A 57,671-nucleotide genomic window follows, 5' to 3' on the forward strand; every position below is an offset into this window, starting at 1 on the left:
GAGGAAGCGGTAGGCGTCCGCCGCGTCCCGGCCCGCGAAGGTGAGGAGCAGGGTGGGGGTGCGTTCGGCGGCCCGTGCGTGCACCGTCACCCCGGCCAGCCCGTGCAGCGCCTTCTCCAGGTCCTCCCGCAGCGCCGTCTCGTGGGCGTCGATCGCCGCGTACGCCGAGCGCAGCCGCTCGCGCCGCCCGCCCGCCGCGCCGTCGCCCAGGCTCGCGATGAAGTCCACCGCCGCCCGCGTCCCCGCCAGCACCTCGTACGGGAGGGTGCCGAGCTCGAAGCGCTCCGGCACGGCGTCGGTGGAGGGGGCCAGCTTGTCCGGGCGCAGGGTGTCCAGCAGCTCCGGCCGGGCGCAGAGCACGCCGTGGTGCGGCCCGAAGAACTTGTAGGACGAGCAGACGAAGAAGTCCGCCCCGAGCAGCCCGACGTCCACCGACCGGTGCGCGGTCAGGTGCACCCCGTCCACGTACAGCAGCGCACCGGCCCGATGGGCCGATCGGGCGATGGCCGGGATGTCGGGGCGGGTGCCGATGAGGTTGGACGCGCCGGTCACCGCGACCAGCCGGGTCCGCTCGCTGAGCTGCGCCTCGACGGCCTCCACCGGCAGCTCTCCGGTCTCCGGGTCGAAGGAGGCCCATCGCACCACCGCGCCCGCCCGCTCGGCCGCCTGCACCCACGGGCGGATGTTGGCGTCGTGGTCCAGCCGGCTCACCACCACCTCGTCGCCGGGGCTCCAGGCGTCGGCCAGGGTGCGCGAGAAGTCGTAGGTGAGCTGGGTGGCGCTGCGGCCGAAGACGATCCCGGCCGGGTCCGCGCCCAGCAGATCCGCCATCGCCCGCCGGAACGCGCCGACGATCTGCTCGGCGTTGACCTCGCCGGGGAGCAGCGGCCCCCGGATCGACAGCGGGCGGCTCGCCGCCTCGCCCATGGCGGCGATGACGGAAGCGGGGGTCTGCGTGCCGCCCGGCCCGTCGAAGTGCGCGGTCCCGGACCGCAGGGCGGGGAACTGCGCGCGCACCGCGCCGACGTCGTACGACATGGGGGCTCCTCACTTCGCTGACCTGGCCGGACGATCATCGCAGGGCCCTGGCGCGGGGCGGAAGGGGCCGCGGGTCACGTGCCGGCCGCGACCGCCCCGCGCCGGCTCGGGCGCGGGAGGCGGCGGGGCGCTCCGCCGCGCTGTTCCTGCGCGGGCGCACCGCCGGACGGAAAACGTGCGCCCTGCGCCGGAAAGGGCATCCGGGGCGTGCTCGAATACGCCGTCCTGCGGGAGCGGGATAATCCGATGAATAGGGGTTCGGCGGACGGGAATCGCCCTGTTTCGCGCAATCCCTCTCGCATTTCCGACCCCCGCGAATGCGTTTTTCAATTGATGTGCCGGGCGGCGGTTAAAGCCGCGGTGACAGGAAATACATGAGCTGGGCTGACGGAGCTGGGGGGCGTCGGTCCGCGCAGCGGCCCGACGACGTTCGGGGCCGGGCGCCCCGAAGTCGCCGGCGCCGGGGCCCATGCTGCCGCACCGGCCTGTCCATCGCACCCTCAGGCGGTTGTGAACCGCGCTGACGGTGCGAGGCGGTGGTCTCTCCCCAGAGCGCGTTCCCTTGTGGAGGATCACTCATGGACGAGTCCGATCGGTTCGCCGACGGTGCGGCCGGACATCCGGGCGGAGAGAGAAAAGGACGCGGTGATTTCCCCGCCGCGGTCCTGCGGGCGATCGCCTACCCCATTCTCCTGGTGGCGGTCGTCGCCGTGGGGGCGGCGGCATTGCGGCTGGAGTGGGACCCGGCCCGCGTCAGTCCCCTTTTCCTGATGGGGACCCTCGCCTATCTGGCCGTTCTCGAACGGCTGATCCCCTTCGAGAGGGACTGGCACCCGGCGAAGGAGGAATGGCGCTGGTACGGCGTCTACTTCCTGCTCACCATGGCCGGAAGCGCCCTGGCGCAGCTCCTGGTCGCGCAGGCGGTGGGGTGGCTCTCGCCCGAGGCGCCGACCCGCCCCCTCGGGATCGAGATCCCCGGAGCCCTCCTCGCCGGATCGCTCGTCGGATACACGGTGCACCGGCTGGGGCACAGCAGGCCCCTGCTCTGGCGCCTGCACGGGGTCCACCACGTCCCGCCGAAGGTCAACGTGGCCAACAACACCGTCAACCACGTGCTGGACATCGTCCTGGCCCAGAGCCTCGTCCAACTGACCCTGGCGCTGGTGGGGTTCTCCGGCCCGGCCGTACTGGTGGTCGGCCTCTTCGTCGCCGCCCAGGGCTACTTCGTCCACGCCAACATCGACGTGCGCATCGGGCCCCTCAACCACCTGCTGGCCAGCCCCGAGCAGCACCGGCTGCACCACAGCACCGACCTGGCCGAAGCCGGCCACTACGGCTCCGACCTGTCGTGCTGGGACCACCTCTTCGGCAGCTTCACCTGGCGACCGGGGCGCCGACCGGCAGCGGTGGGCCTGCACGACCCCGCCTCGTTCCCCGCCACCGGGGAGATCGTCGCCGGCCTCCTGCACCCCTGGCGTCGCCGGCCGGGACCGGGCCTCGGCCCGGAGCGACCGACGACCCGCGACGCGGCTCACCACGACTAGAGGAGTTCTCCATGGCCGACGCGAACAACCGGGCGCCGCGGAAGAAGGTGGCGATCGTCGGGATGGGCTGCCGCCTGCCCGGCGGCGCCTCGGACCACCGCACGTTCTGGCGGAATCTGGCGGAGGGCAGGGACTGCATCACGCCCACGCCGCCCGACCGGTACGACGTCTCCACGCTCGGCAGCCGGTTCCGGGAGAAGCCGGGCCGCCTCGTCGGCGGCCGCGGCGGATACATCGACGGCTTCGACGAGTTCGACCCGGCGTTCTTCGGCATCAGCCCGCGCGAGGCCGACCACATGGACCCGCAGCAGCGCAAGCTCCTGGAAGTGGCCTGGGAGGCCCTGGAGGACGGCGGCCAGCGACCCGCCGACCTCGCCGGCGGCAAGGTCGGCGTCTACGTCGGCGCGTTCACCCTGGACTACAAGATCCTCCAGTTCGCGGACCTGGGCTTCACCTCGCTGGCCGCGCACACCGCGACCGGGACCATGATGACCATGGTGTCGAACCGCATCTCGTACTGCTTCGACTTCCGCGGCCCCAGCCTCTCGATCGACACCGCGTGCAGCTCCTCCCTGGTGGCCGTGCACCTGGCGTGCCAGGCGCTCGACAGCGGCGAGAGCGACCTCGCGCTGGCCGGCGGCACCCTGCTGCACATGGCCCCGCAGTACACCATCGCGGAGACCAAGGGCGGCTTCCTGTCGCCCCAGGGCCGCTCCCGCACCTTCGACGCCGCCGCCGACGGGTACGTGCGGGCCGAAGGCGTCGGCCTCGTCGCCCTGAAGCGGCTGGAGGACGCCGTCCGCGACGGCGACCGCGTCCACGCGGTCATCCTCGGCAGCGGAGTCAACCAGGACGGCCACACCAACGGGATCACCGTGCCCAACCCCGACGCCCAGGTCGACCTCGTCCGACAGGTCTGCGCCGAGGCGGGCATCACCCCCGGCGCGCTCCAGTACATGGAGGCGCACGGCACCTCGACACCGGTCGGCGACCCCATCGAGGCGGCCGCCCTGGCCCGCGCCCTGGCCATCGGGCGCGCCCCCGGCGCCCGCGCCTACGTCGGCTCGGTGAAGGCCAACATCGGGCACACCGAGTCCGCCGCCGGGATCGCCGGGCTGATCAAGACCGTCCTGTGCCTCGAACACCGGCAGATCCCGCCCCACATCAACCTGGAGCGCCTCAACCCCGCCATCGACCCGGAGACCCTGCCGTACGAGATCCCCACCCGGCTCACCGCCTGGCCCGCCCACGAGGGCCCCGCCCGCGCCGGGGTGAACTCCTTCGGATTCGGCGGCACCAACGCCCACGTCGTACTGGAGGAGGCCCCGCCGAGCGAGCCGGAGACCGGTGCGGCGCCGCCGGCCGAGCGGGGCTGGAGCATCCTGCCGCTCAGCGCGCGGCGGCCGGACGCCCTCACCGCCATGGCGACCGGCATCCGCGGCGAACTGGCCGGCCGCGAAGGGCCGGCGGCAGCCCTCGCCGACCTCGGGCACACCCTGGCGCACCGCCGCCAGCACCTCCCCGAACGGCTCTCCGTCGTCTACACCACCCGCGCCTCCCTCGACGAGGCCCTGGCCGCCCACGAGCGCGGCGAGCCCCACCCCCGCGTCCGCCAGGGCCGCGCACGCGAGGCCGGGGAGCGGCGCACGGTCTGGGTGTTCACCGGCATGGGCCCCCAGTGGTGGGGGATGGGCCGCCAACTGCTGCGCGACGAGCCCGTGTTCCGCGACGCGGTCCTCCAGTGCGACCGCGCCCTCGCCGAGTTCGCCGACTGGTCCCTGATCGAGGAGATGTCCGCCGACGAGTCCGTCTCCCGGATGGACGAGACCTGGCTCGCCCAGCCCGCGAACTTCGCCGTGCAGATCGGACTGGCCGCGCTCTGGCGGTCCTACGGGATGCGCCCGGACGCCGTGGTCGGGCACAGCACCGGCGAGATCGCCGCGTTCCACGAAGCGGGGGTCTACTCCCTGCGGGACGCCGCCCGCGTCGCGGTGCACCGCAGCCGCCTCCAGCAGACCCTGGCCGGTACGGGCGCCATGCTCGCGGTGAGCCTGTCGGAGGACGAGGCCGAGCGCCGGGTGCGCCCCCACCGGGACCGGGTGTCGATCGCCGCCGTCAACAGCCCCACCTCGGTCACACTGGCGGGGGAGGAGGCGGCCCTGGCCCTGCTCGCCGACGAGCTGCGCGCCGAAGGGCGGTTCGCCAAGTTCCTCACCGTGCAGGTCCCGTACCACAGCGTCGTCATGGACCGGATCAAGGACGAACTGCTCGCGGAGCTGGCCCCCCTGGAGCCGCGCCCCGCCCGACTGCCGCTCCACCTCACGGGTGTGGAGGGGACCGCTGCGGGCGAGGAGCTGGACGCCGCCTACTGGTGGAAGAACGTCCGCGACCGGGTGCGCTTCCGGGCGGCCGTCGAGCGCATAGCCGACGCGGGCCACCACGTCTTCCTGGAGATCGGGCCGCACCCGGTCCTCGGCCACGCGATCCGCGAATGCCTCGACGCCACCGGGGCGACCGGCCTCACCCTGCCCTCGATCCGCCGCGGGGAGAACGAGACCGAGTGCTTCGCCGCCTCCCTCGCCTCCCTCCACAACCTGGGCGCCCCCGTCGACTGGGACGTCCTCCAGCCGGCCGGACGCCCGGTCACCCTGCCCCGCCACCCCTTCCGGCGCGACCGGCACTGGACGGAGCCCGCCCCGGTCGCCCAGGTCCGCCTCGGCCACCGCGACCACCCGCTCCTCGGCCGCCGAACCGACCGAACCGAGCCGACCTGGCAGGCCCGCCTGGACACCGAGGCCCTGCCGTACCTCGCCGACCACCGCATCCAGGACACGGTCGTCTTCCCGGCCGCGGGCTACGTGGAGATGGCCGCCCAGGCCGTCCTGCGGCTCACCGGGGGCGCCACCGCCGTCCTCGCCGACATCGACCTGCGCAAGGCGCTGTTCCTGCCGGACGGCGAGGACCGGACCGTCGAGGTCTCCCTGTCCCTGGAGGACGCCGCCTTCACCATCGCCTCCGCGACCCCCGGCGAGGAGGAGCGGGCCGTCCACGCGAGCGGCGTCGTCCGGGCCGGACAGCGCCGCAGGACCGGCCCGCCGCTGGACGCCGCCGCGCTCCGCGCCCGCGCCGACCGGCGACTCGACGGCCCCGACTGCTACACCGCGCTCGCCGCCCTCGGCTACCACTACGGACCCGCCTTCCAGGCGCTGGAGGAGGTCTGGGTCGGCGCGGGGGAAGTCCTCGCCCGTGTCCGGCCGCCGCGGGCGATCGGGGACGACGCCGCCCGCCACCACCTCCACCCCGTCCTCCTCGACGCCTGCTTCCAGGCCCTGCTGACCCCGCAGATCCTCGTCGGACCGGCCCCCGGCGCGGGCATCAGGCTGCCGCTCTCCCTCGACGAGGTCGCCCTGGAACCCGTCGGGGACCAGGCCTTCTGGGTCCATGCCACCCTGCTCCCCGCGGAGGCCGGCACCACCCTCGGCGACATCGCCCTGTACGCCGACGACGGCGCCCCGCTGGGCCGCGTCCGCGGCTTCCGCGCCGCCGACGTGGAGAAGGCGGCGACCGCGGTCGCCCGGACCACGATCGACTCCTGGCTCGTGGAGCCGGTGTGGACCGACTGCCCGCCCTCGGCCGCGGCGGACGCCGACGTCCCGCCGCACGCCGCCGAGGAGGGCCCGCGGCCCGCGCCCGAGAGAAGCGGGGACGCCTCGCAGCCCCCGTCCGGCGACGGCGACGGCGCCGGTCCCGCCGAAGCCGCGCGGGACCACGGCTGGCTCGTCCTCGCGGACGACGGGGGCGTCGCGGACGCCTTCGCCGCGCTCGCCTCGGCCCGCGGCGAACGGTGCCGGATGGTGCGCCGCGGCCCCGCGTACACCGGCTCCGGGGACGGCGACGCGTTCACCGTCGACCCCGCCTCCGACACCGACCTCGCGCGCCTCCTCGCCGACGTGGACCGTCCGGACGGACCGTTCCGGGGGGCCGTCCTGCACCTGTGGAACCTCGACGCGCCCATCCTCGCCGACTGTGACCGGGCCGCCCTCGCGGACCGCGCCGGCACGGGCGCGTACTCCCTGATCGCTCTCGCCCGGACCCTGCTCGCCCGGCCCGGCGGCGGCCGGCTGCACGTGGTCACCCGCGGCGCCCAGCCCGCCCGGCCCGGCGAGGCCGTCGAACCCCTCGGAGCCCCCGCCTGGGGCATCGGCCGCGTACTGCGCCACCAGGAACTCACCCACTACCGGGGCAAGTTGATCGACCTCGACCCCGAACGGCGACCGGGCCCCGACGGAGACCGGGCGGAGGCCGAAGCACTCCTGCGCGAGGTGCTGAGCGACGACGAGGAGGAGATCGCCCTGCGCGGCGGGGTGCGCCGCACCAGCCGCCTCCGCCCCGCCGAAGGGCTGGCCCGACCGCTGCCGCTGCGGCTCCGCGCCGACGGAAGCTACCTGGTCACCGGCGCGTTCGGCGCACTGGGACGGCTGCTGTGCCGCACGCTCGTCCGGCGCGGGGCCCGCCGCCTCATCCTGGTCGGCCGCACCCCCGTGCCGGACCGGGAGGAGTGGGACGGCCTCGACCCCGCCACCGCCCGGGGGCGCGCCGTGGGGCTGCTGCGGGAGCTGGAGGCGCTGGGCGCGCACCCCGTCTCGGCCACCCTCGACATCACCGACGAGGACGCCCTGACCGGCTGGCTCGCCGCCCACCGGCGCGGCGGCGCGCCACCCGTGCGCGGAGTCTTCCACCTCGCGGGCCAGGTCCGCGACACCCTCGTCCCCGAGCTGGACCGCCCGGTCTTCGACGCGGTCCACGACCCCAAGACCATCGGCGCGTACCTCCTCCACCGCCACCTGGCGGACGAACCCCTCGACCACTTCGTGCTGTTCGCCTCGGTCGCCTCGCTGCTGACCACGGCCGGCCAGACCAACTACGCCGCCGGCAACGCCTTCCTGGACGCGCTCGCCCACCACCGCCGCGCCCGCGGGCTGCCCGCGCTCAGCCTCGACTGGGGCCCCTGGGCGACCGGGATGATCGAGGAACTCGGCCTCGTCGACCACTACCTGTACAGCCGCGGCATGAGCTCGCTCTCCCCGGAGGCCGGCATGGCCGTCCTGGAGCGCGTCATCGGCCAGGACCACGCCCAACTGGTCGTCGCCACCGTCGTCGACTGGCCGACCTTCCTCGCCTGGTACCCGTCGCCGCCGCCGCTCGTCGCCGAGCTGGCCGCGGCCGCCGCCCCGCCCACCGACGCCACGTCGGGCAGCGGATTCCTCGACACCTTCCGCACCGCCGACCCCGAGGCGCGCCCCGCCCTGGTGGCCGAGCGGTTCGCGGCCCTCGCCGCGGCGGTGCTCCGCACCGGGACGGACCGCGTGGGCCCCGCCACCGGACTCGGCGAACTCGGACTCGACTCGCTGCTCGCCATGGAGCTGCGGGCCCGCGTCCACGCCGAACTCGGCGTCGCCCTGCCCGTGGTCGCCCTCCTCAGCGGCGCGTCGGCCGGAGAGCTGTCCGCCCAGCTCCACGACGGCCTCACCGCCCTGGCCGCCGCCGACGGCCCCGGCGGCGGCGCCGGAGCCGTCGAACTCCACCGGGACGAGCGGCAGTACCCGCTGACGCAGAACCAGAAGGCGCTCTGGTTCCTCAAGCACCTCAACCCGGACGGGTACGCGTACAACATCGGCGGGGCCGTCGAGGTGCACGTGGCGCTCGAACCGGACCTGATGTTCGAGGCCGTCCGCCGCCTCGTCGCCCGCCATCCGGCGCTGCGCACCAACTTCCTGATGGTGGACGGGCAGGCCGTGCAGCGGGTCTCCGAGGACGCCGAGCCCGACCTCGGCCTCTTCGACGTCCAGGGCGAGGAGTGGGAGGCCATCCACGCCACGATCGTCGCGGAGTACCGCAAGCCCTACGACCTCGCCCGCGACCCGCTGGTCCGCTTCCGCCTCTTCAAGCGCGGCCCCGACCGCTGGGTGATCATGAAGGCCGTCCACCACATCGTCTCCGACGCCATCTCCACGTTCACCTTCATCGAGGAGCTGTTCGCGGTCTACGAGGCGCTGCGGCAGGGCCGCGAGCCCCGCCTGTCCCCGGTCGGCGCCCGCTACCTCGACTTCCTCAACCAGCAGAACGCCTTCCTGGCCGGGCCCGAGGCCGCGGGGATGCTCGACTACTGGCGCTCCCACCTGCCGGCCGAGGTCCCCCTCCTGGACCTCCCCACCGACAAGCCGCGCCCGGCGGTCCAGACCCACAACGGGGCCTCGGAGTTCTTCGTCCTCGACGCCGACCTCAGCGCCCGTGTCCACGCCCTGGCCCGCGCGCACCAGGCCACCCCGTTCATGGTGCTGCTGAGCGCGTACCACCTCCTGCTGCACCGCTACTCGGGGCAGGACCACATCGTCGTCGGCAGTCCGGTGACCGGCCGCACCCGGCAGGACTTCTCCTCCGTCTACGGCTACTTCGTCAACCCGCTCCCGCTCCACGCGGACCTGTCCGGCGACCCGACCGTGGCCGAACTCCTGGAGCAGGTCCGCGCCGGCGTGCTCGGCGGCCTGGACAACCAGGAGTACCCCTTCGTCCTGCTCGTCGAGGAACTGGGCCTCCAGCACGACCCCAGCCGCTCGGCCGTCTTCCAGGCGATGTTCATCCTGCTCACCCACAAGGTGGCCACCGAGCAGTACGGCTACCGACTGGAGTACATCGAACTACCGGAGGAGGAGGGGCAGTTCGACATCACGCTGTCCGCCTACGAGGACGAGGCCGAGGGCCGCTTCCACTGCGTGTTCAAGTACAACACCGACCTCTTCCTCCCCGAGACCATGCGCCGCATGGCCGACCACTACACCCGGCTCCTGGACCGGATGACCCGCGCGCCCGGCGAACAGCAAGCCTCCCGGCTGGAGATGCTCGGCGAGGAGGAGCGGGAACGGCTCGTCGGCCGGTGGAGCCGACCGGCCCTGCCCGCCGCCGCGGCGGCCGAGGAAGCCGAGCCGGAGCCGTTCGTCCCGGTCCACGTCCGCGTCGCCCGCGTCGCCGCCGACCGCCCCGACGCGACCGCCGTGGTCCTGCCGGCCCTCCACGGCGAGCCGCACCGGCTGACCTACGGGGAGCTGGACCGGCGGGCCGCCGACACCGCCGCCCGGCTGCGCGCCCTCGGCGTCGGGGACGGCGCGGTGGTCGTGGTCCGCCTGGAGAAGTCCCTGGAGCTGGTCGTGGTGCTGCTCGCCGTGCTCAAGGCCGGCGCCGCCTACCTCCCCCTCCGCCCCGACCACCCCGCCGACCGGCTCGCGCACCTCCTGGAGGCCACCGGCGCACGGCTGGTCGTCACCGCCGACGACACCGGGCCGGCGGCGGGAGCCACGGCCGTCCCCGCGGTGAGCCTCGACGCGCTGGCGGCGACCGAGCCGCACCCCGGCGGCCCGTACGGGGAGGCGGGCCCGGACTCCGCGGCGTACGTCATCACCACCTCCGGCTCCACCGGCCGCCCCAAGGCCGTCCGCGTCAGCCACCGCAACCTCGCCTCCGCCTACGCCGCCTGGCGCTCGGAGTACCGGCTGGAGACCGACGTCCGCGTGCACCTCCAGATGGCCGAGCCCGCCTTCGACGTGTTCACCGGCGACCTCGTCCGCGCCCTGTGCTCGGGCGGCGCCCTGGTCCTGGTCGACCGCGACCTGCTCTTCGACACCCCGCGGCTCTACCGGACGATGCGCCGCGAGCGGGTGGACTGCGCGGAGTTCGTCCCCGCCGTGGTGCGCGGGCTGATGGACCACTGCGCACGGGAAGGGCTGCGGCTGGACTTCCTGCGGCTGCTGGTCGTCGGGTCCGACGCCTGGAGCGTGGCGGAGTACCGGCGCCTCGGCGAGCTGTGCGGCCCCGCGACCCGCCTGGTCAACTCCTACGGCCTCACCGAGGCCACCATCGACAGCGCCTTCTTCGAGGGCCCCGTCGACGACCTGGAACCCGGCCGGATGGTCCCGATCGGCCGCCCCCTGCCCAACAGCGCCCTCCACGTCCTCGACGCCCACGGCGAACCGGTCCCGCCGGGCGTGCCGGGCGAGCTGTGGATCGGCGGCGACGGCGTCGCCCTCGGCTACGCCGGCGACCCGGCCCAGACCGCCGAGCGCTTCGTCACCCGCACGCTCGGCCGGGGCGCGGACGCCCGGCCCGAACGGCTCTACCGCACCGGCGACGTCGCGCGCTGGGACGCCCGCGGCCGGGTGCACCTGCTCGGCCGGACCGACGGACAGGTCAAGCTGCGCGGCCACCGCGTCGAGATCGGCGAGATCGAGGCGCATCTCGCGCAGTGGCCCCCGCTCGCCCGCTCCGTGGTCGCCGTGCGCCCCGGCGCCGGGGGAGAGGCGGCCCTGTGCGCCTACTGCGTACCGGCGCCCGGTGCGGCGCTGGACGTCCGGGCGCTGCGCCGCCACCTCGCGCGCTCCCTGCCCACGTACATGATCCCGGCCCACTTCGTGGAGCTGTCCGCGCTGCCGCTGACGGCCAACGGCAAGGTCGACACCGCCGCGCTGCCCGACCCCCGGCCCGACGCGGCGGGCCGGCCCCACGAGGAGCCCGTGACGCTGTACGAGACCGGCGTCGCCCGCCACTGGAAGGCGCTGCTCGGGGTGGAACAGGTCGGCCTGGAGGACGACTTCTTCGAGCTCGGCGGCAGCTCGATCAAGCTCATCGAACTCCTCCACCACCTGCGCGCCGAATTCGGCGTCGGCGTCCCCGTCAGCCGGCTGTACCAGGTCACCACCCTGCACGGCATGGCCGCCGCGGTCCAGGACGTCCTGCACGGCACCGCCGCCGAGGACCTGCCCTGCCTGGAGTTCAACGCGGGCCAGGGCCCCGGCCTCTTCTGCTTCCCGCCGGCCGGCGGCCACGGCCTCGTCTACCGGGGCCTGGCCGCCCAGCTCCCCGACTACTCCGTCATCGGCTTCAACTACCTCCCCGGCGACGACAAGGTGGCCCGCTACGCCGATCTGATGGAGTCGGCCCGGCCCGACGGGCCGTACCTCCTCCTCGGCTACTCCCTGGGCGGCAACCTCGCCTTCGAGACCGCCAAGGAGCTGGAGCGGCGCGGCCGCCGCGTCGCCCACGTCGTCATCATCGACTCCCGCCGCCTCCTGGAGACCTTCGAACCGGACGAGGCCGGCACCGCCGCCTTCGAGGCCGAACTGGCCGACCACCTGCACAAGCACACCGGCTCGGAGGCCGTCGCCCGCGAGACGCTCCGCCACGCCGCCGAATACCTCGCCTTCTGCGGGCGCACCCCCAACACCGGCACGGTCGCCGCGGCCGTCAGCGTGATCACCGACGAGGAGAAGGCCGCCCTCTACGCGGCGGGGGAGCACGGCACCTGGCACGGCAGCTCCACCGGGACCACCGCCGTACTGCGCGGCTCCGGGGTCCACGCCGACATGCTCGACGCCAAGCACCTGCGCCGCAACGCCGAGCTGGTGCGCTCCGTCCTGACGGGAGGCGGGCACCATGGCGGATGACCGCGACGCCGACTGGACCGTCCGCGAGCGCGCCCCCGGCACACCGCCCCGCGTCATCGTCATCGGCGCCGGCATCGCCGGGCTCTCCACCGGCTGCTACGCGCAGATGAGCGGAGCGAGGACCCGCGTCTTCGAGAAGCACGTGCTGCCCGGCGGCTGCTGCACCGCCTGGTCGCGCGAGGGGTACCTCTTCGACTACTGCATCGAATGGCTCATCGGCACCGCGCCGGGCAACGACGCCCACCAGGTGTGGAGCGAGCTGGGCGCGCTCGACGGGAAGAGCGTCACCAACTTCGAGCTGTTCAACAAGGTCGAGGACGAGAGCGGCCGTTCGGTGTCGTTCTACACCGACCCGGACCGGCTGGAAGCCCACCTCCTGGAGGTCTCGCCCGCCGACGCCCGGCAGATCCGGTCCTTCACCCGCGACCTGCGGCGCTTCATCGACATCGACCTGTACCCCTTCCTGACCGCGCCCGCCCTGCGGACCGCGGCGGAGAGGGCGCGGACCCTGCGCACGGTGCTGCCCGCCTTCCGGCTGTTCTGGCGGACCGCCGCCACCCCGATGCACGCCTACGCCGACCGCTTCCAGGACCCCCTGCTGCGGCGGGCCTTCCGCAACATCTTCTTCCAGGACCCGGAGGGCTTCCCGCTGCTGCCCTACCTGTTCAACATGGCCGCCGCCCACCACGGCAACGCCGGCTTCCCGCAGGGCGGTTCGCTCGGCCTGGCCCGCTCCGTCGAGGAGCGCTACCGCGACCTGGGCGGCACGGTCGCCTACCGGGCCCGCGCCGAACGCGTCCTGGTAGAGGACGACCGCGCGATCGGCATCGAACTCCGCAACGGCAAGCGGTACTTCGCCGAGCACGTGGTCTCCGCCTGCGACGGCCACACCACCGTCTACGGGCTGCTCGGCGGCCGCTACACCGGCCCCCGGATCGACCGGCTCTACACCGACCTCCTCCACCGCCCCGGCACGCTCTTCCCCGCCGTCGTCTCCGCCTTCGTCGGCCTGCGCGGCGACTTCGGCGCCGACGAGGCCCACAGCACCACCCACCTCCTGGGCCCCGACGACGCGGCGCAGCTCCCCGGAGCCCTGCAGAACAGCCTCGTCGTCCAGGCCCGCTCCCGCTACTCCGACGGCTTCGCGCCCCCCGGCCACTCCGTCCTGCACTGCACCTACTTCAGTGACTTCGCCCACTGGAAGGAGCTGCGCGCCGCGGACCGCCGGGAGTACCGCCGCCGCAAACGCGAAGTGGCCGAGTTCGTCCGCGACTTCCTGGAGCGCCGCACCCCCGGCACCGCCGAGCGCATCGATCTCGTCGACATCGCCACGCCCGCCACGACCCACCGCTACACCGGCAACCTGAACGGCTCCATCCTCGCCTGGAAGGCGTTCTCGGAAGCCGACGACGTGGCCGCCCGGCTGGTCGGCCGGGACCGTATGCGGCTGCCCGGTCTGAGCGGCTTCTCCATGGCCGGGCAGTGGGTCGGCATGGGCGGCCTGATCCGCGCCGCGTCCACCGGCCGGTTCGCCGCCCAGTACCTCTGCCGGGAGCTGGGACTGGAGTTCCGGGCCTGGGAGAGCAAGGGCGCCGAACCGTGGCACATGGGGAAGCTGGGCCGCCTGCCCCAGCTCGACCGGTGGTCGGCACAGGAGGAGGACAGCCCATGAGCGAGCGGACGAGCGGACGGGGCGGACGGCCGCCCAGGGAGACGATGATCATCATCGGCGCGGGCCTGGGCGGGCTCTCCACCGGCTGCTACGCGCAGATGAACGGCTACCGCACCCGCGTCCTGGAGATGCACGAGCTGCCCGGCGGCTGCTGCACCGCCTGGGATCGCGGGGACTTCACCCTGGACCCCTGCGTGAGCTGGCTGCTGGGCAGCGGCCCCGGCAACGAGATGCACCAGATCTGGCTGGAGCTGGGCGCCCTCCAGGGCAAGGAGATCCGCCACTTCGACGTCTTCAACATCGTGCGCGGCAGGGACGGGCGCGCCGTCCACTTCTACTCCGACCCGGACCGGCTGGAAGCCCACCTCATCGAGCTGTCACCCGCCGACGCCCGGCTGATCCGGAGGTTCTGCGCCCAACTGCGCGGCTTCCGCAAGGCGCTGGCCGTCTACCCCTTCCTCAAACCCGTCGGCCTCATGGGCCGCCTGGAGCGCTGGCGGATGCTCGCCTCGTTCCTCCCGTACGTCAACGTCGTCCGCACCACGATCACGGTCCTGATGGCCGACTTCTCGGAGCGGTTCACCGACCCCCTCCTGCGCGAGGCCTTCAACTTCATCCTGTACGAGAAGCACCCGGCCTTCCCCCTCCTCCCCTTCCACTTCCAGCTCGCCTCGCACGCCAACCTCTCCGCCGGCGTCCCCGAGGGCGGCTCCCTGGGACTGGCCGAGTCGATCGAGGCCCGCTACCGGCGGCTCGGCGGGCAGGTCACGTACAACACGAAGGTCGAGACGGTGATCGTCGAGGACGACCGGGCGGTGGGCGTCCGGCTCAGCGACGGCGGCGAACTGCGCGCCGACATCGTGGTGTCCGCCTGCGACGGCCACACCACGGCCATGAAGTTCCTGGAGGGGCGGTACCTCGGCGAGGAGTACCGCAGGCTCTACACCCGCACCATCCACGAGCCGGGCATGGTCTTCCCCGGCTACTTCACCCTCTTCCTCGGCCTCTCCCGCCCCTTCCCCGAAGGGGACCCCTGCACGACGTACCTCCTGGACGCCGCCACCGCGGCCGAGCTGACCGGCATCCGCCACCCCAGCGTCAACGTCCAGTTCCGCAGCCGCCACTACCCCGAGCTGTCCCCGGAGGGGACCTGCGTCGTCTACGCCACCTACTTCTGCGACATCGCGCCCTGGCGCGCCCTGGACGAGGGCCCCGAGCAGCTCACCCGCACCCGCGGCGGCCAGGAGCTGCACACCCTGCCCGTACGGCACGGGCGCGGCTACTACGCGGCGAAACGACGCGCCCGCGAGGCGCTCGTCGACTTCCTGGAACAACGCCACCCCGGCCTGCGGGACGCGATCGTCGTCCGCGACGTCTCCAGCCCCCTCACCCAGGTCCGCTACACCGGCAACTACGACGGGACCGTGCTCGGCTGGCAGCCGTTCGTCGAGAGCGGCGAGACCCTCGAAGAGCTGATCAAGAAACACGGGCCGGGCTTCCCCGGACTGCGCGACTTCTACCAGTCGGGCGTCTGGGCCACCACCGGCGGGCTCATCCGTGCGGCGGCCGCCGGACGCCACGTCATGCAGTTCGTCTGCCGCGACGACGGCAGGCCCTTCACCGCCTCCGTCGACCTCACCGCACCGCCGCCGACCCACCGCGTCATCCCCGTGCCGGTGCGCCCCGCACCGCCGACCGCACCGCCGACAGAAAGGACGAGGAGAGAGCCATGAGGATCGCGCGATGGGTGGTCCGCGAACACGTCGAGGGCGTGCCCGACGTGGACCGCGTCTACGAGAAGGTCGTCGAGGACGTCGACGTGTCCCTCGCCCCCGACGAGATGCTGCTGCGCACGCTGTACGTCTCCGTCGACCCCTACCTCCAGGGCATCGCCCTCGACACCCCCCTCGGCGGGCACATGGGCGCGGACTCGATCATGCGCGTGGAGGAGGCCGGGCCGCTCGCCGCCCACCGCGTCGGCGACCTCGTCCAGGGCTTCGGCGGCTGGCGCTCCCACGTGGTCACCACCGGCGCGGCCGAACTCTGGCAGACCGGCACCTTCCCCATGGTCTTCCCGGCCTACCGCCGGCTCGACCCGCGGTGGTACGACGACGCGCTGCCCCTGCCGACCGCCCTCAGCGTGATGGGCGGCCCCGGCATGACCGCCTGGGGGACCCTGACCTCGTACCTGGAGGTCCGCCCCGGCGACACCTGCGTGGTCAGCGGGGCGTCCGGGGCGGTGGGGAGCCTGGTCGGCCAGTTGGCGGCGCGCGCCGGCGCCCGCGTCGTCGGCACCACCTCGTCCCCCGGCAAGGCGGACTACCTCACCGGGCTCGGCTTCGACGCCGTCGTCGTCTACCGCCAGGGCGACAGCGCCGACACCGTCAGCGAGGCGCTGCGCCAGGCCGCCCCCGACGGCGTCGACCGCTACTTCGACAACCTGGGCGGCGCCGTCACCGACGCCGTGTTCCCGATGCTCAACGTCGGCGCACGCGTGGCGGTCTGCTGGCAGTGGGCGACCCAGGTCGGCAACGAGCACACCGGGCCCCGGCTCCTGCCGTACATCATGTTCCCCAGGGCGACCGTCCGCGGGATCTTCTCCCTGGAGTGGTTCACCGAGGAGAACTGGCAGCGCCTCCACGCCGATCTGGGCGGGCGGGTCCGCCGGGGCGAAGTCGTCTGCGACCACACCCTGCACCACGGCTTCGACGCCATCCCCGCCGCCTATCGCGGCCTCTTCGACGACCGCGCGGCCAACCGCGGCAAGGTGCTCGTCCGCCTCTGAGCGCCCCTCGCCGCCCCGCCCCCGTCCGCCTCCGCCTCTGAGCGCCCCTCGCCGTCCGTCGTCCCGCCCGCCCAGGAGCCATGATGACCACCGCTGACGCCCCGCCCCCGCTGCACCGCCTCCCCTTCGACGCCCCCGGCCCGGGGGGGGGGGGGGGGGGGGGGGGGGGGGGGGGGGGGGGGGGGGGGGGGGGGGGGGGGGGGGGGGGGGGGGGGGGGGGTGGGACGTCTGAACACCCCCCCCCCCCCCCCCCCCCCCCCCCCCCCCCCCCCCCCCCCCCCCCCCCCCCCCCCCCCCCCCCCCCCCCCCCCCGGCCGGTGCCCCCGCCTGGCTGGTCAGCCGCTACGAGGACGTGCGCCAGGTGCTCTCCGACCCGCGGTTCGGGCGGGCCCGGCTCTACGCCCCCGACGCGCCGGCCCTGTCCGACGTCCCCGACCTGGTGAACAACCCCGACCTGCTGTTCAACCAGGACGGCGAGGGCCACCTGCGGCTGCGCCGCACCCTGCGCCGCGCCTTCACACCGAGGGCGGTCGCCCGGTGGCGGCCCTGGATCGCCCAGACCGTCGAGGAGCACCTGGACCGGCTGGCGGCCGGGGGGCGGGCGGCCGACATCGTCGCGGAGTTCACCCTGCCGCTCCCGGTGGCGGTGATCAGCCGGCTGATGGGCCTCGAATCCTCCGCCCGCGTACGGCTCCGGTACTGGAGCGAGCACGCCTTCTCGAACGGCTCCCACTCCGGCGAGGAGGTGGAGAGCGCCCTCGCGGAGTTCACCGCGTTCGGCGCCGAGCTCGTCGCGGAGCGCCGCCGCGCGCCGCGGGAGGACCTGGTCAGCAGCCTGGTCCTGGCCGCCGACGAGGAGGGCGGCCTCCCCGAGGCGCAGGTGACCAGCCTGGTGTGCGGGCTGGTCGTCGGGGGCCACGACAGCACGATGACCATGCTCGGCAACGCGCTGCTCTACCTCCTCGGCGAACGCCCCGAGACCTGGCCCCGCCTCGGCGCGGACGAGGAGGCCGCCGGGCGCGCCGCCGACCGGATCGTCCACCTGGTCCCGCTGGGCGACGACCGGGGGAGCACCCGCCACGCCGCCGTCGACGTCGAGGTCGGCGGGGTGGTGATCCCGGCCGGCGCGATCGTGCTGGCCGACTGCGGCATGGCCAACCGCGACCCGGACGTGTTCCCGCCCGCCACCCGCGAGGACCTGTTCGCGCCCCTGGAGGCCCCCACGCTCTCCTTCGGCGCGGGGCCCCACTACTGCCTCGGCGTCTGGCTGGCCCGCACGGAGCTGCAACTGGCCCTGCACCGCCTGGCCGCCCGCTTCCCGTCCCTGCGCCTGGCCGAGCCCGTGGAGGCGGTGACCTGGCGGACGGGGACGACGTCGCGCAGCCCCCGGCGGCTCGGCGTGGTCTGGTAGCCGGATGCGGCCGCGCGGGGCCCCGTTCGCCGGGGGCGCCGCGCCACGGGGTGTCGCGCGGCGGCGGGACGGGCCGGAGATCCCGCGGCCACGCGGCCGTCCCGCCCGGCCCCCCTGCCGGGAGGAGACGGGGGACGCGCTAAGCTGCGAGCGCCTCGTGGGGGAAGTCCGGTCGAAGTCCGGCGCTGACCCGCAACGGTAGGCGGAGCCGTGCGCCAGGTTCCGCGAGCCCGATCACCCGCGGTGGTGAAGCTCCTGTCGATCGCCGTGGACTGCGAGAGGTGCTGCGCACGGCGCCCAGCGCCCGGAGCCGCTCCTCACCACACGTAGGCGCACGGCCCGAGGCGAAGGCGAACCGCCTGTGGCAACGCTCCACGACCGCTTGCCCGCCGTGCCGCGCGACGGTACGCGCAGCGGGCCCCCACGACCCCGACGCGTCCCGCTGCCCCTGCTCGTGGCGGTCCTGTGCGCCGCGCTCCCGCTCTCCCTCGTCTGCGGGGCGGCCATCGGGGCGTCGGGGCTCTCCTGGGGCCAGGCCCTGCACCACCTGTGGGCGGGGCTGACCGGTGGGTCCATAGCCCCGCACGAGGTCGCCTCGTACACCATCGTGTGGGACCTCCGCTTCCCGCGCGCCGTGCTGGCCGCGGTCGTCGGCGCCGGACTCGCCGCCGTGGGCGTCGCCGTGCAGGCCATGGTCCGCAACGCGCTCGCCGACCCGTTCGTCCTCGGCATCTCCTCCGGTGCGGCCGTCGGCGCCAACGCCGTCCTCATCTTCGGCGTGTTCGGGGCGTTGGGCGTCTGGGCGCTCTCCACGGCGGCGTTCCTCTCCGCCCTCGCGGCCATGGTGCTGGTGTACGCGATCGCCCGGAGCCCGCGCGGGCTCACACCGCTCCGCCTCGTGCTGACCGGTACCGCCCTGTACTACGGCTTCTCGGCCGTGACCACGTTCATGGTGTTCGCCGCCGAGCACGGCGAGGCGGCCCGGTCCGCGATGATGTGGCTGCTCGGCAGCCTGGGCGGCGCGAACTGGGGCTCGGTGCCGATCGCCGCCGGCGCGGTTCTCGGCGGCCTGGTCCACCTCGGCTGGTCGGCCCGGCGGCTGAACGCCCTGGCGATGGGCGACGACACCGCCACCGCGCTGGGGGTCGACCCCGGACGGCTCCGCAAGGAACTCTTCCTCACCACCGCCGCCGTCACCGGCGCGGTGGTCGCGGTCAGCGGGGCGATCGGCTTCATCGGCCTGATGGTCCCGCACGCCGCCCGGATGCTCGTCGGGGCGGACCACCGGCGGCTGCTGGCCGTCGCCCCCCTGGCCGGCGCCGTCCTGCTGATCTGGGTGGACATCCTGGCCCGCGTGGTGCTCGCCCCCGCCGAACTGCCGCTGGGCGTGCTGACGGCCGCGATCGGGGTGCCGTGCTTCGTCCTGCTCATGCGCCGCCGTACGTACTCCTTCGGAGGTGTGTGATGCGAGTCGATATCGACGCCCTCACCGTGGAGGTCTCCGGTGCGCGGCTGGTGGAGGACGTCTCGCTGCGCGTCGGCAGCGGCACGTTCGTCGGGCTCGTGGGACCCAACGGCAGTGGGAAGTCGACCCTGTTGCGGTGCGTCTACCGGGCCCTGCGCCCCACGGCCGGCGCGCTCCGCGTCGGCGGCCGGGACGTGCTCACGATGAGCGCGCGGGAGAGCGCGCGCCGGCTGGCCGCCCTGCCGCAGGAGACGGTCGCGGAGTTCGACTTCACCGTGGCCGAGGTCGTGGCCATGGGCAGGCTCCCGCACCAGTCGTCGGCGGCCCGGACCACCGACGAGGACCGGCGGACGTGCGCCGCGGCACTGGAACGGGTCGGCGCCGGCCACCTCGCCGACCGCGCGTTCCTCACCCTCTCCGGCGGCGAGAGGCAACGCGTGCTGATCGCCCGCGCCCTGGCCCAGCGGCCACGGGTGCTGGTGCTGGACGAACCCACCAACCACCTGGACGTGGCCCAGCAGTTGGATGTGCTGTCGCTGGTACGCGACAGCGAGCTGACCGTGCTCACCGCGCTGCACGACCTCAACCTGGCCGCGACGCACTGCGACGTCCTCCACGTCATCGACGGCGGACGGATCGTCGCGTCGGGCGCCCCCGACGACGTCCTCACGCCCGAGCTGCTGGCCGCCGTCTTCGGGGTGCGGGCGCACCGCGTCCGGCACCCCGCGACAGGCGTGGCGCACCTGCTCTTCGACCGCCTCCCCCCGCGGTGAACCGCCCTCCCCCGCCCCGTCCCGAAGGAGTCGCCGCCATCATGCCGAACCGTGTCCGCCCCGCCGTCCTCGCTCTCGTCCTCGCCCTCGCCGTCACGGGCTGCGGGGCGGACGTGGCTCCGGAGGACGGAGAGGGCGCGCGAGCGTCCGACGGCCACTATCCGGTCACCATCGACAACTGCGGCGAGAAGAGGACGTACCACAAGGCCCCGCGGCGCGTGGTCACCAACGACGTCGGCATCACCGAGATCATGTTCGCCCTCGGCCTGGAGGACCGCATGGCCGGATACGTCATGCCCGACGACAAGGGCGACCTCTCGGCGGTGCCGTGGAAGGACGGCTACCGGAAGACCAGGTGGCTGTCGAAGGAGCGGATCAACAAGGAGCTGGTCCTGGACGCCGGCGCCGACCTCGTCTTCGCGGGCTGGAACTACGGATTCGACGAGGGCGAGGGGTTCACGCCCGCCGCGCTGCGCCGCCTGGGCGTCGACTCGTACCTGCTGAGCGAGTCGTGCCGCAACGGGCGGGGCGGAGCCCGCGGCGTGATGGCGCCGCTCGACGCGCTGTACACGGACCTGCGGAACCTGGGCGCGGTGTTCGACGTCCAGCAGAGGGCCGAGGCCCTGGTCGCCTCGTTCCGCGCGGAGGTGGCCGAAGCCGAGGCGACGGCGTCGAAGGGCGCCGACCGGCCGCGCGTGTTCCTCTACGACAGCGGGCGGGACAAGCCGTTCACGTCCGGGGCCTACGCCGGCCCCCACGACATCATCACCAGGGCCGGCGGCGACCACGTGATGAAGGACCTCCAGGACAGCTGGACCACCGTGGGCTGGGAGACGGTCGTCGCCCGCGACCCGGAGGTGATCGTGATCAACGACTACGGGGACACCACCGCCGCCCAGAAGCGGGCCTTCCTCCGGTCCTACAAGCCCCTCGCGAACGTCTCCGCCGTCAGGAACGACCGGTTCGTCGTCCTGGACTACGTCGACCTGGTCGAGAGCCCGCGCAACCCCGCGGCCGTCACCTCGCTCGCGAAGGAGTTCAGGAACCTGGGCTCCTGAACCCGCGGGCCCCGCCGGAAGGGGCGGGGCCCGCGGCGCCTCACCCCTCCGCGGGGGGAGGGGAGGACCTGGCCACGGTGCGGGCGAGGACGAGCGCCGCGAGGGTGAGCCCGCCGAGCACCGCCGCGGCGCCCCGGTAGCCGCCGAGGGCGAGCCCCACGCCGCCGAGCCCGGCGCCGAGGAAGACCCCGAAGCTCATACCGGCCGCGTTGACGCTCAACGCCGTGCCGCGCAAGGGGCCGCAGCGCCGTACGAGCAGCGTGGTGACGCAGGCCGCCACCGTCGCGTGGCCGGCGCCGACGAGCGCCGTCAGCGGAAGGGCCCACAGCAGCGAAGCCGTGCAGAAGACGCCGACCAGGGCGGCCAGGGACACCAGCAGGGCCGACACCATCAGCCGCTCGCCGGAGATCCTGGGCCGGGCGGCGCTCAGCAGCCGGCCGGCGACCAGGTTCCCGAGGAAGAACGAGGCCCCGCTGAGCGTCCACACCAACGCGAAGGGCTCGGGCTCCAGGCCGAAGCGGTCGTCGTAGAACGCCGCGAGGTAGGCGAGGTACCCCATGAAGGCCGCCGTCCGCAACAGGGCCACCAGCAGCAGCGGGACCACGCCGGGCAGCGCGCCCAGCGACCGGAACGACTCCAGGTAGCCCGGCCGGCCCGCCCCGCCGGCTCCGGCCGCCTCCTCACGGAGCCCGTCGTCCCGGCGGCGGCCGCGCAGCAGGAAGTACAGGGCGAGCCCGGCCGAGACCCCGGCGATCGCCCACAGGTCCCCCCGCCACCCCCACAGCAGAGCGGGCAGGGCCACCAGGGGCGCCGCGAGCAGGGCGGTCAGCGACTGGGTGGCGGTGATGAGCGTCGCCGCACGGCCCGCGGCCAGCTCGGTGTCGAAGCGGTCGGCGGCGGCCGCGGTCAGGGCCGGGTTGAGTACGGCCGTACCGGCGCCGACGAGCAGGCAGAAGGCCGCCAGCAGCAGGAGGTCGCCGCTCGCGCCGAGGACGGACGCGACGGCCAGGACGGCGAGCCCGCCCGCCGCGGCCCACTCCTTGCGCACGCGGTCGACGAGCGGGGCCAGGGCGGTGCCCACGGCGAGAGCCGCCAGCCCGCCCAGCCCGCGGAGCTGTCCGAGTGCGGCGACGCCGCCGCCCGCCGCGTGCGCGAGGGGGACGAGGAAGGTGCTGTAGATGGTGAAGGGCACGAGCCCCACGGCGGAGGCGAGCATCAACGGCCACAGGACGCGGGCCATCCTCCAGTCGCTCGGCACGCTTCCGCCGCTCTCCGCGCCCGCTCGGCCCGTGCGCCGCGCGGACGCCGCAGGGCCCTTGGTCCCGCCGCTCACGCCCGCCCCGCCCGGTACCGGTACAGCGCGGTCTCGTCGGCGCTGAACTGGGAGAAGGGGAACGGTTCGGCGGACAGCGCGGTCACCCCGGCGCCCAGGAAGGCGCGGGCCACGGCGCTGCCGGTCTGGGCGTACACCACCAGCGGGGTGCCCTGCTTGCGGCAGTGCTCCAGGAGCCGGTCGAAACCATCGTTGCCGAGGGTCATCCCGGTGGCGACCACGGCGTCCGCCGCGTCCAGGACCTCCGCCATGTCACCGGCCACCGGATCGCCCCAGTCGGTGGTGCGCAGGCTGAGGTCGCAGGGCAGCGGGACGCCGCCCCGGGCGCGTATCGCCGCGACGAGCGGGTTGACGACGCCGATGAGCGCCACCTTCGCCCCGGCCTCGATGTCGAGGAGCCCGGCGACGGCGGCGTCCCGGTGCCGCGCCCGCGCTTCCGGCGGGCCGGCCGGCAGCGTGACCGCCTCGGCGTCCGGCGCGTCGCGGTGCGGCCGCACCCGGCCGAGGTAGGCGTCCAGCGCGGCGATGCGCACCGGCGCCGACGCGTGCCGGATCAGGGTGTCGAGGTTCTCCCCCGAGGCGTCGGCGCAGAAGTCGGGGGCCAGTTCGCCCGCCTCGAAGGAGCAGGCGCCGAACGCGTCGCCGGACCTGAGCAGCAGGTAGTGGTTGCGGTAGGTGACCCGGCTGCCGGCCAGCCGGGTCGTGTGGTGGAGCCAGAAGGCGCTGGTGACGGCCAGTTCGCGGGGGAGAGGCCCGAAGTCGCCGTCGAGGACGGCTTCCTGGAGTTCGGGGACGGAGTACGGCGGTGAGGGGGGCATGTCGGTCCTTTCTCAGGGGTCTCAGGGGTGGGGAGGGGGTCTCGGGGCGGGGCGGCGGCGGCCGGAACGCTAGGCCCGCTCGGGCGCCGGGAGGGGCGCGCCGCGCGGCGGTGCGCCGTCCGGCGCGGGCGGCCAGTCCATCGCGGACCACGGGTGGCGCAACTCGCGCTGGTCCGTGACCTCGTGGGGGCGCATGGCTCCCGGGCCCGCGGCCTCGGCGTGGTGGGCGTAGGCGCTGTCCACGTACCGGTGCCCGGTGTCGGCGGCGAGGAAGACGTACGTCCTGCCGGTGTCGCGCTCGCGCTCCCAGAGCGTGGCCAGGTAGGCCGCGCCGGCCGACAGGCCGGCGAAGATGCCGCTGGCGCGGAGGAGTTGGACGGCGCCCGACGTGGCGTAGTCGAAGTTGACCCAGTGGACGCGGTCGTACAGACCGTGCCGGACGTTCTGGAACGGGATGGAGCTGCCGATCCCGGCGATGATCATGTCCGGGTCCAGGACGTGCTCGGCCCCGAAGGTGACGCTGCCGAACGGCTGGACGCCGACGAGCGCCACGTCCCGGCCGGCCTCGCGCAGGAAGGTCGCGACGGCGCCGGTCGACGCCCCCGTGCCGACCCCTCCGACCAGGGACAGCGGCCCCTCCGGGACCTCCTTGCCGACCAGGTCGGCCACGTCGCGGTAGCCGAGGTAGTGGATGGCGTCGTGGTACTGCCGCATCCAGTGGTAGTGCGGGTTCTCCCGCAGGAGTTCCCCGATCCGCTCGACGCGCAGGTTCTGGTCCAGACGCAGGTTCCTGGACGGGCGGACCTGCTCCAGGGTGGCGCCGAGGATCTCCAACTGGACGCGCAGGGTGCGGTCCACCGTCGTGGAGCCGACGATGTGGCAGCGCAGCCCGTAGCGGTGGCAGGCCAGGGCCAGGGCGTGGGCGTAGATGCCGCTGGAGCTGTCGACCAGGGTGTCGCCGGGCTCGACCTGGCCGGTCTCCAGCAGATGGCGTACCGCGCCGAGCGCCGAGGAGAGCTTCATCGTCTCGAAGCGCAGGCAGACCACCCCCGGCGGCACGGTGACGACGTCGGGTTCCCTGAGGGCCTCGGCTATGTGCTCGTGCATGTCCTACTCCTCGTGGGTCGGGTGACGGTCGGTCAGGCGGCGGCGCGGCGGCGCAACTCGAAGAGGTACGCCCGGCAGTCGTCCCCCTCCCAGGTCTGGGGGGACACCACCGGGTAGACCGCGCCGTCCGGCGCCGGCGGGTCGCGGGCGACGTCGAGCAGCCGGTCGTGCACGGTGCGGCTGGTGCCGCCGGGGGCGAACACGCCCGGCGGCGGAGTGAACGCCCGGCCGTTGTCGCGGGGATGCGCGGGTGGTGTGGATGTCGGACTTCGCGCTGTTGATCGCCGGGATCTCGTCGTGGGGGAGCGTGTCGGGCAGCGACGCCGGCACCGCGCGGGCGTCGTCGCGCGGTGCGGCCGTGTCGGTCGTGGGCCGGTCGGTCATGGTTCCTCCGTGCTCGGATGGATGGGGGAGGGCGTGGCGCCCCACTCGGGTCGCGGGGCGCCGCGGGGGATCAGGAGGCGGACGCGGCCCCGGTGGCCGGTTCCGCGGCCGCCAGGGCCGTACGGAGATCCGTGGCGCGCACGAGCCGCCGGGTGAGGGCGGCCCGAGGCTCCCGCACCACCTTGTCGGGAGGGCCGGTCTCGATGACGCGGCCGCCGTCGAGGACCACGAGGCGATGGGCGACGGCGGCCAGGAGTCCCAGGTCGTGGCTGACCCACAGCAGCGCGGTCCCGTGCTCCTCGCGCAGGCGTGCGAGGGCGGCGAGGACCGCTTCGGCGGCGGCCGGGTCCAGGGCCGTCGTCACCTCGTCGCAGACCAGGACGTCGGGGGCGGCCAGGACCGCCCGTGCGAGCGCCGCACGCTGCAACTCGCCGCCGGACAGCCCCTCGGGCCGCCGGTCGACGGTCCCGCCGTCCAGCCCCAGGCGGCCCAGCAGCCCGTACGCCTCGGCCCGAGCCGCGCCGGAGGCCAGACCCCGCAGGCGTACGGCCGTACGGGCGACCTGCTCGGCCACCGTGTGCCGCTCGTCGAAGGAGGCGCGCACCTCCTGCCACACGTACTGCACGCGCCGCTTCTGCTCGGCGGTGCGCCGCCGCAGGACGGGGAGGGCCGCGCCGTCCAGGAGCACGCTGCCGCGGTGGCGCTCGTGGAGCCCGGCGACGCAGCGGGCCAGGGTGGTCTTGCCGCTGCCGGACAGCCCCGCCACGCCGACGCACGCGCCGGGCTCCACGGCCAGGTCCACGCCGCGCAGGACCGGCCCGCGGCCCCGGCCGCGCAGGTACGCGGAGAGGTCCCGCACCTCCAGCACCGGAGGACGGCCGGCGGCGCGGGGGACATGGCGGACGGTGGCCGCCGCGGGTCGGGCGGGCAGCACGTCCTCCGGCGCGCCGGCGGCGGTGACGCGGCCGCGGCGGAGGAGGACGACGTGGTCGGCGAGCGCCCGTACGAGGTCGTGGTCGTGGCTGAGCAGCAGGATCGCGAGCCCGCCGCGGGCGAGCGCCGCCAGCTCCCCGGCCAGCCGCATCCGGGTCACCGTGTCGAGACCGGTGCTCGGCTCGTCGAGGACGAGGGCGCGCGGCCGGCACACGAGGGTCTGGGCGAGCGCGACACGCTGGCGCTGCCCACCGGAGAACTGGTGCGGGAAGCGCCGCTCGACGTCCCTGCCCCCAGGGAGCTGGGCGGCCCGGAGCGCCGCGCCCACCGCGGCCGGCCCGGCGGCCTCCGGGTGGTGCAGCCGGGCGAGTTCGGCGAGGACGGCCCCGGTGCGGCGGGCCGGGTTGAGGGCGCTCCCCGGATGCTGCGGCATGTACGCGATGACGCGCCCGAGCAGCGCGGCCGCGCCGCCGGTCGGACCCCGTTCGTCGACGGCGCCGACGCCGCCGACGGTGACCCGGCCGCTCAGCCGTACGCCTGGGCCGGCCTCGCCGAGCAGCGACAGGGCGGCGGTGGTCTTGCCGCTGCCGGACGGGCCGACGAGGGCGGTCACCCGGCCCGCGTGCAGGTCGAAGTCGACCGCGTCGAGCAGCACCGCCCGCCCGGCGCGTGCGGTCAGCCCGCGGACGGTGGCGAGCACGGTCATCGGACGGCCTCCTGGGCGTGGTTGCGGGAGCCGGCCAGCACGCGGTCGGCGAGCAGGTTGAGCCCCACGGTGAACATGACGAGCAGCGCGGCGGGCGCCAGCACCGCCCACGGCTGGAGCAGCAGGCCCTCGCGGCCGCGCGAGACGCTGACCGCCCAGTCGGGAGCCGTCGGGTCCAGCCCCAGCCCGAGGAAGTTCGCGGACGCGACGAGGAAGACGGCGAGGGTGATCCGGGTGCCGACGTCGGCGGCGACCGGTGCGAGCACCGAACGGGCGATGTGGTCGAGCTGGACGCGGGCCCAGGACTCGCCCTGGACCCGGAGGGCCTCGGTGACGGGACCGCTCGCCGCGTCCAACGCGGCCGCGCGCACCAGCCGGGCGACGGGCGGGACGTTGACCGCGGCGACCGCGAGGGCGATGGCGGCGGGCGAACCGCGCCACCCCACCGCGACCACGCTGATCACCAGCAGGGTCGGCAGCGGCAGCAGCACGTCGAGCGGGCGGATGAGCAGTTCGTCGGCCCACCGGCGGCGTGCCGAGGCTGCCAGCAGGCCCATGACCCCGCCGACCAGGTAGGCGACCGCGACCGCGCCGAGCGCCATGCCCAGCGCGCTGCGCCCGCCGTGCATCAGCAGCGCCAGCACGTCGCGGCCCAGCCCGTCCGTCCCCAAAAGGTGTGCGCCGCCCCGGCCCGCGTACGGGGCGGCCGCTCCGGTGGCGGGCTCCTCGGCGAACAGGGGGCCCAGCACGGCGACGCCCAGGGGCAGCGCGAGGAGGAGGGCGCCGACGGCCGCCGCGACCGGTGCGCGGCGGCCGCCACCGGTCCGGGCGCCGGGGCGCTCGGCGGGTCGCGCCGGGGGCGGGCGCTTCACCGCAGGACCTCCGTCCGGGGGACGAGCCGATGGCAGAGCAGGTCCGCCGCGAGGCTGAACAGCAAGGTGGCGGCGGCGACCACCAGGACCAGGCCCTGCACGGTGGGCACGTCGCGTGCCTCGACCGCCTGCACCAGGGCGGTCGCGACGCCGGGGATGGCGAAGACCGCCTCGACGACCAGCACGCCGCCGACCAGGTTGTCGCCCACGCGGGCCAGTTCCTGGATGCCGGGGACCGCCGCGTTGGGCAGGACGTGGCGCAGGACCAGCGTCCGGCGGGGGACGCCCAGGCGGCGGGCCTGGACGACGTACCCGGCCTTCAGGACCGTCACCACCCCCGCCCGCACCTGCCGGGAGAGCAGACCGGTCAGGCGGGCGGCCACCACGGCGACCGGCAGGACGAGGAGCGCCGGCCGCACGAGCAGGTCCGCGGCCTCCACGCCCACCCAGGTCGCGGGCAGCCAGCCCAGCCGCAGGGACAGGGCCGCGACGAGCAGCAGGGCCAGGACGAAGTCCGGTACGGCGTTCAGGGCGAGGGTGACCGAGGTGACGGCCCGGTCCAGGCGGCCGCCCTCGTGCAGGCCCGAGGCGGTGCCGAGGACGACGGCGAGGGGGACCACGGCGGCGACCGTCACCGACGCGAGCACCAGGGTGGTGCCGACCGCCCCGGTCAGGATGTCGAGGACCGGTCCGCCGCTGACCAGGGAGGTGCCCAGGTCGCCCGTGAGGACCCCCGACGCCCAGTCGGTGAAACGTTCCAGCGGAGGCCGGTCCAGGTGGAGCTGCTCGCGCAACGCGGCCACCTGGGCGTCGGTGGCGTCCTCGTCGTTGCGGACGTCGGCCGCGTCGCCCGGCAGCAGGGCGGTCAGCAGGAAGACCAGCGCGGCGAGCAGGGCGAGTTGGACCGCTCCCAGGGCGATCCGCTGCAGGGCGTACCCGCGCATCGTCAGACCAGCCAGGCCTTGTCGAACCGGGCCGAGTCCAAGGTGTTCGGCGGAGCCGCCTCCATGCCCCGCACCCGCGACGAGACCCCGTTCAGCCAGTCCGGGTGCCCCCACACGAGCAGTCCGCCCTCGTCGTGGACGGTGCGCTGCAACCGGCCGTAGAGCGCGGTGCGTTCGGCCTCGTCGGTGGTGGACCGGGCCGCGTCGAAGGCCGCGTCGAAGTCCTTCCGGCGCCAACCGGAGGCGTTGAACGCCGACGTGGTCAGCAACCGGTCGTTGACGTAGGCGGGGATGGTCATCGCGCCGGAGCGGTGGCTGCCCATCGCGCCCTTGGTGAGCTGGTCCTTGAAGTAGGTCTCCGCCGGACCGGTGGCGACCCTGATCCGCAGGCCGGCGTCGGCGGCCTGCTCGGCGAAGAGCGTGGCCGCCTCCACGAAGCCGTTGGCCGCCGAGGAGGTGTAGAGGGACAGCGTCTTGTTGAGCGCGCCCGCCCTCTTCAGCAGGGCGCGCGCCTCCGCGACGTCACGGGTGCGCTGCGGGACGTCCTCGGGGTAGTACCGGTAGCCCTTGCCGAACATGTCGTTGCCGACCACGCCCCGGCCCGCGAGCACCACCTGGACCAGCTTGTCGCGGTCGGCGAGCAGCTTGAACGCGAGGGTGACGTCGGGGTCGTCGAAGGGCTCCTGGTCGCACTTCATCACGATGGCGTGGGCCGCACCGCCCTTCGCGGCGAGTATCCGGACCGCCCCGTCGGCCTGGACGGTCCGGGCGAACGTCGGGGTCATCTCGTAGCCGAACTCCGCCTCGCCGGCCCGCAGGGCGTTGCCCCGTGCGTCGGCGTCGGCGGACAGGACGTGCAACTCGTCGACGTACGCGCCGCCGTCCCAGTGCTCGTCGAAGCGTTCGGCGACGAAGGAGCGGCCCGCCCGGAAGGACGCCAGCCGGAAGGCTCCCGTGCCGACGGGCCTGGCCGGGTCGGCGTACCGGGCACTGACGACGGCCGTTCCCAGCGTCCCGAGCAGCGCGGGGAACTCCGCACCGGGACGGCGCAGCACCAGCTCCACGACGTTCTTCCCGACCTTCCGGCTCTTCCCCAGGTCGATGTCGGAGAGCAGGCCCTGCGCGAAGTGGGCGGTGGCCTTCGGGTCCAGGATGCGGCCGAAGGTGAACAGCACGTCCTCGGGCGTGAGCGGCCTGCCGTCGTGGAACAGCGCGTCCCGCAGGGTGAACCGCCACACCGTCGCGTCGGTGTTGGACTCCCACTTCGAGGCCAGCCGCGGCACCGGCGCCATGGTGGCGTCGAGCTCCACGAGCCGGTCGAACAGAGCCTTGGTCCGGGCCATGTCGATGGCGAGGGCCTCCGCGTGGGGGTCGATCGTCTCCTGCCCGCCCCCACCGGTGAACAGGGCCCGGAACCGCCCGCCGCGTCTGGGCGCCGCCTTCCCGTCGGCCGCGTCGCCGCCCCCGCAACCGGTGAGGGCCAGGGCCCCCGCCGTACCGGCGGCACCGGCCAGGGCGAGGAACTCCCGGCGGTTTCGGAATGTCGACATGCTGCTCCCGGATCACTTGGCGTGGACAGTGCGCACGGAGATCCCCGTGGAGGCGGAAGACGCGGTGGGGCCGTGGCGCCGAAAGCTTTACGGAAATGAAAACGATTGTCAATACCGTCTGACGGGGCGTGCGTGGAGGGGTGGGAGCCTCTTCGACCCCACGCCGACGCGTGACGGAGGAGGCGGCCGCGTCGAGTGCCTGTGCGACGCTCCGGGGGCGGGCGGCGGTCGGGTCGCGGGTGTGCGACGTGGCGCTTCACCGCGACCTACGAGGCCGACGGCACGCCGGCCACCGAGACGCTGCCCAGGGGGGTGCGTCCTGACCGTGGACACGGGCACGGACACGGTCGGCGCGGTGCGGGCGAAGGGGTACGAGAACGCGGGCGGGCCGCCCGTCCTCTCCGACGTCACGTCGTACACGATGCACGGACAGCAGGCCGGCCGAGCCGGACCCACGGGTTCGACTGCGGAGGCGGACTACCCCTACGACAGGACGGCTGGAGGCTGCTCCGCCCGCTCCCGCACCTTCGACCAGAACTGCAACCGAACCCATCTCGGCACCGCTGCGACGAAAACCTGGAGCCTGGACGGGGTCGGTCGTCGCCACGAGGCCGTCACGCAGAAGCAGGACTCCAGCGGGGTCTGGACGACGTCAGGGACCGACACCAACCACTACGGCGCGAGCGGTGACAGTCCCGCCTGGAGTGAGGACGAGCAAGCGGACGTGACGCGCGACGTCGCCGTCCCGACGGGCGGCCTCGCCGCGATCACCTCGTCCGCAGGGGAGAGGCTCCTTCAACTCAGCCATCTCTACGGCGACATCGCGGTCCGTGTGCCCTTGGACAGCGTCAAGCCGGTCGACGTGCAGCGGTACGACGAGTGCGGCAACCCCTTGGACGGCACTGCGGCGGCCGTACGGAAGGCTGGGCGGCTACCAGTGGTCCGCCGGCACCGTCAGCGGTCTCGCCCTCGTGGGGAGCCGCCTCTACAGCCCGACCAACGGGTTCCCACAGCACTTTCCCGGCAGGGGTGTCGACCACCTCTTCCCGAAACGCTCCTGGTCTGATGAGCAACGATCCGTTGAGTCCTGGCTGATCGACGCGAATGCTCTGGGTCGGGCGGCTTGGGCCTGGCTTGCCGACCGGGAGTCGGACGCGGGCGGGTCGCGGGCACCGGCCGTCGACGCCGCGGCGCTGCCGCCGGGAGCTCCGCCCGAAACGGCCCGCGTCCACGGGCGTTCCGCCCCACGATGGAATACTCCATATCCGCCGGGAGGCTGCTGTGTCCTCACGCCGTCCGGGCTGCCCGCCGAAGACTCCGCCACCTCCGAAAAGGCCTGTCGAGTCGCCCCGGCCGGAACAACAGGACGTGCCTCCGCCCTCCCCAGTCACGACCCGCGGTCGTGACGTACGGAACTGGGCTTTCACCCCGAGCCCGGCCGCCGCCGCCCGCGCGGGCCGGGAGGTCGCGCAGGCGCTGCACCGGTGGGGGTACCGACCCAACGACGACCAGCCGCAGGAGGTGGTCGAGCTGCTGTTCCGCTCGGCGGCGGAGGACGGCGGCCGACGCGTCTCGCTGCACCTGGCCGACGACGAGGCGTGCAACCAGGTGATGCTCCTGGCGCTCAGCCACCGACAGGACATGCCGCCGAGCGACGGCGACCAGGTCCTGCGAGACACCGCGCACATGCGGTCCCTCGCCGCCCTCGGCCCGCGCGACGTCGGTGTCGAGACCACCGCGGACGGGCGCCGCTGGTGGGCGGTCCTCGACCTCCCGCGGTCCGAGCGCCCCCGTGAGCTGGAAAGCGGGGCCGCCCGCCCAGCCGTCCGTGGTCCCCTCAAGCTGGAACGTCCCCCTGCCTGAACCTGTCCAGGACGGTTTTCCCCCGGCCGGCGTGGGCCTCGGAGGCGCGGTCGCCTCGTGCGTCCAGCCATGCGCGGTGAGCCGGTCCCGGACGCGCAGCGTCTGCGGGTGCAGGCTGCACGTGGCCGGATCGGCGCAGGCGGCGCGGGTCGCCGCGGCAATGGCCCGACCTCGGCCCGGACCGCCGGAGTGGCGGTGATCAAGGACGCCGTTCGGAGGCTGCTGCGGAGGCTTGTGCGGTCGTCGCGGTGAGGCGCGGGAGGGCTGGCGAAGCTCTCCCGCAACGCCTCGCGATGCGCCAGGAAGGTCGGCAGCCGGTCAGCGTCAGCCCGTGAGAACCCGGCGAGAGCCGACCGAACACACGACTCGTTGTAAGATAGGGAAACCGCCCTTGACCTGCAATAACGCAGGCAGGGAGCCGAGAGTTCGGGAGTATCCCCATGCTGCGCACCATGTTCAAGTCCAAGATCCACCGCGCCACCGTCACCCAGGCCGACCTGCACTACGTCGGCTCCGTGACCATCGACGCCGCCCTGATGGAGGCCGCCGACCTGCTGCCCGGCGAGCTGGTCCACATCGTCGACATCGACAACGGCGCCCGCCTGGAGACGTACGTCATCGAGGGCGAGCGCGGCTCCGGCGTCATCGGGATCAACGGCGCCGCCGCGCACCTCGTGCACCCCGGTGACCTGGTCATCCTCATCAGCTACGCCCAGGTCGACGACGCCGAGGCCCGTGCCCTCGTGCCGAAGGTCGTGCACGTGGACGCGGAGAACCGGATCGTGGCGCTCGGCTCCGACGCCTCCGCGCCGGCGCCCGGCTCCGGCACGGAGCGCAGCCCGCACGCGGTCGTCGCGGCGGGCTGAGGCCGTCGTCCGCCGGGCGGGCGGTGTGTGGACTCGGCAGGCGGGGGCAGCCGCACCGGGAGACGGTGGAGGAAGACGCCGTCCATCCCGTTTCGCGTCGTTGTGGAGGATCGTGATGACCCACCCGTACCCCGACCCCGTACCGCCCGCGCCGACGCCTCCCGTGCCCGGCCCGCCCACCCCGGTGCCCAGCCCGCCCCCCGTGCCGCCGGGGCCCGCGCCCGTGCCGCCCGGCCCCGCGCCGGACCCGATCCCGCAGCCGCCGGGCCCGGACCCCGTACCGGACCCGGAGCCCCAGCCCGCCGGCGCGTGAACCCCGGCGCGGGCCCGGTCGGGCGTGAGCCCCGCCGGGCCCCGCTCGGGGGCGGCGACGCGGCGCGGGGCTACGGGCCCCGCGGCCCGTCCTCCTCGACCAGCGCGTCCGCGTGCGCGAGACCGCTCTCCGCCGCGATCGAGTCCAGCGACTGTCCCTCCCGCACCGTCGAGAACACCACGCCGCCGTCCGCCCCCCCGGTCCGGAACCCGTGGACGGCGGGCCGGGGCAGGCTGTTGTACGCCCACGGGGTGGAGAAGTAGTACGCCCCCGTGTCGTACAGCGCGACCAGATCGCCCTCGGCCAGTTCCGGCAGCGCCCTCCCGGTCGCCACCACGTCGCCCGCGAAGCAGCACGGGCCCGCGATGTCCTGCACCAGCGCCGGGCCCTCCTTGGGCCTGCCGTCCGGGCCGAACGCGCCGATCCGCAGGGGCCAGGCGTCGGGCATGAGCACCGTACGGGTGGCGGTCTGCGCCCCCGCGTGGGTGAGCGCGATCCGGCGGCCCCCGGCGTCCTTCGTGTACTCCACGCGGGCTCCGATGAACCCGTTCTTCGCCAGCAGCGACCGGCCGAACTCGGTGACCAGCGCGTACCGTCCGGAGAAGAGGCCGGGGACGGCCGCCGAGAGCGCCGCCACGTAGTCGGAGTAGGTGGGGCGCACGGTGTCGTCGGCGAAGTTGACCGGCAGCCCCCCGCCGATGTCGAGGCTGGTCACCTGCCGGACGCCGAGCGTCGCGTTGATCTCCTCGGCCAGCTCGTACGTCCGCGCCAGCCCGGCGGCGATCAGCTCCGGCGGGCAGCCCTGGGAGCCGACGTGGGCGTGCAGCCGGGTCAGCCACGGGCGGTCGGCGAACGCCTGTACGACGGCCTCGCGCGCCCCCGGATTGCGCAGCGCCACTCCGAACTTCGAGGTGTCCGTCGCCGTGCTCATCGCCCCGATGGAGCCGCCGCCCACCTGCGGATTGACCCGCAGCCCGAGTACGGAGGGGCTGTCCGCGTCCCGCAGGGCGTCGATGCGGCGCAGCTCGTCGAAGCTGTCGGCGTTCACCGCGACCCCGAGGGCGAGCGCGATCCGGATCTCGTCGCGGGTCTTGGCGGGGGAGTCCAGGACGATGGTGTCCGGAGGGAACCCGGCCTCAGCGGCCAGGCGCAGCTCACCGGGGCTCGCCGCCTCGCATCCCATGCCGCACTCGGCGAGCAGCCGCAGCACCGGGATGAGGGAGCAGGCCTTGGCGGCGAACGTGTGGAGCGTGACGGGGGTGCCGGCGAAGGCGTCGTGGAGGGCGGCGACGGAGGCGCGCACCCCGTCCGTGTCGATGAATCCGGCGACCGGGGCGCCCTCGCCCAGCAGGCCCTGCCCGACGGCCGCCCTGACGGCGGCGTCGAACCGGGTGGTGCGGGGTGGCGTGTCGGCGTCGTCGTGGTGTGCGGAAGGCATCTGCGTCATCCCGCCAGAATCGCCGATGGGCGGGGGCCGGGGCCGCGGAACGGCGGACCCGGCCCGAGGCGGCGGGCGGGCGCCGGTCAGGCGATCAGGCCGACCGCGGCCTCCGGCGTCAGCATCCGGAAGGTGAACGCCTGCTGGAAGTAGAGGTGGACGCTGGTGGCGTCGTGGTCCGCGTAACCGATCGACAGGTCCTGGCCCAGGCAGAGTTCGAAGTCGCCGCCGCGGGTGGACAGCAGCACCCCGCCCTTGACCGCGGGGGCCCACAGGATCTCGTCGTCGACGAGGCGGCTCAGGTGGGTCTTGACCGGATACCCGTGGTCCGAGGTCTCGGCCGCCTCGGTGAAGGCGTCCGCGCCGAGCAGCAGCCGGTACGGTCCGTCGACGCCGGCGAGCCGCAGCCGGGTCACCGCCTGGCTGACGGCCACCGGGTAGTCGCGGGCGTCGGCGGGCAGCGGCAGCGGGTCGTGCGAGGAGCCGTCCCGCAGACCGGTGATCCCGGCCGCCGCGTACCCGTCGATGATCGCCATGTCCTCCGCGAACGCGCAGGTCCGCGCCCCGTCCTTGACGGGCTGCCAGTCGCTGTCCTCGGAGCCGCGCTCCACGTCGTCCACCGCCTGCCGGGTCACCGTGAACGGCACCCGCCATTCGATGACCGGCATCGAGGTGCGCGCCCGTGCCAGGACGTCCGGGGCGGGCGGGTCGATGTCGCGCAGGTGGCCGTCGCCGACCGCGGCCAGCGTGGGGCCGTCCGGGTCGGAGACGTCCACGACGCGGCGGCCCGCGACATGGCGGCGGAAGGTGCGCCGGGCCTCCTCCTCGATCTCGGCCCAGGCGGCGGGGGTGACCGGTGCGAGTTCGCGGTGCAGGTTGTTCATCACTGGGCGCTTTCCTGCAGGCTGCCGATGCGCAGCGAACCGTGGTCCGAACCGGCCGCGACCAGGGCCGGGCGTACGGTCGCGGGCGCCGGTTCGGGCCTGTCGTCGGAGCGGGCGGGGGCGGGCGGGGGAGGCGGGGAGTCGAGGAAGTCGGCGCGCGGGGCGAAGAAGAGGGAGCCGGTGACCGCGGTGGAGAAGTCGAGGATGCGGTCGTGCGTGGCGGGCGGATCACCGAGGAACATGTTGCGCAGCATCCGCTCGGTCACGTCGGGGTCGGCGGCGTACCCGATGAAGTACGTGCCGAACTCGCCCTTTTCGAAGCTGCCGAACGGCATGTTCGCCCGCAGGATGTCGCGCTCGGTACCGTCCGGGTCGGTGATGGTGTTCAGGGCGAGGTGGGAGTCGGCGGGCTTGTCCTCGTCGGGGAACTCGACGTCGTCCAGCTTGGTGCGGCCGATGACGCGTTCCTGCTCCTCGACGGAGAGCGCGTTCCACGCCGTGAGGTCGTGCACGTACTTCTGCACGACCACGTAGCTGCCGCCCTCGAACTCCGGGTCGTCCGCGCCGACGAGGGCCGCCGCGAGGGCGTCGTCGCCCACCGGGTTCTCCGTGCCGTCCACGAACCCGAGCAGGTCCCGGTGGTCGAGGTAGCGGAAGCCGTGCGTCTCGTCCACGATCCGCAGGGCCCCGCCGAGGCGGTCGAGCAACTGGGCCGCCCACGCGTGGCAGAGGTCCATCCGCTCCGCCCGGATGTGCAGCAGCAGGTCGCCCGGCGTCGCCGGGGCGTGGTGGAGGGGGCCGTGCAGCTCGGGGAAGGGGTGGAGACGGGCGGGGCGCGGCCCGGCGAACAGCCGGTCCCAGGCGGTGGACCCGAAACCGGTCACGCAGGCGAGCCCGGCGTCCGGGTAGCGGAAGCCGAGCGAACGCGCGACGCCGGCGAGGGTCGGCAGCATGTCCCGCACCGCGCCCTCACCGCCCGGCTCGATCGTGCCGACCAGGATGAGCGCCGCACGCGTCAGCGGGGCCACGACGGGCTGGACGGAGACGGGATCGGGAACGGCGTCGGACATGCGCGCACTCCAGGGCGTCGGCGGGAAGGGCGGGCCGGCGGCGGCCGGCGGCGAACAGGGCCCACCGCCACTTACCCACGTCCCGCTCCCCGCCGCACTCCGGGTGGCCCGACCGGGGAGGGGACGCGCACGGCGCCGATTGACAACACCGGTGCGTCAACCGCGGCGATCAAGGTGTTGGCGCGGACGCCGCACACGCTGGGATGCTGGCCCCACCGCCCCCGAACGCCGGGCCGCGCGGCAGGACGGGGAGGGACGCGGTGGACGTCTACACGACGACGGCAGGGCGGGTACGGGGGCGGCGCGCCGTCCGGGACGGGGAGATCACCGCCGTGCTCGGCATCCCGTACGCGGCCCCGCCCTTCGGCGCCCGCCGGTTCAGGGAGCCCGAGCCGCCGGCCCCGTGGGAGGGGATACGCGACTGCGCCGCCTTCGGCCCGATCGCCCCCCAGTCCGCGGAGCTGCCCGGTGCGCCGCTCTGGTCGCCCGGCGACGAGGACGTCCTCACGCTGAACGTCTGGGCGCCCGCCGACGGGCCCGGCGGCCTGCCGGTGCTGGTCTGGCTCCACGGCGGCGCGTACGTCTTCGGCTCCTCGGCCCAACCCGACTACGACGGCACCGCGCTCGCGGGCCGGGGGCTCGTCGTCGTCACCGTCAACAGCCGCCTGGGGTTCGAGGGGTTCGGCCACGTCCCCGGCGACGGCGAGGGCCCGCCCCTCCCGGAGAACCGGGGGCTGCTCGACCAGATCGCCGCACTGGAATGGGTGCGCGACAACATCGCCGCGTTCGGCGGCTCGCCCGACCGGGTCACGGTGGCCGGGCAGTCGTCGGGGGCCGGTTCGGCGGCCTGCCTGACCGTGATGGAGCGGGCCCGCGGCCTGTTCCGCCGCGCCGTCCTGCACAGCCCCGTCAACTCCTGCGCCTCGGTGGAGCAGGCGGCGCGCACCACCGCGGAGGTCGCCGCGGCGGCCGGCGCGCCCGCCACCCGCGCCGGGCTGCTCGCCGCCTCGCCGCACGCCCTGGTCGCCGCGTCGGACCGGGTCGCCGAGCGGTACGCGCGGGACCCCGCCTCGGGGCGGCGCCACTACGACCCGGCGATCTACGGGCCGGTCGCCGACGGCGTGTCCCTGCCCGCCGACCCGCTGGAGGCGCTGGCGGCCGGTGCGGGCGGAGCGGTGGAGCTGCTGGTCTGCCACACCACGGAGGAGTACTGGCTGCTGGACGCGGTGGGCAGCAGCGCGAAGATCACGACGGAGCGGGGGCTCGCCGCCTTCGCCGCCGACTTCCGGCTCCCCGCGTCGCTGGTCGAGGGGTACCGCGGCCGCCTGCCCGACGCCCCGGTGCTCGACGTCTACCTGGCGCTCTTCGCCGACCTCCTGTTCGCGGAGTACGCCGCCCGACTCGCCGAGGCGCACGCCGGTGCGGGCGGCCGCGCCCACCTCGCCCGCTTCGACCGCCGCCGGGGCGGCGAGGGGGAGCGGGTGCGCGCCTGGCACTGCGCGGACGTCCCGTTCGCCTTCGGCACCCTCCACGACGAGAACGTCCACTTCCTGCTCGGCGGTCCGCCGGGCGAGGACGACCACGAGCTGTCCCGCCGCATGACGCGCGCCTGGGCCGACTTCGCCGCCTGCGGTGATCCGGGCTGGGCCCCGTTGGACGGAGCGGCCGAGGACGGGGGACCGGTACGGGTCTGGCGCACCGCGCGGGAGGAGGCGCGCCCGGCGGGCAGCGGTCCGGAAGGGGTGCGGGGCGGTTTCCGGGACCTGTGGCGGGCGGCCGGACTGCCCCTGCTGGCGCCGTAGGGCGCGCGGTGCGGGGCGGCGCACGGCCGCTCCCGCACCGCGTTCCGGGCCCGCGCCGCCGGGCCGGCGGCGCACCGGGCGGCACAGTTGGCATGGACCTGACCAAGTAACTCCGCTACAGTCCCCAACGGCAACGCCGAGAGCGCTCTCAACGGCACGAACGGTGCGCGCTCCTGGATGCCTCTCGTTCCACCCCACGTCGCTGGAACAACCAGAAGGGCCCCTCCCTTGAGACACGCAACCGCGCTGCGGACCGGTCTGTCCGCCCTGCTGCTCCTCGGCGCCTGGGCCGCTGCCGGCCCCTCGCCCGCCTCCGCCGCCCCCACCCGCTCCGCCGCCCCTCCCGCCTCCGCGGCCCTGCTCGCCGCGATGCGCCACGACCTCGGCCTCACCGAGGAGGAGGCGCACGCCCGGCTCGCCGACGAGAAGGCGGCCACCGCCCTGGAGCCGAAGGCCCGGCGCGCCGCGGGCGCCGCGTACGGCGGCTCCTGGTTCGACGCGCGGACCGGCAGGCTCACCGTCGCGGTCACGGACGCCGGCGCGGCGGACGCGGTCCGCGCCACCGGCGCCGAGACCCGGCTCGTCGAGCACTCGGCCGAGCGGCTCGACGCGGCGAAGGCCCGCATCGACGCCCTCCCCGCCCCGGACGGCGTGAGCAGTTGGCACGTCGACCCGGCCGCCGGCCGCGTCGTGGTGAACGTCGTCGCCTCCGCGCGGGCGGACGACGAGGTCCGCGCCTTCGTCGCCGAGGCGCGCGCATCCGGACCCGTCACCGTACGCACGACCGCCGAGGCCCCCGAGACCTTCGCGGCCGGGACGGTGGGAGGCGACCCGTACTACACGGGCAGCGTCCGCTGCTCCATAGGCTTCTCCGTGCACGGCGGCTTCGTCACCGCCGGACACTGCGGCGGCGCCGGCCAGTCCGTCCGCGGCTGGGACGGTTCGGCCATCGGCCACTTCCAGGGCTCCTCCTTCCCCGGCGACGACTACGCCTGGGTGAACGTGGCCAACGGCTGGTGGACCGTGCCGGTCGTCCTCGGCTGGGGCACCGTCCCCGACCAACTGGTCCGCGGCTCGAACGAGGCTCCGATCGGCGCCTCGATCTGCCGCTCCGGCTCCACCACCCGCTGGCACTGCGGCCAGGTCCTCGCCAAGGACGAGACCGTCAACTACCGCGAGGGCGCCGTGCGCCAGATGACCAGGACGAGCGTCTGCGCCCAGCCCGGCGACTCCGGCGGCTCGTTCATCAGCGGCGACCAGGCCCAGGGGGTCACCTCCGGCGGCACGGGCGACTGCTCCAGCGGTGGCGAGACGTGGTACCAGCCGGTCAACGAGATCCTCAACCGGTACGGACTGACCCTCCACACCGCGTGACACGGGGGAGCCGCGCCGCCCGCAGCCGGGCGACGCGGCTCCCTGCGGCGGGCTTGCCGGTCCAACCGGCGGGCGCCCGCCGCCGGCGCGCACGTACGGCAACGCGCCTGCTCGGAGCGGTGCTCGACTCTTGGTGCGGTCAATTCCGGCCATGCGCCGCCCGGTCCGCGGCCGAGTATCACCTTTTGCTTGTGCTCGGTCGCGCCACCGACCTAGGTTGCCTCTGCCACAAGTCTCGAAGCCAGTGGGGAGCCGAGTATGGCCGCGACCGGACGGCACCGCAGATACCAGCCCAGCCGCATCAACCGTGCCTCGCTCACGGTGACGGCGGGCGGCGCGGGCCTCGCCCTCCCGCTCCTCGCCGCCACCTCGGCCGGAGCCGCCTCGGGCGAGGTGTGGGAGAAGGTCGCCGCCTGCGAGTCCAGCGGCGACTGGACCGTCAACACGGGCAACGGGTACTACGGCGGGCTACAGTTCAGCGGCACCACCTGGGCGGCCTTCGGCGGTGCGCGGTACGCGCCGCGCGCCGACCTCGCCACTCGGGACCAGCAGATCGCCGTCGCCGAGAAGGTCCTGGACGAGCAGGGTCCGGGCGCGTGGCCCACCTGCTCCGAGCGGGCCGGGCTGACACGCGACGGGTCCGCGCCGCAGAGCGCGGGCAACCGGCCCGTGCGGGCCGAGGCGGCGCAGAGCGCCCCGACCCGTCGGCCCCAGGCCCGCCCCGCCGCGGCCACACCGACCCACGTGCCGGGCAAGCGCGACTCCTACACCGTGGCGAACGGCGACTCCCTGTCCGGGATCGCGGCCGCCGAGCGGGTGCGCGGCGGCTGGCAGGCGCTCTACGCGGCCAACCGCTCGGTCGTCGGCGGCGACCCGGATCTGATCTTCCCCGGACAACGGCTGAGCCTCGACCCGCGGAAGGCGTCGACGCCGACGGGCCGCCCGGGCGCCGGGAAGACCGCCCCGAGGGAGAGGACCGCTCCGAGGACGCAGAAGCCGGCGCCCGCCCCCGCCCCCACGGCGGAGAAGGCCGAACGGCCCGACGCGGCGTCCGCGAGGAGGGCCGCCCAGCGGACGGCCCCGACGAAGGAGGCCGTGAAGCGGGAGGCGCCGCAGCGGGAAGCACCGCGGCGGGCGGCCCCGCAGCGGGAGGCGGCGAAGCGGGCGGCCCCGCAGCGGGAGGCGCCGAGGAAGACGGAGCCCAGGCGCGCCGCGCCGGCCAAGCAGCGCTCCGCCCCGGAGCGCGCCGTGCGGCACTCCGGTTTCAGCGCCCCGGTGGCCGCGAGCACCGGCACCCCGTACCGGCAGTCCGGCTCCTGGTCCAGCGGCTACCACACGGGCGTCGACTTCCCCGTGCCCACCGGCACGTCGGTGCGGTCCGTGACCTCGGGCCGGGTCGTCTCGGCCGGCTGGGGCGGAGCGTACGGCTACGAGGTCGTCATCCGGCACGACGACGGCAGGTACAGCCAGTACGCCCACCTCTCCGCGCTCCACGTGCGCGCCGGGCAGTCCGTCTCCGGCGGGCAGCGGATCGCCCGCTCCGGATCCACCGGCAACAGCACCGGCCCGCACCTGCACTTCGAGATCCGTACGGGCCCCGGCTACGGGTCGGACGTCGACCCGCTCGCCTACCTCCGGGCCGGCGGCGTCAGGCTCTGAACGGGGCGCTGGGAGCGCCGCGCGGACCTGCCGGACCTCCGCCTCGCCGGCGCTCCTCCCGGCCCGCCGGACTCCCCGCGCGGCGCGGCGGCCCCCGGCGCGGACCGCGCTGCCGACGAACCCCGCCCCCCTGGCGCCGCTGGCGAGGCGGTCGGCAGGACGCCCCTCGCGGCCTGCGGACCGGCCGTCGGAGCGACCGCCCCCAGAGGCAGCCGGGGGGAGGCGACGGCCGGCACGTCCCGCGCCCCGACGCCCGCCGCCTTCGGGCTCGCAGGCCGCTCCCCGCTCGACCGCTCCCGCGTCAGCAGGACCAGGCCGCCCGCGGCCAGCGCCCCGCAGGTGAGGGCCAGCACGGCGCCCGCCGCGCCGAGGCGGAAGTGCTCCCCGAACAGGACGATCCCGACCGCGGCCGCCACCACCGGGTTGACCACCGTCACCGTCGCGAGCGGGGCCGTGAGCCCCGCACCCCGGTAGGCCGCCTGCGACAGCAGGAGGCCCGCCGCCGCGAGCCCGGCTATCACCAGCAGCGTCGGCAGTCCCGAGCCGACCGGGCCGGAGGTCCAGTCCACGGCCGCGGTCTTGGTGAACACCGAGGCCATGCCGAAGGCCGCCCCGGCGCCGACGGCCAGCACGACGCCGCGCACCACCGGGGGACGCGGCCCGCGGGCGGCCACCGCGAGCGCGCCGACGGCCCCGAAGGTGACCGACGCCAGCAGGAAGCGCTCGGGGCCGTCCAGGGCGTGCGGCGCGGCGTCACCGGTCAGTGCCAGCAGCCCGCCGAGACCCGCCGTGGCCATGAGCGCCCCGCGCCAGGCCGCCGCCCCGGCTCCGCGGCGGAGGGCCAGGGCCGCCATCGGCAGGACGAAGACGATCGTCAGCGCGCCGAGCGGCTGGACGAGGCTCAGCGGGCCGTGGGCCAGCGCCACCACGTGCAGGACCGCCCCGACCCCGTTCAGCAGCACGGCGACCCACCAGACGGCGTTGCGCAGCGGGGCGTACGCGGAGTCGTCACCGGTCGCGGCCACGCGCTCCTGGACGATCGCCCCGGCCGCGTAGGCGACCGCGGAGACCAGTGACAGCAGCACGGACAGCGCGAGGGAACTCATGGCACCACGATGTCCCGTCCGGGGCCCCGCGTCGTCGTCCCTGAGACCGCACTTCGGCGTACTGCCCCAGGAGTACGCCCGGCGGGCCGACGTCCTCCTCCCGACGGTAGCCCCGCCGCACCCGGTCGTCAGAAGTTCCCCACCGGTCGCTACCGTGAGCGCGGGCCGCGCGGCCGGAACGCGCACCGGCCCGCCCCGGACCACAGGAGGAACACGGCATGGACCTGGCGCTCCTGGCGTCCGTGGGCGGCTTCTTCGCGCTGCGCACCACTCCGCCGCCGGGCGGCGCGCACGCGCCCCTGGAGCGGCTCTACGGGGGCGGGAGCGGCCCGCTCACCGCGCGCGTCGACGCCGTCGCCGCCCGCCTCGCGGCGCCCGAGCGCAGGGTCGCCGCCTCCATCGCCCACCTCGGGCTGGCCGCCCGCCTCTGGTCCATCGCCCTGGGCTCCGCCGCGCTCCACGGGCGCATACCCGCCCTGCCGCCCGACGCGCTGCACTGGGACCCGCGCGCCTCGTCGCCGGACGACCTGTGGCTGGCGCGGACGGCGGAGCTGCCCGGCACGGCGGCCCGCATCCGCGCGGAGGTCCAGTACGGGCACCTCGTGCCGCTGGCGGACGCGGTGCGGCGCGACGGGAACGTCTCCGCGCGCCTGCTGTGGGGCAACGCGGGGTCGGCGCTCGCCGGGGCGGTGCGCGAACTCGTCGCCTTCGCCCGCGCGCACGACCGCCCCGACGTCGCCGCGCGGGCCCGCGCACTGGCGGCGGAACTCTTCGACCACGCCGACCTGCGCTCCACCGGGGCCCCGCACGGCCCGGCGTTCCGGCGGCGCAGTTGCTGCCTGTACTGGCGCTGCCCCGGCGGCGGCCTGTGCGGGGACTGCGTGTTCGACCGGGCTCCCGGCTCCGCCGGGACGAGGCGCTGAGAACCGTCCCGGCGCGCGGCCGCCGCGCGCCGGGACGCCGGGCCGTCAGGACAGCGGCGGGGCGTCCACGGCCTCCTCGACGCTCGGCAGGACGGGCAGGGCGCTGTCGAGCCCGATCATGGTGATCAGCCGCCGCATGAACGGCGAGGGAGCGGCCAGCCGCAGCCGGTCGCCGAGGCGCGTGTGCGCCTGGAGGAGGACGTTCACCGTCGTGGAGTCCGCGAAGCCCACCCCGGAGAGGTCCACGACGACCGGGTCCGCCCCGTCGTCCACCGCGGCGGCGAGGGCGATGCCCAGCGGCGGAACGCTGTCGATGTCGAGGTCGCCCGACACGGACAGGACCAGAGCGCCCCGCTCCCGCCGGGAGGCGATCCTGACGGTTCTGTCTTCGTTGGGCGATGAAAGCACGGGGGGCACCTCGGACGGGTCGGGAGAAAGCGGGAGCCGTTTCACCGGGCGGGTCGGCGTGGTTCCGTCCCTGGTCGCGGCGGGGTACGGGGGCAACGATAGAAGTAACTGTTGCCATTTGACAACATTCACCATCTGGTAACAATCTGATCCCCCACGGTTGCCGGTCCGTCGTCCGGCGGGGCGGGGGACCGACGAATGCGGAAGCAGGGGCTGGATGAGGCTAGGCGCTGTCGGCGACATCATCGCGGAGTGGGGAGCCGGCCGCGTCCCTCCGGGGGGAAAGACGCTCCGAAGCGGTCGCGTGGAAGGCCCTCAGCCCCTCGGCGAGAGCGGCGAGCGCCGCGGGCTCCATCCGGTCCAGCACCGCTTTCAGCTCTCCGGCCCGCAGGGCCCGGTACTCTTCCAGGAGAGCGCGGCCGCGGAGACTCAGCCGCAGCTCCACCTCGCGCCGACTGGTCGGGCTCGGCTCCCGCTGGACCAGGCCCATGGCCTCCATGCGATCGCAGAGCCTGCTGACCGAGGGCGCCCGCGAGCCCAGGGACTCGGCCAGCGTGCGCAGATTCGTGCCCTCCTGCCGCTCGATGACGAGCAGGGCCCGCAACTGGGAGGGCGACACGGGCCCCGAGGCCGCGCCCTCCTGGCCGCGCCCCCACAGCACTTCCAGCAGCTCCGAGGCTGCGAGGGCGTCGGCGGACACCTGTTCGCGCGTGCGCGGGCGGAAGGCTCGGTGGGACATCCGGCCACTCTGTCACCCGTCGGCCCCGCTTGTCAGCCCGGTACCGCCCTCTATCACATGGCAGGACGAAGAATGCACGAGAGACCGTGAACAGACGAACGGACATCGAGGCCGCCGTCCGGGCCGCGGCGCCCCACGCACTGCTGGCGACCCTGCGTTCCTCGCTCAGCGGCGCCTACGGGGCCCTCGCCGTGGAACTGCATCTGGCCGATTACGGTCTACAGGTCCTCAAGCCCCTGGACCGCCCCGACGGCGACGACGAGCCGCTGTCCCTGCACAACAGCCCCGAGGGCCGGGCCTTCGGCAGCCAGGAGCCCCGCGAGCAGCAGGTCCGGCACGACGACGCGGTCGACCACCTCCTCCCCGTGACCGTACGCGGGGAGCGCCTCGGCATCCTCACGGTCCGGCTGCCGCAGGCCCTGTCCACCCCGGAGCTGGTGGGCGAGCTGACGCACATGGCCGACCTGCTCGGCCACGAGATCCTGGTCGCCGAACGGGACACCGACCTCTACCAGCGCGCCCGGCGCACCACCCGGCTCACCCTCGCCGCCGAGATGCAGTGGCAGCTCCTGCCCGCCCGCGCCTGCACCGCCGCCGAGTTCGCCATCGGCGCCCAGCTCGAACCCGCGTACTCCATCCACGGCGACAACTTCGACTGGGCCGCCGACGCCGACGAGCTGACCGTCGCCGTCACCAACGGCATGGGGGAGGGCATACAGGCATCCCTGCTCACCAACCTCGCCGTCAACGCCCTGCGCAACGCCCGCCGGGCCGGCATCGGCATCGCGGACCAGGCCGCCCTCGCCGACCAGGCGCTCTACGACCAGCACCGCGGGGCCTCCTACGTCTCCACCCTGCTGCTCCGCTTCGACCTGGCGACCGGCCGGGTCGGCGTCGTCGACGCCGGCTCCCCGCAGCTATGGCTCCAGCGCGGCCGCACGGTCCGCCGGATCGAGCTGGAGGCGCAGTTGCCGCTCGGCATGTTCGAGGAGTCGCAGTACACGGTCCAGGAGTTCCACGTGGAGCCCGGCGACCGGCTGCTGCTGCTCAGCGACGGCGTCTACGAGGCGGTGTCCCCGCTCGGCGAGGCGTACGGGGAACGGGCCCTGGCCCGCGCCATACAGGCGACACGGCTGCTGCCGGCGGCCACCGTCCCACGCGCCCTGCTCGGTGAGCTGTCCGAGTTCCGGGGCGCGGAGACGCTCGACGACGCGCTGGTGCTGTGCCTGGACTGGTTCGGCCGGCAGGCCGACGCCCCCTGAGGAGTCCTGAGCCGCGGGCCCGCCGGGGCGCGCGGCGGGCGCGTCAGGTGCTGAGCTGGAACTCCGCGCGGATGCGCTTGCCGACCGGCACCCGCTCCGCGGTGAGCCGGTCGCAGAGGGCGACGACGATCTCCATGCCGTGGCCGCCCGGCCGGGCGGGGTCGGGGGCGTACAGCACCGGCATGGCGGTGGAGCTGTCGTAGACGGTGACGCAGATCCGCTCGGCGGTGCCCTCCAGCTCCAGGAGGTAGGGCCCGTGGCTGTAGCGGTCGGCGTTGGTGACCAGCTCGCTCACGGCCAGCATCAGATCGCTGCGCGTGTGCTCGCCGATCGCGGCCTGGCACTCCTCGGCGAGCCTCGTCAGGAAGCGGTCGGCGAGCGCGCGGGCCGACGCGATGCAGCCGGGCTCGCCGTCGAAGACCTCGGAGCTGAGCAGTGCCTCGGCGGGCCGCGGCCCCGGACCGGCGCCGGCCGGTGTGGAGGTGACCTGTTCGTTCATGTGCTCCAGCCAGGGCGCCGCAGTGAGGTCGGAGACCTTTTCCGCCATCCGTATACCCGTGGTGAGGAATCCCACTCCAGGAGATCCGAACAGATCCTACGCACGTCCGGGCAACCGCACCACGGTCACGAAGAACTCGTCGATCTGGCGCACCGCCGCGATGAACTGGTCGAGGTCGACCGGCTTGGTCACGTAGGCGTTGGCGTGCAGCTTGTAGCTGCGCAGGATGTCCTCCTCGGCCGAGGAGGTGGTCAGCACGACCACCGGGATGAGCGACAGCTCGGGGTCGCCCTTGATCTGCTCCAGCACCTGCCGGCCGTCGTACTTGGGCAGGTTCAGATCGAGCAGCACCAGGTCCGGGCGGGGGGCCCCGACGTGATCGCCGCGCCCGTAGAGGAAGTCCAGCGCCTCCTGCCCGTCGCGCACGACGTGCAGCGTGTTGCGGATCTTGTTGTCCTCGAACGCCTCGCGGGTCATCAGCTCGTCACCGGGGTCGTCCTCGACGAGCAGCACCTCGATGGGCTGGGCGGAGCTGTTCACGAAGTTACTCCCGGCTGGCTGGTGAGCTCGGCGGGAGCGGGCTGCTCCGCCGCGGTGTGCGTCGGCGCCTCGGGCGCCTGGGGCAGGGTGAAGTGGATGCGGGTGCCGTCGCCCGGCTCGGGCTCCAACCAGATCCGGCCACCGTGGAACTCGATGATCTTCCGGCAGAGCGCGAGGCCGATGCCCGTGCCCTCGTACTCGTCGCGGGCGTGCAGCCGCTGGAAGATCACGAACACCTTGTCCGCGAACTCGGGGGCGATGCCGATCCCGTTGTCCGACACGGTCAGGTGCCAGTCCTCGTCCTCCCGCTCGCAGGTGACGGTGATCCGGCACGGGACGTCGTCCCGGCGGAACTTGATCGCGTTGCCCAGGAGATTCTGCCAGACCATGGTGAGCGTGGTCGCGTCGCCCAGCAGTTCGGGCAGCTCGTCGGGGCGCTCGATGGCCACCCCCGACTCCTCGACCGCCAGCGTCAGGTTGCCCACGGCGCGGTCGAGCGCCCGGTCGAGGGAGACCGGCTTCCAACTGTCGTGGACCCGGCCCACCCGCGAGAACGTCAGCAGGTCGTTGATGAGCACCTGCATCCGCTTGGCGCCGTCCACCGCGAACGCGATGTACTGCTTGCCCCGGTCGTCCAGCTCCTTGCCGTACCGCTTCTCCAGCAACTGGCAGAACGAGGCGACCTTGCGCAGCGGCTCCTGCAGGTCGTGCGAGGCCACGTACGCGAACTGCTCCAGCTCGGAGTTGGAGCGGCGCAGCTCCTGCGTCTGCTCCGCGAGCAGGGCCTCCCGGCTCTGCGCGTCGGCCAGCTCGTCGGCCAGCCGCCGCCGCATGTCCTCGACCGCCCAGGCCACGGCCTGGACGTCGGAGGGGCCCTTGATCTCGATCCGCTGCCCGACCTCCTGGGCCCGGACGCGCTCGGAGGCCATGCGCAGCCGGTTCAGCGGCACGCCCACCACGCGGTGCAGCAGCACGCTCAGCGCCACCACCGTCAGCACGAAGACGCTCACCAGGGCCGCGAGCACCCGGTCGCGGGTGGCTCGGGCGGTGTTGAGATCGGCCCGCGCCCGGTCGCGCGCCTCGTCGAGATGGCCCTGCTGCACGCCGTAGGCGCGGCGCAGCGCGTCGAAGTCGCTCTTGCTGCGCTGCAACTGCGCGGTCGCGCCCGCCATCCGCGGGCCCTGGTCGCGGACCGTCTCCATCAGCGGCTCGGCCTTGCCCTGCCGCCACTGCCGCGCGGCGGCGGCGATCGTGTCGAGGTCGTCGGCGAACCGCTGCTCGGACCCCACCAGGCGGCGGATCTGCGCCAGCCGCTCCTGCTCGGCCGCCTTCCCCGCCTCGTAGGGCTCCAGGAACGACTCGTCGCCGGTCAGCGCGAACCCCCTGACCCCGGTCTCCTGGTCGAGCAGGGCGTTCTGGAGCTGGAAGGACGCCGCCCTGGCGGGCTGGATGCTGTCCACCAGATCGGTCGTGCGGTCGGATATCCGGGCCAGCACCAGCCCGCCGACCACCAGGCAGCCGCAGACGACCACGACGAACCCGCCGAGGATCAGGTGCACCCAGTTCTGCACCGAAAGCCGGGAGGCGAAGCCGCCTCGGGGCACGACCTTGACACGCTCAGTACTCATCTGTTTCCGATCCCCAACCCAGGTGCACCACGGCCACGTCGTCCGCCAGGCCGCCGTAGGGGGCGGCTCCCTCGGTCGCTCCCGCCACGAGGGCGTCGACGAACGGGCGGGCCGGCAGATGCCCGTACTCGCGGGCCATCGCCAGCAGTCCTTCCTCGCCGAGCCGGCTCTCCGGCCCGACGCGCCCCTCGAAGAGCCCGTCCGTGAAGAGCACGAGCGCGGCGCCGGGGCTCAGCGGGACGTCCACCGTCGACCACCGGCCCATGCCCGGCAGCAGCCCGAGCGCCATACCGCCCTCGGGCTCCACCCACTCCACGTCCCTGCCCTGGCGCAGCAGCAGGCCCGGATGGCCCGCCCGCACCACCTGCGCCCGCCGGCCGTCGGGCGGGAACGCCAGCGAGGTGACCGTGGCGAAGACGTGCGCGTCGGCGCGCTCGGCGATCAGGATCTCCTCCAGCAGCGCTATCTGCTCCAGGTGCGGCATTCCGCACAGCACGGCGGTACGCCAGGCCACCCGCAGGCACACCCCGAGCGCGGCCTCCTCGGCGCCGTGCCCGGAGACGTCGCCGATCACCGCGTGCACGGTGCCGTCGGAGGTCTGCACGACGTCGTAGAAGTCACCGCTCAGCAGCCCGTGGACGCGCCCCGGCTCGTAGCGGGCGAGGACGCGGAAGCGGTCGTCCCGCAGCAGCGGCACGGGCAGCAGCCCCCGCTCCAGCCGGGCGTTCTCCTGGGCGATGAGCTGGTTGGAGCGCAGCGCGGCGGCGGCCCGCTCCACCTCCTTGCGCTGGAGGGCGTAGCGGACCGCGCGGGCGAGCACCTCGGGGTCCAGCCGGTCCTTGACCAGGTAGTCCTGGGCGCCTCGGGCGACCGCGCGCAGCCCGGTGCCCGACTCGTCGAGCCCGGTGAGGACGACGATCGCCGCGTCGCTGTCGGACTCCAGGATCTGGCGCACGGCGTCCACTCCGTGGACGTCGGGGAGGTGCAGATCCAGCAGCACGCACACCGGGGTGTCGCAGGTGCGCAGGAACGCCCGCGCCGAGGCCAGCGTCTTGCACCAGGTGAGCGCGGAGCCCAGTTCGCTGTCGGTGAGCATCTCCTCGACCAGCAGGGCGTCGCCCGCGTCGTCCTCGACCAGCAGGATCGAGGCGTCCGGGTTCCACACCAGGGTGTCGGGGGACGGATCGATTCCGTTCAGTTGCGAGGGGACCGCGGCGATGCCCACAGGTCTCGGTGATGTGCCCACGGGCGACTCGGTCAACCCTCCACTCCTTTGCGCGACGGCGCGGTGCGTCCGGCCTGATCGTCAAGAAGCATAGGCGAGCGCGGACGGCCGCCGGAGCGCCGCCCGCCAGGCGGCGGGGAGGGAGCCGTCCGTCCGGCCGGACGGACGGCTCCCTCCCTGGAAGGCCGTGGTGCGTACGGTCACGCCTCGACGCTCATCCCCTGGCGAAGCCGCTGGACGATGCGGTTGAGCAGCCGCGACACGTGCATCTGGGACACGCCCAGCTCCGCGCCGATCTGCGCCTGCGTCATCTCGGCCCCGAACCGCATCTGCACGATCCGGCGCTCCCGCTCGTCGAGCTGCTCCAGCAGCGGCGCCAGCGTGTGCAGGTTCTCGACCGTCTCCATCGCCGGGTCGGTCTCGCCCAGCACGTCGGCGTACGCCCGCTGCTCCTGGCCCGAGTCGCCGTCCGACGCCGGGGTGTCGAGCGAGCCCGCCGAGTAGCCGTTGGCGGCGACGAGGCCCTCGATGACCTCCTCCTCGGGGAGGTCGAGGTGGGCGGCCAGCTCCTTGACGGTGGGGTCGCGGTCGAGCCGCGCGGAGAGCTGCTCCTTGGCCTTGGCCAGGTCCACCCGCAGCTCCTGGAGCCGCCGCGGCACGTGCACGGACCAGGTGGTGTCGCGGAAGAAGCGCTTGATCTCACCGACGATGTAGGGCACGGCGAACGTGGCGAACTCCACCTCGCGGGAGAGGTCGAACCGGTCGATCGCCTTGATCAGCCCGATCGTGCCGACCTGGATGATGTCCTCGGCGTCGTCGCCGCCGCGGTTGCGGAACCGGGACGCGGCGAAGCGGACCAGGGAGAGGTTCATCTCGATGAGGGTGTTGCGCGCGTACTGGTGCTCGCGCGTGCCCTCCTCCAGGAGCTGGAGGCGGTCGAAGAAGATCTTCGACAGGGCCCGTGCGTCCTGCGGGGCGACCTTGCCGGCGTCCTCGACCCAGGGCAGTTCGCCGCCGACGGCGCCCGTCCGCGTGCCGACCCGGTCCTCGACCGGCGACGCCGTCGCTCCGGTGGCTCGCACTGACATCGCCGCCATGGTGTCACCCTCCCTGTTGCTCACTGTGTCGGAGCCTCGTCTGCCCCGTGCCGGAGAGGCCATGCCTGACTCATCCGTCTTTTTTTCCTGTTCTTCTTTCCGGCCCGCTCCTGCGGAAACGGGGTCGGAAGCGCGCTCCGCGCCGCCCGAACGGAGCAGTGGTCCGCACATGGCAGACTTGAGCGGGGTGTTTCGGCCGCGGTGATCGAGGCCCCGCGGCCCGAAGACGACAGAGGAACGGCAATGACGGTGACAGACGACAGCCCGGAGCTCGCTCCCGACGTCGAGGAGTTCGGTCCGGGAATCGACCCCGAGCGGCTGGCCGTCTGCCTGAGCGTGCTGGACGAGCTGGACCGGATCGAGGTCGACCACCCGGACGCCATCGCCGTACGCCGGGCCACCGCCGGGATCTACCGCACCGTGAAGCAGCGCCGCCGCCAGGAGCGCCGGGCCGCGAAGACCGCCCACGACCGGGCCGTCACCGAGGCCACGGCGACGGGCTCGGCCGACCGCATCGACGACGAGACCCAGGGCGTACTGCCCTCCTCCTCCGTCGAGGCCGAGATCGCGGGCGTGCTCCAGCGGCCCCGCTCCTGCTACATCTGCAAGACCCGCTACGTCGAGGTGGACGCGTTCTACCACCAGCTCTGCCAGTCCTGCGCCAAGGAGAACCGCTCCCGCCGCGACGCCCGCACCGACCTCACCGGACGCCGGGCGCTGCTCACCGGCGGCCGCGCGAAGATCGGCATGTACATCGCGCTGCGGCTGCTGCGCGACGGCGCGCACACCACCATCACCACCCGCTTCCCCAACGACGCGATCCGCCGCTTCAAGGCGATGCCGGACAGCGACGCGTGGATACACCGGCTGAAGATCGTCGGCATCGACCTGCGCGACCCCGCCCAGGTCGTCGCGCTGGCCGACTCGGTCGCCGCCGAGGGCCCGCTGGACATCCTGATCAACAACGCGGCCCAGACGGTGCGCCGCTCCCCGCAGGCCTACAGCGAGCTGGTCAACGCCGAGTCGGCCCCGCTGCCCGCGGGCGTGCTGCCGGCCGCCGAGGTCATCGGCACCTTCGGCAGCGGCACGGTCGACCGGGTGGCCGCGCTGCCCGCCGCCCGCAAGGAGGGGCTGAGCGCCCAGGAGGTCACGGACCTCGCCCTGGTCACCGGCTCCGCCTCCCCGGCGCGGATCGCCGCGGGCACCGCGATCGACGCCGGAGGGCTCGTCCCGGACCTGCACGACACCAACAGTTGGATCCAGACCGTGGAGGAGGTCGAGCCGATCGAACTCCTGGAGGTCCAGCTCTGCAACTCCACCGCGCCGTTCATCCTGATCAGCCGGCTCCGCCCGGCGATGGCCGCGACCGCCGCGAAACACGCCTACGTCGTCAACGTCTCGGCGATGGAGGGCGTCTTCAGCCGCGGCTACAAGGGTGCGGGCCACCCCCACACCAACATGGCCAAGGCCGCGCTCAACATGCTGACGCGCACCAGCGCCCAGGAGATGTTCGAGAAGGACGGCATCCTGATGACGGCCGTGGACACCGGCTGGATCACGGACGAACGCCCCCACCCGGACAAGATGCGCCTGGCCGAGGAGGGCTTCCACGCCCCCCTCGACCTGGTGGACGGCGCGGCACGGGTCTACGATCCGATCGTCCGGGGCGAGGCGGGCGAGGCGCTCTACGGCTGCTTCCTCAAGGACTACGCCCCCGCCAACTGGTAGCCCGAACGGCGCAACGAGGCCGTCCGCCCCGGTGCGGCGGCCCGGAACCCGGCTCAGGACCCCTCCTGGCCGGGTTCTCGCCGTATGCGGTGGCGGAAAGTGGCCTACCGCACACGTTCTATCGAGCGCAGCGTCGCTCATTTGGTTACGCTGAGGCGAACGGACGCCATCGAGGAGCCCACGAAGGCCCTTCGACCGTCCTGGGACATGGCCGGAAACCCGGCCGCTGCCCCGCCCCGAACCGGCGCCACCGCGACCGACGTATCCCAGCCCTGCCCCCTGCGGGGCGGTCGCCGCCCCGGCCTCGGCTCCGGAGCGGCGATGACGCCCTGGGCGACGCCACACTAAGGAGTGCGCGGTGACGACACCGGAACTGACCAAGCGCGAGACACGCCCCGCCGAACGCGGCGGACAGCGGCCCGGCCGCCCCGAGAAGCTGCGGAACCTCGAGGTCTGGGCCCGATCCGCCCCGATCCGGCTGGCCGGCTACGAGGACGACCTCGCCGAGCCGCACATCCTGCCCGGCGTCGACTGACCGCGCGGCGTGCGCCCCCGGCCCGTGCCTCACCCCTCCCGCCCCGGCGGGAGGGGCCGGGACACGGGCCGCAGGTATTCCCGTACGTAGGCGCGGCGCCACCAGCACCCGGTCTCCCGCAGCTCCCGCGGGTCGGTGAACCGGTAGTGGTACACGCGGGCCCGCACATGCCGGGGCGGGGCGCCGGGGAACGGGTTGCGCCCCAGCAGCCGGAGCGTGTCCCGGTCGCCTTCGAGCAGCCGCTCGACGAACGGCCCGAACCAGGACCGCGCGTACGCGGGGGAGAGCGCCGCGAACCACATCATCCAGTCGAGCCGCAGATGGTACGGGGCGAAGAGGCGCGGCAGCCGCCGCGGATCGCCCGGCTTGCCGCGGAAGCCGTACTCCCGCCAGTCGGCGTCCTCGTCCGCCACCGGATCGGCGGTGCCCTCGACCACCACTTCCAGCCGTATCCGGCTGATGGAGCCGAACGCCCCATAGGTGTTGACGAGGTGCAGCGGATCGTAGGACCGGTTCATCGCCTGCCGCCGCGCGAGCAGATTGCGCGCCGGCCGGCGGCTGAGCACCAGCACCAGGGCGGTCACGGCGATGACCAGCACCTCGTACCAGAGCGGCGGCGCCGCCAGAGCGGGCGGCGGGCCGGCGAGCGGGGTCCAGTCGACCACGGACAGGGCCAGCGCGATGGTCAGCCAGTTCAGCCAGGCGAAGTTCCCCGACAGCACCAGCCAGAGCTGGGTGAGGACCATCAGCCCGGCGGCCGCGCTCGCCACCGGCTGCGGGGCGAACAACAGGAACGGGACCACAAGCTGGGTGACGTGGTTGGCGGCCGCCTCCACCCGGTGCACCGGCTTCGGCAGCCGGTGGAAGAACCAGCTCAGCGGGCCCGGCATCGGCTGGGTCTCATGGTGGAAGTCCAGACACGTCAACCGCCGCCAGCACGCGTCCCCGCGCAGCTTGATGAGCCCGGCGCCGAACTCCACCCGGAACAGCAGCCACCGCAGCAGCCACAGCACCAGCACCGGCGGGGCCGTGTCCCCGGAGCCGAGGAAGATCGCGAGGAACCCCGTCTCCAGCAGCAGCGACTCCCAGCCGAACCCGTACCAGACCTGGCCCACCTGGACGATCGAGAGGTACAGCACCCAGGGGAGCGCCCAGAGCGCCATGCCGCCCCCCAGCGGCAGCAGCCCGTCGAGCCCGGCGATCAGCGCCACCGACAGGGCACAGCCGCTCCAGGCGACGGCGGCGAAGAAGCGGTCGGAGTAGTGCAGCCGGAACAGGCCGGGCGCGGCCCTCCACGGGGTCCGCCGCAGCAGCTCGGGTACGGGCAGCATCCCGCGCTCGCCGATCAGCGCCCGGAACTGGAGCGCCGCGGAGAGGAAGGCGGCCAGATAGACCACGGCCAGGGCCCGCTGGAAGACCAGCCTGCTCAGCCAGTAGCCGTCTGCTGAGAACCACTCCATCCCTGCCAGTATCGGCCAGGCGTCAGCTCACGGCGACGATGCGGCGCAGCGCGCGGCCGAGCCTGCGGGCGTACCAGAGCTGCACGACCGGCACGAGGGGCCCGCCGAGCCGGGAGTACCAGGCGGCGGGGCGGGAGAAGGCCGTGACCGTGAACCACACCGTGCCGTCGTCCGCGAGGTCCGCCACGAAGCTCTCCTCGCCGCGCTCGGGGTGGCCGGGCAGCGTGCCGTAGCCGAAACCGGTGCGCCCCTCCTCCCCGTACGCCGTCCAGACCACTTCGCAGGGGGCGGTCAGGCGCAGGGGGCCGATGCCCAGGGACACCCGTACGCGCCCGCCTGGCTCCGCGCGTCGCGCGGAGGCGCGGACCCGCGCGCCCGAGGCGCGGTGCATCCGCCACTCGGTGATGGCCGCGCCGGCGGCGGCGAGGTCGGCCGCTCCCCGGCCGACCCGGACGCGGTGGCGCAGGTGGTGGTAGCCGCCGGGGAGCGGGCCGAGGCGGGTGGCCCCGACTTCGGGGTAGGTGAGCGTGGTCATGCGTCCCCCTGGCGCGGGCGGCCCGGTGTGACCGTGTCCCATGGTCGGTGTTTCGAGCCTAGGCGACCCGCTGAGCGCGTTCAAGGCGCGGTCCGTCCGCTTGCGGGCCGGTGCCCGGTGCGGCACAGATGGTGACATCCATCCGATCCACCGGGAGGCGGGAGAGCCCTGTGCGCTCATCCAGACGTTTCCGGCGCGCCGTGACCGCCGCGCTGTCCGCCGGGGTGCTCCTCGCCGCGGCCGGCTGCGGCGGCGGGGGAGAGCGGACGGCGAAGGGCACCACCACCGCCGCCGCCGTGGCCGAGGACGTGCTCCTCCAGCCGCTCGGGGCCCCCGGCCCCGGCCCCTTCACCGCGTCGACCGTACGGACGGCGCCCTCCCCGACGCCCCCGGCGGCGCCGGACACCGGGGCGCCGCCCGCCCCGCGGCCGGCCCGACCGGTCTCCGGCGCGTCGCCCGGCCTCTACGGCGGCGCCCGGTCCACGCCCTCGTGCGACGTCGCACGGCAGATCCGCCTCCTGACGGACCACGAGGACAAGGCGAGCGCCTTCGCCGGGGCGGCCGGCATCGAGGCCGTACAGGTCCCCGGCTACCTCCGCTCGCTCACCCCCGTCGTCCTGCGCGCCGACGTACGGGTCACCGGCCACGGCTACGGTTCCGGCTCGGCGACCGCCTTCCAGGCCGTGCTCCAGGCGGGCACCGCCGTCCTGGTCGACGGCCGGGGGCTGCCGCGCGTCCGCTGCGCCTGCGGCAACCCGCTGGAGCGGCCCGCGGCCGCCGACGGGAAGGCCGCCCACCGGGGCGAGCGCTGGCCCGGCTTCGACCCCGGGCGGACCGTGGTCGTCGAGCCCAGCGCCGACGTGCTCACCGCCCTCGTCATCGCGGACACGGACGACGGCACCTGGATCGAGCGGACCGTCGGCGACGGCGGCGGACGCGACCGGACCCCGGAGGACCCGCCGCCGTTCGAGCCGGGTGACGCTCCGTTCCTCCCGGACCCCACCGGCCCCGCCGAGTCCGCCTCCCCCTCCGCCCCGGACGAGGCGCCCGACTGCCCGCCGTCCTCGTCCCCCGAGGACCCCGGCTGCCCGCCGACGGACGGCGGCCCCGGCACCGAGCCGCCCGACGACCCCGGCACCCTGCCGCCGGGGGAGCCGTGGGAGTTCGAGGAGGAGGGCGACCCCGACGCGGTGCCCGAGCCGACGCAGGTCTTCCCCGGCGAGCCGGACGAGCACCTGGAGCCCGACGCCCCCGAGCCGTTCGCCGGCTGACCCCGCACGGCGCGCCGACCGCGCCCGCCCGGCGGATCGATCCGCCCCGCGTCCCCCGGATGCCGGGCGGACCGCTCGAAGAATCGGACAGAGGGTGACAGAGTGGCCTCCATGGATGATCGGGCAGCGGGCGCCCCGTCCCGCCCCGACGACTGGCCCGCCCACCCGGACCTCAGCCTCGCCCTGAACCGCATGGGCAGCTTCGACTGGGATCTGGACACCGGCCTCATGCACCTGGACCGACCGGCCCTCGACGTGTTCGACCTGACCCCGGACGAGTACGACGACCGGCCGGCCTCGCTCGCGCGGCGGGTGCCGAGGGACGAGGGCGTACGCCTGGACGCGATGGTGTCCCAGGCCCTCAAGAGCGGCCGCGCGAACTACGGGGCGTACTTCCGCATCCAGCGGCGCGACGGCACCCCGCGCTGGACCCACACCCAGGGCTTCGTGCGGCGGGACGCGACGGGCCGCCCCCGGCGCATCATCGGCATCGTCCGCGACGCCACCCAGGAGCTGGCCGACTCCACCGCCCGGCGCGAGCTGGACGACGAGCGGCGCCGGCGCACCGGCCTGGTCCAGGGCGCCACGGCCGCGCTCGCGCACGCCCGCACCGTGAAGGACGTCATCGCCGTCCTCAAGAACTCCGAGGGGCTGGCCCACCTCGGCGCCGCCGGCCTCGTCATGGGCCTGCTGGAGTCAGGCCGCATCCACCTCGTGGCCGACGGCCCCGACGGCGCGAACCGGCCCGGCGCCCGCTACACCCGAGTGGACGAGCAGGACCCGATGAGCGAAGTGGTCCGGACCCTCGCCCCGCGCTTCATCGAGTCGGCCGACGACTTCGCCGCCTCCTACCCGGACCTGTGGCCCCGCGTCAGCCGTCTGCGGATCACCTCGGCCGCCTACCTGCCGCTGATCGCCCAGGCCCGCCCGATCGGCGCACTCGGCCTCCTCTACGGCGACAAGGCCGGCTTCAACGCCGACGAGCGCAACCTGCTCATGGCGCTCGGCACCTCGATCGCCCAGAGCCTCCAGCGGGCGATGCTCTACGAACAGGAGCACGACCTCGCCGAGGGGCTCCAGCAGGCGATGCTGCCGCGCCGCATCCCGGCCGTGCCGGGGGCCCAGGTCGCCGTCCGCTACCGCGCGGCCCGCCTCGGCCAGGACATCGGCGGCGACTGGTACGACCTGATCCCGCTGCCCAGCGGCCGCGTCGGCGCCGTCATCGGGGACGTACAGGGGCACGACACCCACGCCGCCGCCGTCATGGGCCAGTTGCGGATCGTCCTGCGCGCCTACGCCGCCGAGGGGCACAGCCCGGCCACGGTGATGGCCCGCGCCTCCGTCTTCCTCGACGAGCTGGACACCGACCGCTTCGCCACCTGCACCTACGTCGAGGCCGACCTGACCACCGGGGTCCTCCAGGTCGTCCGCGCCGGGCACATGGACCCGCTGGTGCGCGACGTGGACGGCAGCTGCCGCAGGATGCCCGCCGAGGGCGGGCTGCCGCTCGGCCTCTCGGCGGAGTTCGGCCGCCTGGAGTACCCGGTCGAGACCGTCGA

The 57,671-nt window shown here is 74.5% G+C and carries 43 protein-coding genes (2 of these 43 running past the window's edge); 21 read left to right on the forward strand and 22 right to left on the reverse strand.

What is annotated here, in order from left to right; translation table 11 throughout:
• Positions 1–1,038: the 5' portion of a cysteine desulfurase-like protein gene (locus tag ACZ6EJ_RS00855; protein ID WP_469263471.1), read on the reverse strand. 165 nt of this gene lie to the left of the window's left edge; the window shows 1,038 of its 1,203 coding nt (coding positions 1–1,038); it begins with the start codon at positions 1,036–1,038; its stop codon lies off the left edge, out of view.
• A gap of 578 nt (positions 1,039–1,616) precedes the next feature.
• On the opposite strand from ACZ6EJ_RS00855, the gene ACZ6EJ_RS00860 reads away from it, so the two are divergent.
• The 9 genes from ACZ6EJ_RS00860 (at position 1,617) to ACZ6EJ_RS00900 (ending at position 21,240) form a co-directional block, all read left to right on the forward strand.
• Positions 1,617–2,582 carry a sterol desaturase family protein gene (locus tag ACZ6EJ_RS00860; RefSeq protein ID WP_469263473.1) on the forward strand — a complete coding sequence of 322 codons (966 nt, stop codon included), beginning with the start codon at positions 1,617–1,619 and terminating at the stop codon, positions 2,580–2,582.
• Between the two features lie 11 nt (positions 2,583–2,593).
• Positions 2,594–12,076 (forward strand): non-ribosomal peptide synthetase/type I polyketide synthase, encoded by a 9,483-nt coding sequence (locus ACZ6EJ_RS00865; RefSeq protein ID WP_469263475.1) that lies wholly within the window; start codon positions 2,594–2,596, stop codon positions 12,074–12,076.
• A complete protein-coding gene (locus tag ACZ6EJ_RS00870; protein WP_469263477.1) occupies positions 12,066–13,748 on the forward strand; it encodes a phytoene desaturase family protein in 1,683 nt (560 codons plus the stop codon). The genes ACZ6EJ_RS00865 and ACZ6EJ_RS00870 overlap by 11 nt, the downstream gene beginning before the upstream one ends.
• The gene (locus ACZ6EJ_RS00875) at positions 13,745–15,481 is read left to right on the forward strand and encodes a phytoene desaturase family protein (RefSeq protein ID WP_469263479.1); all 1,737 of its coding nucleotides are present in this window, start codon (positions 13,745–13,747) and stop codon (positions 15,479–15,481) included. The genes ACZ6EJ_RS00870 and ACZ6EJ_RS00875 overlap by 4 nt, the downstream gene beginning before the upstream one ends.
• Positions 15,478–16,533 carry an MDR family NADP-dependent oxidoreductase gene (locus tag ACZ6EJ_RS00880; protein ID WP_469263481.1) on the forward strand — a complete coding sequence of 352 codons (1,056 nt, stop codon included), beginning with the start codon at positions 15,478–15,480 and terminating at the stop codon, positions 16,531–16,533. Before ACZ6EJ_RS00875 ends, ACZ6EJ_RS00880 begins: the two co-directional genes overlap by 4 nt.
• A gap of 361 nt (positions 16,534–16,894) precedes the next feature.
• Complete coding sequence (locus ACZ6EJ_RS00885) at positions 16,895–17,944, forward strand: cytochrome P450 (RefSeq protein WP_469263483.1); 1,050 nt, start codon at positions 16,895–16,897, stop codon at positions 17,942–17,944.
• 361 nt (positions 17,945–18,305) lie between these two features.
• Positions 18,306–19,409 (forward strand): FecCD family ABC transporter permease, encoded by a 1,104-nt coding sequence (locus ACZ6EJ_RS00890; RefSeq protein WP_469263485.1) that lies wholly within the window; start codon positions 18,306–18,308, stop codon positions 19,407–19,409.
• Positions 19,409–20,182, forward strand: coding sequence for an ABC transporter ATP-binding protein (locus ACZ6EJ_RS00895; RefSeq protein WP_469263486.1), 774 nt, complete (start codon positions 19,409–19,411; stop codon positions 20,180–20,182). Before ACZ6EJ_RS00890 ends, ACZ6EJ_RS00895 begins: the two co-directional genes overlap by 1 nt.
• Before the next feature lie 41 nt (positions 20,183–20,223).
• Positions 20,224–21,240 (forward strand): ABC transporter substrate-binding protein, encoded by a 1,017-nt coding sequence (locus ACZ6EJ_RS00900; RefSeq protein ID WP_469263488.1) that lies wholly within the window; start codon positions 20,224–20,226, stop codon positions 21,238–21,240.
• A gap of 40 nt (positions 21,241–21,280) precedes the next feature.
• On the opposite strand, the gene ACZ6EJ_RS00905 is transcribed toward ACZ6EJ_RS00900, so the two are convergent.
• From ACZ6EJ_RS00905 to ACZ6EJ_RS00940, 8 genes are all read right to left on the reverse strand, one after another.
• Positions 21,281–22,498, reverse strand: a complete 1,218-nt coding sequence (locus ACZ6EJ_RS00905; protein WP_469263490.1) for an MFS transporter — start codon at positions 22,496–22,498, stop codon at positions 21,281–21,283.
• Positions 22,499–22,569: 71 nt separating this feature from the next.
• Positions 22,570–23,391, reverse strand: coding sequence for a Rossmann-like domain-containing protein (locus ACZ6EJ_RS00910; protein WP_469263492.1), 822 nt, complete (start codon positions 23,389–23,391; stop codon positions 22,570–22,572).
• 69 nt (positions 23,392–23,460) lie between these two features.
• Positions 23,461–24,498 (reverse strand): pyridoxal-phosphate dependent enzyme, encoded by a 1,038-nt coding sequence (locus tag ACZ6EJ_RS00915; RefSeq protein ID WP_469263493.1) that lies wholly within the window; start codon positions 24,496–24,498, stop codon positions 23,461–23,463.
• A gap of 32 nt (positions 24,499–24,530) precedes the next feature.
• Complete coding sequence (locus ACZ6EJ_RS00920; RefSeq protein WP_469263494.1) at positions 24,531–24,701, reverse strand: hypothetical protein; 171 nt, start codon at positions 24,699–24,701, stop codon at positions 24,531–24,533.
• A 251-nt stretch (positions 24,702–24,952) separates the two neighbouring features.
• Positions 24,953–26,521, reverse strand: a complete 1,569-nt coding sequence (locus ACZ6EJ_RS00925) for an ABC transporter ATP-binding protein (RefSeq protein ID WP_469263495.1) — start codon at positions 26,519–26,521, stop codon at positions 24,953–24,955.
• Positions 26,518–27,393, reverse strand: coding sequence for an ABC transporter permease (locus ACZ6EJ_RS00930; protein ID WP_469263497.1), 876 nt, complete (start codon positions 27,391–27,393; stop codon positions 26,518–26,520). Before ACZ6EJ_RS00930 ends, ACZ6EJ_RS00925 begins: the two co-directional genes overlap by 4 nt.
• Complete coding sequence (locus ACZ6EJ_RS00935) at positions 27,390–28,337, reverse strand: ABC transporter permease (RefSeq protein WP_469263498.1); 948 nt, start codon at positions 28,335–28,337, stop codon at positions 27,390–27,392. Before ACZ6EJ_RS00935 ends, ACZ6EJ_RS00930 begins: the two co-directional genes overlap by 4 nt.
• A 2-nt stretch (positions 28,338–28,339) precedes the next feature.
• Positions 28,340–29,887, reverse strand: a complete 1,548-nt coding sequence (locus ACZ6EJ_RS00940; RefSeq protein WP_469263500.1) for an ABC transporter substrate-binding protein — start codon at positions 29,885–29,887, stop codon at positions 28,340–28,342.
• A 325-nt stretch (positions 29,888–30,212) separates the two neighbouring features.
• On the opposite strand from ACZ6EJ_RS00940, the gene ACZ6EJ_RS00945 reads away from it, so the two are divergent.
• The 3 genes from ACZ6EJ_RS00945 (at position 30,213) to panD (ending at position 32,616) form a co-directional block, all read left to right on the forward strand.
• On the forward strand, positions 30,213–30,953 hold the full coding sequence (locus ACZ6EJ_RS00945) for a hypothetical protein (RefSeq protein WP_469263502.1): 741 nt from the start codon (positions 30,213–30,215) through the stop codon (positions 30,951–30,953).
• Positions 30,954–31,255: 302 nt separating this feature from the next.
• Positions 31,256–31,750, forward strand: coding sequence for a hypothetical protein (locus ACZ6EJ_RS00950; protein ID WP_469263504.1), 495 nt, complete (start codon positions 31,256–31,258; stop codon positions 31,748–31,750).
• A gap of 440 nt (positions 31,751–32,190) precedes the next feature.
• Positions 32,191–32,616 carry an aspartate 1-decarboxylase gene (panD, locus tag ACZ6EJ_RS00955; RefSeq protein ID WP_469263506.1) on the forward strand — a complete coding sequence of 142 codons (426 nt, stop codon included), beginning with the start codon at positions 32,191–32,193 and terminating at the stop codon, positions 32,614–32,616.
• Between the two features lie 383 nt (positions 32,617–32,999).
• Here panD and ACZ6EJ_RS00960 read toward each other — a convergent pair whose 3' ends face one another.
• From ACZ6EJ_RS00960 to ACZ6EJ_RS00970, 3 genes are all read right to left on the reverse strand, one after another.
• On the reverse strand, positions 33,000–34,376 hold the full coding sequence (locus ACZ6EJ_RS00960; RefSeq protein WP_469263508.1) for a type III PLP-dependent enzyme domain-containing protein: 1,377 nt from the start codon (positions 34,374–34,376) through the stop codon (positions 33,000–33,002).
• A gap of 77 nt (positions 34,377–34,453) precedes the next feature.
• On the reverse strand, positions 34,454–35,251 hold the full coding sequence (locus ACZ6EJ_RS00965; protein ID WP_469263509.1) for a family 1 encapsulin nanocompartment shell protein: 798 nt from the start codon (positions 35,249–35,251) through the stop codon (positions 34,454–34,456).
• A complete protein-coding gene (locus ACZ6EJ_RS00970; RefSeq protein ID WP_469263510.1) occupies positions 35,251–36,321 on the reverse strand; it encodes a Dyp-type peroxidase in 1,071 nt (356 codons plus the stop codon). Before ACZ6EJ_RS00970 ends, ACZ6EJ_RS00965 begins: the two co-directional genes overlap by 1 nt.
• 260 nt (positions 36,322–36,581) lie before the next feature.
• On the opposite strand from ACZ6EJ_RS00970, the gene ACZ6EJ_RS00975 reads away from it, so the two are divergent.
• The 3 genes from ACZ6EJ_RS00975 to ACZ6EJ_RS00985 all read left to right on the forward strand — a co-directional run bounded on the left by ACZ6EJ_RS00975 (position 36,582) and on the right by ACZ6EJ_RS00985 (position 41,156).
• The gene (locus ACZ6EJ_RS00975; RefSeq protein ID WP_469263512.1) at positions 36,582–38,123 is read left to right on the forward strand and encodes a carboxylesterase/lipase family protein; all 1,542 of its coding nucleotides are present in this window, start codon (positions 36,582–36,584) and stop codon (positions 38,121–38,123) included.
• Positions 38,124–38,351: 228 nt separating this feature from the next.
• Positions 38,352–39,497, forward strand: a complete 1,146-nt coding sequence (locus ACZ6EJ_RS00980) for a S1 family peptidase (protein ID WP_469263514.1) — start codon at positions 38,352–38,354, stop codon at positions 39,495–39,497.
• A 258-nt stretch (positions 39,498–39,755) separates the two neighbouring features.
• On the forward strand, positions 39,756–41,156 hold the full coding sequence (locus ACZ6EJ_RS00985; protein ID WP_469263516.1) for a transglycosylase family protein: 1,401 nt from the start codon (positions 39,756–39,758) through the stop codon (positions 41,154–41,156).
• Here the strand turns inward: ACZ6EJ_RS00985 and ACZ6EJ_RS00990 are convergent.
• A complete protein-coding gene (locus ACZ6EJ_RS00990) occupies positions 41,126–42,262 on the reverse strand; it encodes a DMT family transporter (RefSeq protein WP_469263518.1) in 1,137 nt (378 codons plus the stop codon). The two genes, ACZ6EJ_RS00985 and ACZ6EJ_RS00990, sit on opposite strands and share 31 nt — an antisense overlap.
• Positions 42,263–42,480: 218 nt before the next feature.
• Here ACZ6EJ_RS00990 and ACZ6EJ_RS00995 point away from each other — a divergent pair, with 218 nt between their 5' ends.
• Positions 42,481–43,185: a (2Fe-2S)-binding protein gene (locus tag ACZ6EJ_RS00995; RefSeq protein ID WP_469263520.1), complete on the forward strand. Its 705-nt coding sequence runs from the start codon at positions 42,481–42,483 to the stop codon at positions 43,183–43,185.
• Positions 43,186–43,230: 45 nt separating this feature from the next.
• Here the strand turns inward: ACZ6EJ_RS00995 and ACZ6EJ_RS01000 are convergent, their stop codons facing one another.
• Positions 43,231–43,593, reverse strand: a complete 363-nt coding sequence (locus ACZ6EJ_RS01000; RefSeq protein ID WP_469263521.1) for an STAS domain-containing protein — start codon at positions 43,591–43,593, stop codon at positions 43,231–43,233.
• A 223-nt stretch (positions 43,594–43,816) separates the two neighbouring features.
• Positions 43,817–44,332, reverse strand: a complete 516-nt coding sequence (locus ACZ6EJ_RS01005; protein WP_469263522.1) for a MarR family transcriptional regulator — start codon at positions 44,330–44,332, stop codon at positions 43,817–43,819.
• A gap of 86 nt (positions 44,333–44,418) precedes the next feature.
• On the opposite strand from ACZ6EJ_RS01005, the gene ACZ6EJ_RS01010 reads away from it, so the two are divergent.
• Complete coding sequence (locus tag ACZ6EJ_RS01010) at positions 44,419–45,594, forward strand: PP2C family protein-serine/threonine phosphatase (protein WP_469263524.1); 1,176 nt, start codon at positions 44,419–44,421, stop codon at positions 45,592–45,594.
• 43 nt (positions 45,595–45,637) lie between these two features.
• Here ACZ6EJ_RS01010 and ACZ6EJ_RS01015 read toward each other — a convergent pair whose 3' ends face one another.
• The 5 genes from ACZ6EJ_RS01015 to ACZ6EJ_RS01035 form a co-directional block, all read right to left on the reverse strand.
• On the reverse strand, positions 45,638–46,093 hold the full coding sequence (locus tag ACZ6EJ_RS01015) for an ATP-binding protein (RefSeq protein WP_469263617.1): 456 nt from the start codon (positions 46,091–46,093) through the stop codon (positions 45,638–45,640).
• A gap of 96 nt (positions 46,094–46,189) precedes the next feature.
• Entirely contained in the window at positions 46,190–46,633 is a 444-nt protein-coding gene (locus ACZ6EJ_RS01020) for a response regulator (RefSeq protein WP_469263526.1), read from the reverse strand.
• Positions 46,630–48,261, reverse strand: a complete 1,632-nt coding sequence (locus ACZ6EJ_RS01025; RefSeq protein ID WP_469263527.1) for a sensor histidine kinase — start codon at positions 48,259–48,261, stop codon at positions 46,630–46,632. Before ACZ6EJ_RS01025 ends, ACZ6EJ_RS01020 begins: the two co-directional genes overlap by 4 nt.
• Entirely contained in the window at positions 48,251–49,486 is a 1,236-nt protein-coding gene (locus ACZ6EJ_RS01030; protein WP_469263619.1) for a PP2C family protein-serine/threonine phosphatase, read from the reverse strand. The genes ACZ6EJ_RS01025 and ACZ6EJ_RS01030 overlap by 11 nt, the downstream gene beginning before the upstream one ends.
• A 200-nt stretch (positions 49,487–49,686) precedes the next feature.
• Positions 49,687–50,583, reverse strand: coding sequence for an RNA polymerase sigma factor SigF (locus ACZ6EJ_RS01035; RefSeq protein ID WP_469263529.1), 897 nt, complete (start codon positions 50,581–50,583; stop codon positions 49,687–49,689).
• A gap of 243 nt (positions 50,584–50,826) precedes the next feature.
• Between ACZ6EJ_RS01035 and ACZ6EJ_RS01040 the strand changes: the two genes are divergently transcribed.
• Entirely contained in the window at positions 50,827–52,311 is a 1,485-nt protein-coding gene (locus ACZ6EJ_RS01040; protein WP_469263530.1) for an SDR family NAD(P)-dependent oxidoreductase, read from the forward strand.
• Between the two features lie 358 nt (positions 52,312–52,669).
• On the forward strand, positions 52,670–52,846 hold the full coding sequence (locus ACZ6EJ_RS01045) for a hypothetical protein (protein ID WP_469263532.1): 177 nt from the start codon (positions 52,670–52,672) through the stop codon (positions 52,844–52,846).
• 29 nt (positions 52,847–52,875) lie between these two features.
• Here ACZ6EJ_RS01045 and ACZ6EJ_RS01050 read toward each other — a convergent pair whose 3' ends face one another.
• Both ACZ6EJ_RS01050 and ACZ6EJ_RS01055 read right to left on the reverse strand, forming a co-directional pair.
• Complete coding sequence (locus ACZ6EJ_RS01050) at positions 52,876–54,306, reverse strand: lipase maturation factor family protein (RefSeq protein WP_469263534.1); 1,431 nt, start codon at positions 54,304–54,306, stop codon at positions 52,876–52,878.
• Between the two features lie 22 nt (positions 54,307–54,328).
• Positions 54,329–54,841 carry a DUF1990 family protein gene (locus ACZ6EJ_RS01055; protein WP_469263536.1) on the reverse strand — a complete coding sequence of 171 codons (513 nt, stop codon included), beginning with the start codon at positions 54,839–54,841 and terminating at the stop codon, positions 54,329–54,331.
• A 170-nt stretch (positions 54,842–55,011) separates the two neighbouring features.
• On the opposite strand from ACZ6EJ_RS01055, the gene ACZ6EJ_RS01060 reads away from it, so the two are divergent.
• Together ACZ6EJ_RS01060 and ACZ6EJ_RS01065 are read left to right on the forward strand one after the other, a co-directional pair.
• Positions 55,012–56,112, forward strand: coding sequence for a DUF6777 domain-containing protein (locus ACZ6EJ_RS01060; RefSeq protein WP_469263538.1), 1,101 nt, complete (start codon positions 55,012–55,014; stop codon positions 56,110–56,112).
• A gap of 111 nt (positions 56,113–56,223) precedes the next feature.
• A protein-coding gene (locus ACZ6EJ_RS01065) for a SpoIIE family protein phosphatase (RefSeq protein WP_469263540.1) crosses the window boundary here: on the forward strand, positions 56,224–57,671 show its 5' portion. Its footprint extends 637 nt past the window's final position; only the first 1,448 of its 2,085 coding nucleotides appear in the window; it begins with the start codon at positions 56,224–56,226; its stop codon lies off the right edge, out of view.

Source organism: Streptomyces sp. NPDC041970, from assembly GCF_055588985.1.

Excerpts from the sequence above, each read along its gene's own strand:
- ACZ6EJ_RS00860 (WP_469263473.1), top strand. The coding sequence starts at position 1,617 with ATGGACGAGTCCGATCGGTTCGCCGACGGTGCGGCCGGACATCCGGGC.
- ACZ6EJ_RS00865 (WP_469263475.1), top strand. The coding sequence starts at position 2,594 with ATGGCCGACGCGAACAACCGGGCGCCGCGGAAGAAGGTGGCGATCGTC.
- ACZ6EJ_RS00870 (WP_469263477.1), top strand. The coding sequence starts at position 12,066 with ATGGCGGATGACCGCGACGCCGACTGGACCGTCCGCGAGCGCGCCCCC.
- ACZ6EJ_RS00875 (WP_469263479.1), top strand. The coding sequence starts at position 13,745 with ATGAGCGAGCGGACGAGCGGACGGGGCGGACGGCCGCCCAGGGAGACG.
- ACZ6EJ_RS00880 (WP_469263481.1), top strand. The coding sequence starts at position 15,478 with ATGAGGATCGCGCGATGGGTGGTCCGCGAACACGTCGAGGGCGTGCCC.
- ACZ6EJ_RS00895 (WP_469263486.1), top strand. The coding sequence starts at position 19,409 with ATGCGAGTCGATATCGACGCCCTCACCGTGGAGGTCTCCGGTGCGCGG.
- ACZ6EJ_RS00900 (WP_469263488.1), top strand. The coding sequence starts at position 20,224 with ATGCCGAACCGTGTCCGCCCCGCCGTCCTCGCTCTCGTCCTCGCCCTC.
- ACZ6EJ_RS00910 (WP_469263492.1), bottom strand. The coding sequence starts at position 23,391 with ATGCCCCCCTCACCGCCGTACTCCGTCCCCGAACTCCAGGAAGCCGTC.
- ACZ6EJ_RS00915 (WP_469263493.1), bottom strand. The coding sequence starts at position 24,498 with ATGCACGAGCACATAGCCGAGGCCCTCAGGGAACCCGACGTCGTCACC.
- ACZ6EJ_RS00925 (WP_469263495.1), bottom strand. The coding sequence starts at position 26,521 with ATGACCGTGCTCGCCACCGTCCGCGGGCTGACCGCACGCGCCGGGCGG.
- ACZ6EJ_RS00935 (WP_469263498.1), bottom strand. The coding sequence starts at position 28,337 with ATGCGCGGGTACGCCCTGCAGCGGATCGCCCTGGGAGCGGTCCAACTC.
- ACZ6EJ_RS00940 (WP_469263500.1), bottom strand. The coding sequence starts at position 29,887 with ATGTCGACATTCCGAAACCGCCGGGAGTTCCTCGCCCTGGCCGGTGCC.
- panD (WP_469263506.1), top strand. The coding sequence starts at position 32,191 with ATGCTGCGCACCATGTTCAAGTCCAAGATCCACCGCGCCACCGTCACC.
- ACZ6EJ_RS00960 (WP_469263508.1), bottom strand. The coding sequence starts at position 34,376 with ATGACGCAGATGCCTTCCGCACACCACGACGACGCCGACACGCCACCC.
- ACZ6EJ_RS00965 (WP_469263509.1), bottom strand. The coding sequence starts at position 35,251 with ATGAACAACCTGCACCGCGAACTCGCACCGGTCACCCCCGCCGCCTGG.
- ACZ6EJ_RS00970 (WP_469263510.1), bottom strand. The coding sequence starts at position 36,321 with ATGTCCGACGCCGTTCCCGATCCCGTCTCCGTCCAGCCCGTCGTGGCC.
- ACZ6EJ_RS00985 (WP_469263516.1), top strand. The coding sequence starts at position 39,756 with ATGGCCGCGACCGGACGGCACCGCAGATACCAGCCCAGCCGCATCAAC.
- ACZ6EJ_RS00990 (WP_469263518.1), bottom strand. The coding sequence starts at position 42,262 with ATGAGTTCCCTCGCGCTGTCCGTGCTGCTGTCACTGGTCTCCGCGGTC.
- ACZ6EJ_RS00995 (WP_469263520.1), top strand. The coding sequence starts at position 42,481 with ATGGACCTGGCGCTCCTGGCGTCCGTGGGCGGCTTCTTCGCGCTGCGC.
- ACZ6EJ_RS01005 (WP_469263522.1), bottom strand. The coding sequence starts at position 44,332 with ATGTCCCACCGAGCCTTCCGCCCGCGCACGCGCGAACAGGTGTCCGCC.
- ACZ6EJ_RS01015 (WP_469263617.1), bottom strand. The coding sequence starts at position 46,093 with ATGAACGAACAGGTCACCTCCACACCGGCCGGCGCCGGTCCGGGGCCG.
- ACZ6EJ_RS01025 (WP_469263527.1), bottom strand. The coding sequence starts at position 48,261 with ATGAGTACTGAGCGTGTCAAGGTCGTGCCCCGAGGCGGCTTCGCCTCC.
- ACZ6EJ_RS01035 (WP_469263529.1), bottom strand. The coding sequence starts at position 50,583 with ATGGCGGCGATGTCAGTGCGAGCCACCGGAGCGACGGCGTCGCCGGTC.
- ACZ6EJ_RS01040 (WP_469263530.1), top strand. The coding sequence starts at position 50,827 with ATGACGGTGACAGACGACAGCCCGGAGCTCGCTCCCGACGTCGAGGAG.
- ACZ6EJ_RS01050 (WP_469263534.1), bottom strand. The coding sequence starts at position 54,306 with ATGGAGTGGTTCTCAGCAGACGGCTACTGGCTGAGCAGGCTGGTCTTC.
- ACZ6EJ_RS01055 (WP_469263536.1), bottom strand. The coding sequence starts at position 54,841 with ATGACCACGCTCACCTACCCCGAAGTCGGGGCCACCCGCCTCGGCCCG.